At 63.2% G+C, this 55,472-nt stretch carries 57 protein-coding genes and 2 pseudogenes (1 of these 59 running past the window's edge); 21 read left to right on the top strand and 38 right to left on the bottom strand.

The genetic code is table 11. The features are described 5' to 3' along the window. The 3 genes from AWB75_RS24890 to AWB75_RS24880 form a co-directional block, all read right to left on the bottom strand. Positions 1-128, bottom strand: the 5' portion of a protein-coding gene (locus tag AWB75_RS24890; RefSeq protein WP_061126706.1) for an STAS domain-containing protein. The gene continues 232 nt to the left of window position 1, outside the view; 128 of the gene's 360 nt are visible here — the first part of the coding sequence; it begins with the start codon at positions 126-128; the stop codon falls past the left edge of the window. A 62-nt stretch (positions 129-190) separates the two neighbouring features. After that, on the bottom strand, positions 191-1,108 hold the full coding sequence (locus tag AWB75_RS24885) for an STAS domain-containing protein (protein ID WP_061126705.1): 918 nt from the start codon (positions 1,106-1,108) through the stop codon (positions 191-193). A 265-nt stretch (positions 1,109-1,373) separates the two neighbouring features. Then, positions 1,374-1,721: a response regulator gene (locus AWB75_RS24880; protein WP_061126704.1), complete on the bottom strand. Its 348-nt coding sequence runs from the start codon at positions 1,719-1,721 to the stop codon at positions 1,374-1,376. 216 nt (positions 1,722-1,937) lie between these two features. On the opposite strand from AWB75_RS24880, the gene AWB75_RS24875 reads away from it, so the two are divergent. Together AWB75_RS24875 and AWB75_RS24870 are read left to right on the top strand one after the other, a co-directional pair. Beyond that, on the top strand, positions 1,938-3,305 hold the full coding sequence (locus tag AWB75_RS24875) for a nucleobase:cation symporter-2 family protein (protein ID WP_061126703.1): 1,368 nt from the start codon (positions 1,938-1,940) through the stop codon (positions 3,303-3,305). A gap of 184 nt (positions 3,306-3,489) precedes the next feature. Next, positions 3,490-4,314 (top strand): alpha/beta hydrolase, encoded by an 825-nt coding sequence (locus tag AWB75_RS24870; protein WP_061126702.1) that lies wholly within the window; start codon positions 3,490-3,492, stop codon positions 4,312-4,314. Here AWB75_RS24870 and AWB75_RS24865 read toward each other — a convergent pair. Next, a complete protein-coding gene (locus AWB75_RS24865; RefSeq protein ID WP_061126701.1) occupies positions 4,311-5,129 on the bottom strand; it encodes an exodeoxyribonuclease III in 819 nt (272 codons plus the stop codon). The two genes, AWB75_RS24870 and AWB75_RS24865, sit on opposite strands and share 4 nt — an antisense overlap. 112 nt (positions 5,130-5,241) lie before the next feature. Between AWB75_RS24865 and AWB75_RS37765 the strand changes: the two genes are divergently transcribed. Beyond that, a complete protein-coding gene (locus tag AWB75_RS37765; RefSeq protein WP_159462802.1) occupies positions 5,242-5,415 on the top strand; it encodes a hypothetical protein in 174 nt (57 codons plus the stop codon). Positions 5,416-5,439: 24 nt separating this feature from the next. On the opposite strand, the gene AWB75_RS24860 is transcribed toward AWB75_RS37765, so the two are convergent. Further along, positions 5,440-6,444 carry an aldo/keto reductase gene (locus AWB75_RS24860; protein ID WP_061126700.1) on the bottom strand — a complete coding sequence of 335 codons (1,005 nt, stop codon included), beginning with the start codon at positions 6,442-6,444 and terminating at the stop codon, positions 5,440-5,442. 118 nt (positions 6,445-6,562) lie between these two features. On the opposite strand from AWB75_RS24860, the gene AWB75_RS24855 reads away from it, so the two are divergent. Beyond that, entirely contained in the window at positions 6,563-7,456 is an 894-nt protein-coding gene (locus AWB75_RS24855) for a LysR family transcriptional regulator (RefSeq protein ID WP_061126699.1), read from the top strand. A 10-nt stretch (positions 7,457-7,466) separates the two neighbouring features. Here AWB75_RS24855 and AWB75_RS24850 read toward each other — a convergent pair whose 3' ends face one another. The 6 genes from AWB75_RS24850 to AWB75_RS24825 all read right to left on the bottom strand — a co-directional run bounded on the left by AWB75_RS24850 (position 7,467) and on the right by AWB75_RS24825 (position 13,087). Beyond that, positions 7,467-8,345: an ABC transporter permease gene (locus tag AWB75_RS24850; RefSeq protein WP_061126698.1), complete on the bottom strand. Its 879-nt coding sequence runs from the start codon at positions 8,343-8,345 to the stop codon at positions 7,467-7,469. Continuing rightward, a complete protein-coding gene (locus AWB75_RS24845) occupies positions 8,342-9,166 on the bottom strand; it encodes an ABC transporter ATP-binding protein (protein ID WP_061126697.1) in 825 nt (274 codons plus the stop codon). The genes AWB75_RS24850 and AWB75_RS24845 overlap by 4 nt, the downstream gene beginning before the upstream one ends. Before the next feature lie 101 nt (positions 9,167-9,267). Beyond that, positions 9,268-10,290 (bottom strand): ABC transporter substrate-binding protein, encoded by a 1,023-nt coding sequence (locus AWB75_RS24840; protein WP_061126696.1) that lies wholly within the window; start codon positions 10,288-10,290, stop codon positions 9,268-9,270. A 30-nt stretch (positions 10,291-10,320) separates the two neighbouring features. Beyond that, positions 10,321-11,226, bottom strand: coding sequence for a TauD/TfdA dioxygenase family protein (locus tag AWB75_RS24835; RefSeq protein ID WP_061126695.1), 906 nt, complete (start codon positions 11,224-11,226; stop codon positions 10,321-10,323). Positions 11,227-11,356: 130 nt separating this feature from the next. Continuing rightward, the gene (gene dinB / locus AWB75_RS24830; protein WP_061126694.1) at positions 11,357-12,535 is read right to left on the bottom strand and encodes a DNA polymerase IV; all 1,179 of its coding nucleotides are present in this window, start codon (positions 12,533-12,535) and stop codon (positions 11,357-11,359) included. A gap of 186 nt (positions 12,536-12,721) precedes the next feature. After that, a complete protein-coding gene (locus AWB75_RS24825) occupies positions 12,722-13,087 on the bottom strand; it encodes a hypothetical protein (protein ID WP_061126722.1) in 366 nt (121 codons plus the stop codon). Between the two features lie 263 nt (positions 13,088-13,350). Here AWB75_RS24825 and AWB75_RS24820 point away from each other — a divergent pair, with 263 nt between their 5' ends. Then, complete coding sequence (locus AWB75_RS24820) at positions 13,351-13,536, top strand: DUF3563 family protein (RefSeq protein ID WP_061126693.1); 186 nt, start codon at positions 13,351-13,353, stop codon at positions 13,534-13,536. A 23-nt stretch (positions 13,537-13,559) separates the two neighbouring features. Here AWB75_RS24820 and AWB75_RS24815 read toward each other — a convergent pair whose 3' ends face one another. Together AWB75_RS24815 and AWB75_RS24810 are read right to left on the bottom strand one after the other, a co-directional pair. Then, positions 13,560-14,243 (bottom strand): response regulator transcription factor, encoded by a 684-nt coding sequence (locus AWB75_RS24815; RefSeq protein ID WP_061126692.1) that lies wholly within the window; start codon positions 14,241-14,243, stop codon positions 13,560-13,562. A gap of 171 nt (positions 14,244-14,414) precedes the next feature. Next, positions 14,415-15,764 carry a sensor histidine kinase gene (locus AWB75_RS24810; protein WP_061126691.1) on the bottom strand — a complete coding sequence of 450 codons (1,350 nt, stop codon included), beginning with the start codon at positions 15,762-15,764 and terminating at the stop codon, positions 14,415-14,417. Between the two features lie 417 nt (positions 15,765-16,181). Between AWB75_RS24810 and AWB75_RS24805 the strand changes: the two genes are divergently transcribed. Next, complete coding sequence (locus AWB75_RS24805) at positions 16,182-17,711, top strand: MDR family MFS transporter (protein WP_061126690.1); 1,530 nt, start codon at positions 16,182-16,184, stop codon at positions 17,709-17,711. A gap of 15 nt (positions 17,712-17,726) precedes the next feature. Beyond that, positions 17,727-17,879: pseudogene (locus AWB75_RS38675) on the top strand (AAA family ATPase); the annotation flags it as partial. Between the two features lie 43 nt (positions 17,880-17,922). On the opposite strand, the gene AWB75_RS24795 reads toward AWB75_RS38675, so the two are convergent. Further along, on the bottom strand, positions 17,923-18,150 hold the full coding sequence (locus tag AWB75_RS24795) for a hypothetical protein (RefSeq protein WP_061126689.1): 228 nt from the start codon (positions 18,148-18,150) through the stop codon (positions 17,923-17,925). A gap of 187 nt (positions 18,151-18,337) precedes the next feature. Continuing rightward, entirely contained in the window at positions 18,338-20,155 is a 1,818-nt protein-coding gene (locus AWB75_RS24790; protein ID WP_061126688.1) for an alkaline phosphatase D family protein, read from the bottom strand. Positions 20,156-20,482: 327 nt separating this feature from the next. Here AWB75_RS24790 and AWB75_RS24785 point away from each other — a divergent pair, with 327 nt between their 5' ends. Further along, a complete protein-coding gene (locus tag AWB75_RS24785; RefSeq protein WP_061126687.1) occupies positions 20,483-22,366 on the top strand; it encodes a PAS domain-containing hybrid sensor histidine kinase/response regulator in 1,884 nt (627 codons plus the stop codon). Between the two features lie 115 nt (positions 22,367-22,481). Here AWB75_RS24785 and AWB75_RS24780 read toward each other — a convergent pair whose 3' ends face one another. Together AWB75_RS24780 and AWB75_RS24775 are read right to left on the bottom strand one after the other, a co-directional pair. Beyond that, entirely contained in the window at positions 22,482-23,612 is a 1,131-nt protein-coding gene (locus AWB75_RS24780) for an FUSC family protein (RefSeq protein ID WP_061126686.1), read from the bottom strand. 37 nt (positions 23,613-23,649) lie between these two features. Next, positions 23,650-24,570, bottom strand: coding sequence for a LysR family transcriptional regulator (locus AWB75_RS24775; RefSeq protein ID WP_061126685.1), 921 nt, complete (start codon positions 24,568-24,570; stop codon positions 23,650-23,652). A gap of 115 nt (positions 24,571-24,685) precedes the next feature. Here AWB75_RS24775 and AWB75_RS24770 point away from each other — a divergent pair, with 115 nt between their 5' ends. Further along, positions 24,686-25,120, top strand: a complete 435-nt coding sequence (locus tag AWB75_RS24770; protein WP_061126684.1) for a VOC family protein — start codon at positions 24,686-24,688, stop codon at positions 25,118-25,120. Between the two features lie 106 nt (positions 25,121-25,226). Then, the gene (locus tag AWB75_RS24765) at positions 25,227-26,792 is read left to right on the top strand and encodes a serine hydrolase (RefSeq protein WP_061126683.1); all 1,566 of its coding nucleotides are present in this window, start codon (positions 25,227-25,229) and stop codon (positions 26,790-26,792) included. 53 nt (positions 26,793-26,845) lie between these two features. Here the strand turns inward: AWB75_RS24765 and AWB75_RS24760 are convergent, their stop codons facing one another. From AWB75_RS24760 to phnG, 10 genes are all read right to left on the bottom strand, one after another. Then, the gene (locus AWB75_RS24760) at positions 26,846-27,127 is read right to left on the bottom strand and encodes a hypothetical protein (protein ID WP_061126682.1); all 282 of its coding nucleotides are present in this window, start codon (positions 27,125-27,127) and stop codon (positions 26,846-26,848) included. Positions 27,128-27,276: 149 nt separating this feature from the next. Continuing rightward, positions 27,277-28,815, bottom strand: coding sequence for a methyl-accepting chemotaxis protein (locus tag AWB75_RS24755; RefSeq protein WP_061126681.1), 1,539 nt, complete (start codon positions 28,813-28,815; stop codon positions 27,277-27,279). 394 nt (positions 28,816-29,209) lie between these two features. Then, entirely contained in the window at positions 29,210-30,574 is a 1,365-nt protein-coding gene (locus AWB75_RS24750; protein WP_061126680.1) for an MFS transporter, read from the bottom strand. A 180-nt stretch (positions 30,575-30,754) separates the two neighbouring features. Further along, a complete protein-coding gene (locus AWB75_RS24745) occupies positions 30,755-31,888 on the bottom strand; it encodes an alpha-D-ribose 1-methylphosphonate 5-triphosphate diphosphatase (protein ID WP_061126679.1) in 1,134 nt (377 codons plus the stop codon). Then, on the bottom strand, positions 31,882-32,655 hold the full coding sequence (gene phnL / locus AWB75_RS24740; protein ID WP_061126721.1) for a phosphonate C-P lyase system protein PhnL: 774 nt from the start codon (positions 32,653-32,655) through the stop codon (positions 31,882-31,884). Before phnL ends, AWB75_RS24745 begins: the two co-directional genes overlap by 7 nt. Before the next feature lie 7 nt (positions 32,656-32,662). Further along, the gene (gene phnK / locus AWB75_RS24735) at positions 32,663-33,433 is read right to left on the bottom strand and encodes a phosphonate C-P lyase system protein PhnK (RefSeq protein WP_061126678.1); all 771 of its coding nucleotides are present in this window, start codon (positions 33,431-33,433) and stop codon (positions 32,663-32,665) included. Beyond that, positions 33,430-34,281 (bottom strand): alpha-D-ribose 1-methylphosphonate 5-phosphate C-P-lyase PhnJ, encoded by an 852-nt coding sequence (locus AWB75_RS24730; protein ID WP_061126677.1) that lies wholly within the window; start codon positions 34,279-34,281, stop codon positions 33,430-33,432. The genes phnK and AWB75_RS24730 overlap by 4 nt, the downstream gene beginning before the upstream one ends. Further along, positions 34,278-35,378 (bottom strand): carbon-phosphorus lyase complex subunit PhnI, encoded by a 1,101-nt coding sequence (locus AWB75_RS24725; protein WP_061126676.1) that lies wholly within the window; start codon positions 35,376-35,378, stop codon positions 34,278-34,280. Before AWB75_RS24725 ends, AWB75_RS24730 begins: the two co-directional genes overlap by 4 nt. Continuing rightward, a complete protein-coding gene (gene phnH / locus AWB75_RS24720; RefSeq protein WP_061126675.1) occupies positions 35,378-36,001 on the bottom strand; it encodes a phosphonate C-P lyase system protein PhnH in 624 nt (207 codons plus the stop codon). The genes AWB75_RS24725 and phnH overlap by 1 nt, the downstream gene beginning before the upstream one ends. Further along, on the bottom strand, positions 35,998-36,477 hold the full coding sequence (phnG, locus tag AWB75_RS24715) for a phosphonate C-P lyase system protein PhnG (RefSeq protein ID WP_061126674.1): 480 nt from the start codon (positions 36,475-36,477) through the stop codon (positions 35,998-36,000). The genes phnH and phnG overlap by 4 nt, the downstream gene beginning before the upstream one ends. A 163-nt stretch (positions 36,478-36,640) precedes the next feature. Here phnG and phnF point away from each other — a divergent pair, with 163 nt between their 5' ends. The 8 genes from phnF (at position 36,641) to AWB75_RS24675 (ending at position 43,000) form a co-directional block, all read left to right on the top strand. After that, positions 36,641-37,396, top strand: a complete 756-nt coding sequence (gene phnF / locus AWB75_RS24710; protein WP_061126673.1) for a phosphonate metabolism transcriptional regulator PhnF — start codon at positions 36,641-36,643, stop codon at positions 37,394-37,396. Beyond that, positions 37,393-38,100, top strand: a complete 708-nt coding sequence (locus AWB75_RS24705; RefSeq protein ID WP_061126672.1) for a DUF1045 domain-containing protein — start codon at positions 37,393-37,395, stop codon at positions 38,098-38,100. Before phnF ends, AWB75_RS24705 begins: the two co-directional genes overlap by 4 nt. After that, positions 38,097-38,657 carry a phosphonate metabolism protein/1,5-bisphosphokinase (PRPP-forming) PhnN gene (phnN, locus tag AWB75_RS24700; RefSeq protein WP_061126671.1) on the top strand — a complete coding sequence of 187 codons (561 nt, stop codon included), beginning with the start codon at positions 38,097-38,099 and terminating at the stop codon, positions 38,655-38,657. Before AWB75_RS24705 ends, phnN begins: the two co-directional genes overlap by 4 nt. Positions 38,658-38,821: 164 nt before the next feature. After that, on the top strand, positions 38,822-39,568 hold the full coding sequence (gene glnH / locus AWB75_RS24695; RefSeq protein WP_061126720.1) for a glutamine ABC transporter substrate-binding protein GlnH: 747 nt from the start codon (positions 38,822-38,824) through the stop codon (positions 39,566-39,568). 31 nt (positions 39,569-39,599) lie between these two features. Further along, the gene (gene glnP, locus AWB75_RS24690; RefSeq protein WP_061126670.1) at positions 39,600-40,256 is read left to right on the top strand and encodes a glutamine ABC transporter permease GlnP; all 657 of its coding nucleotides are present in this window, start codon (positions 39,600-39,602) and stop codon (positions 40,254-40,256) included. Continuing rightward, a complete protein-coding gene (gene glnQ, locus AWB75_RS24685) occupies positions 40,253-41,002 on the top strand; it encodes a glutamine ABC transporter ATP-binding protein GlnQ (RefSeq protein ID WP_061126669.1) in 750 nt (249 codons plus the stop codon). The genes glnP and glnQ overlap by 4 nt, the downstream gene beginning before the upstream one ends. A gap of 23 nt (positions 41,003-41,025) precedes the next feature. Further along, entirely contained in the window at positions 41,026-42,078 is a 1,053-nt protein-coding gene (locus AWB75_RS24680; RefSeq protein ID WP_061126668.1) for a C45 family autoproteolytic acyltransferase/hydolase, read from the top strand. Then, entirely contained in the window at positions 42,035-43,000 is a 966-nt protein-coding gene (locus tag AWB75_RS24675; protein ID WP_061126667.1) for a MurR/RpiR family transcriptional regulator, read from the top strand. The genes AWB75_RS24680 and AWB75_RS24675 overlap by 44 nt, the downstream gene beginning before the upstream one ends. A 6-nt stretch (positions 43,001-43,006) precedes the next feature. Here the strand turns inward: AWB75_RS24675 and phnE are convergent, their stop codons facing one another. The 3 genes from phnE to phnC are packed head-to-tail and all read right to left on the bottom strand — an operon-like array spanning position 43,007 to position 45,664. Continuing rightward, the gene (gene phnE / locus AWB75_RS24670) at positions 43,007-43,825 is read right to left on the bottom strand and encodes a phosphonate ABC transporter, permease protein PhnE (RefSeq protein ID WP_061126666.1); all 819 of its coding nucleotides are present in this window, start codon (positions 43,823-43,825) and stop codon (positions 43,007-43,009) included. Then, the gene (gene phnD, locus AWB75_RS24665) at positions 43,826-44,794 is read right to left on the bottom strand and encodes a phosphonate ABC transporter substrate-binding protein (protein ID WP_061126665.1); all 969 of its coding nucleotides are present in this window, start codon (positions 44,792-44,794) and stop codon (positions 43,826-43,828) included. A 27-nt stretch (positions 44,795-44,821) separates the two neighbouring features. Beyond that, positions 44,822-45,664 carry a phosphonate ABC transporter ATP-binding protein gene (gene phnC, locus AWB75_RS24660; protein ID WP_061126664.1) on the bottom strand — a complete coding sequence of 281 codons (843 nt, stop codon included), beginning with the start codon at positions 45,662-45,664 and terminating at the stop codon, positions 44,822-44,824. Between the two features lie 217 nt (positions 45,665-45,881). Between phnC and AWB75_RS24655 the strand changes: the two genes are divergently transcribed. Next, positions 45,882-47,270, top strand: a complete 1,389-nt coding sequence (locus AWB75_RS24655; RefSeq protein WP_061126663.1) for a dihydrolipoyl dehydrogenase — start codon at positions 45,882-45,884, stop codon at positions 47,268-47,270. 16 nt (positions 47,271-47,286) lie between these two features. On the opposite strand, the gene AWB75_RS24650 is transcribed toward AWB75_RS24655, so the two are convergent. Then, positions 47,287-47,733: an SRPBCC family protein gene (locus tag AWB75_RS24650; protein ID WP_061126662.1), complete on the bottom strand. Its 447-nt coding sequence runs from the start codon at positions 47,731-47,733 to the stop codon at positions 47,287-47,289. Between the two features lie 270 nt (positions 47,734-48,003). On the opposite strand from AWB75_RS24650, the gene AWB75_RS24645 reads away from it, so the two are divergent. Then, the gene (locus AWB75_RS24645) at positions 48,004-48,879 is read left to right on the top strand and encodes a glycine betaine ABC transporter substrate-binding protein (RefSeq protein WP_096031702.1); all 876 of its coding nucleotides are present in this window, start codon (positions 48,004-48,006) and stop codon (positions 48,877-48,879) included. Positions 48,880-48,987: 108 nt separating this feature from the next. Here AWB75_RS24645 and AWB75_RS39310 read toward each other — a convergent pair whose 3' ends face one another. Beyond that, positions 48,988-49,242, bottom strand: coding sequence for a zinc-binding dehydrogenase (locus tag AWB75_RS39310; RefSeq protein WP_061126661.1), 255 nt, complete (start codon positions 49,240-49,242; stop codon positions 48,988-48,990). Positions 49,243-49,410: 168 nt separating this feature from the next. On the opposite strand from AWB75_RS39310, the gene AWB75_RS24635 reads away from it, so the two are divergent. Then, entirely contained in the window at positions 49,411-50,154 is a 744-nt protein-coding gene (locus AWB75_RS24635) for a Pr6Pr family membrane protein (RefSeq protein WP_061126660.1), read from the top strand. Here the strand turns inward: AWB75_RS24635 and AWB75_RS37205 are convergent. The 6 genes and pseudogenes from AWB75_RS37205 to AWB75_RS24605 all read right to left on the bottom strand — a co-directional run. Next, a pseudogene (locus tag AWB75_RS37205) lies at positions 50,151-50,636 on the bottom strand (YbfB/YjiJ family MFS transporter); the annotation flags it as partial. The gene AWB75_RS24635 and the pseudogene AWB75_RS37205 overlap by 4 nt on opposite strands. Before the next feature lie 70 nt (positions 50,637-50,706). Continuing rightward, positions 50,707-51,015, bottom strand: a complete 309-nt coding sequence (locus AWB75_RS24625) for an EthD family reductase (protein ID WP_061126658.1) — start codon at positions 51,013-51,015, stop codon at positions 50,707-50,709. Positions 51,016-51,068: 53 nt separating this feature from the next. Continuing rightward, on the bottom strand, positions 51,069-52,001 hold the full coding sequence (locus tag AWB75_RS24620; RefSeq protein WP_061126657.1) for an MBL fold metallo-hydrolase: 933 nt from the start codon (positions 51,999-52,001) through the stop codon (positions 51,069-51,071). Further along, positions 51,998-52,864, bottom strand: a complete 867-nt coding sequence (locus tag AWB75_RS24615) for a quinoprotein dehydrogenase-associated SoxYZ-like carrier (RefSeq protein ID WP_061126656.1) — start codon at positions 52,862-52,864, stop codon at positions 51,998-52,000. The genes AWB75_RS24620 and AWB75_RS24615 overlap by 4 nt, the downstream gene beginning before the upstream one ends. A 19-nt stretch (positions 52,865-52,883) precedes the next feature. Beyond that, positions 52,884-53,816, bottom strand: coding sequence for a quinoprotein relay system zinc metallohydrolase 2 (locus tag AWB75_RS24610; protein ID WP_061126655.1), 933 nt, complete (start codon positions 53,814-53,816; stop codon positions 52,884-52,886). After that, entirely contained in the window at positions 53,813-54,787 is a 975-nt protein-coding gene (locus tag AWB75_RS24605; protein WP_061126654.1) for a LysR family transcriptional regulator, read from the bottom strand. The genes AWB75_RS24610 and AWB75_RS24605 overlap by 4 nt, the downstream gene beginning before the upstream one ends. Positions 54,788-55,472 lie beyond the last annotated feature (685 nt).

The raw sequence follows: 55,472 nt of genomic DNA, 5'->3' as shown, positions 1-55,472 counted from the left end.
CGAGCGCCGTCCTTCACGATACGGTTCGTCAGATCGTCCTGCAGCGCGAGCGCGAGCCGGTCGTGCATGTCGACCTGAATGGTGACGAGCAACAGCTTGCCCATCGTGAGAATCGGAATGCGTTCCATCGCTTGAGGCCCCGTTCAGTCGCGTTTCGTTCGATGCGTGCTTCGAATGGCGAGATGCGGCGTCATTCGGGTTGCAGCGGATCGAATGCGTCGCCCTGACGGCCCGCGCGCGATGCGTCGTGCGCGAGCGCCCCCGTCACCGACTTGCCCGTGCGCTGCAGCGCGACGACGAAAGCCGCCGCGAGCGTCGCCTTGGTCGTGACGTTCGACAGGTTCACGCCGAGATGCACGATGGTCTGCGCGATCTGCGGACGAATGCCGCTGATGATGCAGTCCGCGCCCATCAGCCGCGCCGCCGCGACCGTCTTGAGCAGATGCTGCGCGACGAGCGTGTCGACGGTCGGCACACCGGTGATGTCGATGATCGAAATGGCCGCGCCCGTCTCGACGATCTTCTGCAACAGGTTCTCCATCACCACTTGCGTGCGCGCGGAATCGAGCGTGCCGATCAAAGGCAGCGCGAGAATGCCGTCCCACAGTTGCACGACGGGCGTCGAGAGTTCGAGCAACTCCTGTTGCTGACGCACGATGACCTGCTCCCGGCTCGCCTGAAACACTTCGGTCGTAAAAAGGCCGAGTTCGTCGAAGAGCGTGCTGATCGTCCACGTGAGATCGGCGAGCGTCGCGGAATCGTTGCCGACTGCTTCGCGCAGGCGCGTGAAGAGCGGCTGCTTCAACGAAAACACGAACAACGCCGTTTCGACCGGCGTAAAGCCCTGACGCGCGCGCTGCCCGGACATTTCCGCGAGAAACGAGCGCACTTCCTGCCACGCGGGCGCTTTGAAATCGATGCGCTCGGACGCGCCGAAGGCCGTCGTCAGAAGCGCGATGAACTGCGTGAACTGGTTGCGCAGTTCCGCTTCGCCGACGAGCCCACGCCGCGATGCAATGGCATGCTGCTGCGCGAACCACTCCGCGAGCAGTTGCTCCTGATTGTTGTTGAACAATTGAGCAAGCCGCGTTCCGCCGACCATTTCCATGCCGAATCCCCGTCCGATAGATGTTTTTCGGGCTGCGCGCCCGACATAGCTTTTGTTGCGTTGCCGCGATCACAATCGAAATTAAGCGACGCAAGGCGCTCGGAATGTAGCACGCCATCCCAAAATTCGACAGTCCGGAACGCCTTGTAGCGCGAGCGATTTCGCTTTGCATGATGAGACGCACAGGCGAGTCGGCAATTGCTGCCGGGCGCGGCTCATCGCGCGAAAGAAGCCCGGTCAAATCTCCTGACGCTCGTGCGCTTTTCTACCGCGAAAGTAGAAAGAGTTCGAGCGCCTGGAGGCTGATCGGTTTGAGCAGATAGCCATCGAAGCTGGTTTCGCCGCTGTCCGCGACGAAATCGGTATGTCCTGTCATCGCGATGATGCGCGCCCGGCTGCTCGGTCCGCGCGCGCGGATCGCGGTGCAGATTTCGCGGCCGTCGGCGTCGGGAAGCGTGATGTCGAGAAAGATGCTGTCGAATTGCTCGCTCGATGTGAGCGCGAGGCAGCCTGCGCCGTCGTGCGCGACGGCTGCGGTATGACCCAGTCCGCTTGCGATGTCGACGAGAGTCTCGATGCAGGCGTGATTGTCGTCGACGAAAAGCAGGTTCATCGTGAGTGACTCCCTTTCGACGCTGGTATGAGTGACGCGCGTCGGACAGTGTAGTGCATCGCCGGTGACGCTCGCGCTTTCATTCCGCCAGCGGCGAGGCTTTGTCCGCGTTGCCCTGGGTTGCATGCGATGCCGTGTATAGCAGCGCGAATATTTTTTCGGCGGGCACGCGATGCAATACTCGGATGACTGAATCATTCGACCGCTGGAGCGCACATGGCTGAAACGATCCACCCCGTCGACGAAGTGCTGCCCGTGGGTCAGATGCTCGCGGTCGGCATTCAGCACGTCCTCGTGATGTACGCGGGCGCGATCGCGGTGCCGCTCATCATCGGCGCTGCGTTGAAGCTGCCGAAGGATCAGATCGCGTTTCTGATCAGTTCGGATCTCTTTGCATGCGGGCTCGTGACGCTGGTGCAATGCATCGGCGTGTGGAAATTCGGCATACGGTTGCCGGTCATCATGGGCGTGAGTTTCGCGCCGGTCGGACCGATGGTCGCGATGGCTTCGTCCGGCGCCGGCCTGACGGCGATCTTCGGCGCGACGATCGCGGCGGGCGTGTTTGCGATTCTGATCGCGCCGTTCTTTGGGCGGCTGATGCGATTTTTTCCGCCGATCGTGACGGGCACGATCATTCTGACGATCGGCATGACGCTATTCCCGGTGGCGATCAACTGGGCGGGCGGCGGGCGTGGCGCGGCGAATTTCGGCGAGCCGAGGAATCTTATGATTGCGGCAATCGTGCTGCTTGCGATTCTGCTCATCAATAAGTATTTGAAAGGCTTTATCGCGAACATTTCCGTTTTGCTTGGCATGGCGATTGGATTTGTTATTGCGTTGCCGCTCGGGTTCGTCGACTTTTCTGGCATTGGACGAGCGGCGTGGTTTGCGCCGGTGCGGCCGTTTGCCTTCGGCATGCCTACGTTCGATGTCGCGGCCATTGCATCGCTGTGTCTGGTGATGGTGGTCATCATGGTGGAATCGCTCGGCATGTTTCTCGCGCTCGGCGATCTCGCGATGCGGCCCGTTTCGCGAGTCGATGCGACGCGCGGCTTGCGCACCGATGGTCTCGGCACGGTGATCGGCGGCATCTTCAATACGTTTCCGCATTCGTCGTTTTCGCAGAATATCGGGCTCGTGGGGATTACCGGCGTGAAGAGCCGGTGGGTCGTGGCGGTGTCGGGTGTGGTTTTGATTCTGCTGGGGCTGTTGCCGAAGCTATCGAATTTGATCGCTTCGATACCGGTTGTCGTGCTGGGCGGCGCGGGGATTGCGATGTTTGGCATGGTCGCGGCGACTGGGGTGAAGATCCTGAGCAAGGTGGATTTCGATAGCAAGAATAACTTGCTTGTCGTTGCGATCAGTTTGGGAGTGGGGGTGATTCCGCTTGCTGCGCCGACGTTCTTTGCGCATATGCCGGAGTGGATGGGGCCGCTTACGCATAGCGGGATTACGCTTGCTGCGGTGTTTGCTATCTTGCTTAATGCGATGTTTAATCGCGGGAGGGATTCTGAGGAGGTTGTGAGGGAAATTGCTTCGGATATACCGATGAGGTTGCATGGCGATGCGGATACGCGGGAGTGATGGTTTTGTTTTTTGGTTGATCCCGGAATCGTGTCGGTCTATTTGCTCTGCCCCTGTGCGGGGCAACGCTAATAAACCGACATGAATACGGGATCCGGCGAAAACGAAAACGAAAACAAAAACAAAAACAAAAACAAACCCACTACCATGTAACGAACCGCCAAACTCGCCTAAAAAGAAACCGATGCTCGAAGCCCTCTGGATCCTGCTGACAGCCATAGCTCTGACCTACGCCATAGCCCTGGCGGGTCTATATTGGCTACAGGGAAGATTGGTTTACCCGCTGGAGCAGATAGCGGCCCTCAAGAACGCCGAGTTAGAGCAACAAACCGAAGCCATCAGCATAAAAACCGAAGACAACCTGACCCTGACAGTCCGCTACAAGGCGCCGCCAGGCAAAACGACCCCCACAATAATCCTCTTCCACGGCAACGGCGAAGATCTGACCCAACGCGGCCACATCGCGCTCGAGATGATCGAAGCCGGCTACGGCGTCCTCCTCGCCGAATACCGCGGCTACGGCGGCAACCCCGGCAAGCCTCACGAAGCCGGCCTCTATGCCGATGCCCGCGCCGCCTACGCCTACGCGTCGGCACATTCGAAACACATCGTGCTGCACGGCTATTCACTCGGCTCAGGTGTCGCCGTCCAACTCGCGCGCGAAGCGAAAATCGACGCGCTGATACTCGAAAGCCCATTCACCAGCATCGTCGACGTAGCGGCGAAGCGCTTCTGGCTCTTTCCCGTACGGCTTCTCGCGCGCGACCGCTATGCGAGTCTTTCTAAAATCGCATCCATCGACTCACGGATCCTGATCTACGGTGGAACGAAAGACGCCGTGATCCCGCCCGAACACTTTCAGCGCCTCTTCGATGCCGCGCGCGGCGACAAGCGTCTCGCGCTCATCGAAGATGCCGATCATCTCGACGTCTGGTCGATGGGCGGCCGCGATCACGTCATGCAATTTCTCGCATCACTCGAATCCACACGCCACGCGATGCAAGCCTAAGCGTCCGCCGTCTTCTTGCGCGCACGTCCGGACTTGAGCGTGATCCACGTCGGCGCATGATCGCTCGCATGCGGCTCGCCGCGCACCCATTTGTCGACGCCCGCAGTCTCCAGCTTCTTCGCCAGATTCTTGCTGAGCAGAATGTGATCGATACGCAAGCCCGAATTCGTCTGCCAGTGATTGCGAAAGTAATCCCAGAACGTGTAGATGCGCTCATCGGGAAACATCTTGCGCAACGCATCCGTCCAGCCCTGCGCGAGCAGGTCCGCGTAGGCCGCGCGGCTCTCGGGCTGCAACAGCGCATCCTTGAGCCATGAGCGCGTGTTGTAGATGTCCTCGTCGGTGGGCACGACGTTGTAATCGCCCGCGAGCACCACGGGATGACCGCTATCGAACAACGCCTTCGCATGCGCGTTGAAGCGCTCGAACCAGGCAAGCTTGTAATCGAACTTCGGGCCGGGCTGCGGATTGCCGTTCGGAAGATACAGACAACCGATGACCATGCCACCCACCGCCGCTTCGATATAACGGCTATGCGTATCGTCCTCGAAACCGGGCAGCCCGCGGCGGCTGAGCACCGGATCGGCGCCCTTCGCGAGAATCGCCACGCCATTCCAGGATTGCTGTCCGTGCCATAACGCGCCATAGCCCGCGTTGGCGATCGCAGCGGCGGGAAACTGCGCGTCCGTCGCTTTCAATTCCTGCAGGCAGACGATATCGGGCGATTCGCGCTCGAGCCATTTCAACAAGGCGTCGAGCCGCGGACGGATGCCGTTGATGTTGAAGGTCGCGATTTTCACTCGGCGTCTCTCCATCGGTGGATCGGAATCGATCGTACACGTGTCGCAGATTGCGTGCCGCATCAAGTGCGAGCGCGCGGGCCGAAAATCTGCGACAGTCACGCAGAATCGACCACGACCCACATTCATGTCCGAAGACTCCGTTCACTGGCAACGCAATCTCTACGTATGCGTATTCGGCTCGTTCACGACCATCATGGCGATGACGCTGCTCCTCCCCTTCCTGCTGATGTTCGCGGGCGCCGCGTTCAATGCGTGGGTCTTTCTGCGAAAGAACCGCGCCCGCGAGATCGGCACTTGATGCTCAACGCTTAATGCTCGACGCTCAGCGCTTCTCGCTGTCGAGGTGCGCCATCTGCACGGCTTCGTAGCGATCGCCCGACGCCGCGCCCTTCGGCACCGCCGCTTCGATCGCGGCGAGTTCGTCGTTCGTGAGCGTGACGTCGAGCGCGCCGAGCGATTCCGTCAAACGCTCGCGACGACGCGCGCCGATGACCGGCACGATGTCCGCGCCCTGCGCGAGCACCCACGCGATCGCGATCTGCGCGACGCTGACGCGCTTCGCATCGGCGATCTCGCGCAGTGCATCGACGAGCGCGAGATTGCGCTCGACATTGCCTTGCTGAAAGCGCGGACTGTTCGCGCGCCAGTCGCCCGACTGCGCGGCGTCGCGGCTCCAGTGCCCGCTGATCAAGCCGCGCGACAGCACGCCATACGCCGTGATACTGATGCCGAGCTCCCGGCACGCCGGCAGGATCGCATCCTCGATGCCGCGCGAGATCAGCGAATACTCGATCTGCAAGTCGCACACGGGATGCACGGCGGCGGCCTTGCGCAGCGTCTCTGCACCCACTTCCGACAGCCCGACATGACGCACATAGCCCGCGTCGATCATGTCGGCGATCGCGCCGACGGTGTCCTCGATCGGCACGTTCGCATCGAGCCGGGCGGGACGATAGATGTCGATGTGATCGACGCCGAGCCGCTGCAGCGTGTACGCCAAAGCGTTCTTCACGGCGACAGGCCGGCCATCGAACGCGATGAAATTGCCCGCCGGATCGCGCATGCCGCCGAACTTCACGCTGAGAATCGCCGCATCGCGGCGCGACGGCGGCGCGCTTCGCAAGGCCTCGCCGATCAGCATTTCGTTGTGGCCCATGCCGTAGAAGTCGCCGGTATCGAGCAGCGTGACGCCCGCTTCGAGCGCGGCGTGAATCGTCGCAATGCTTTCCGCGCGATCCGACGGCCCGTACATGCCCGACATGCCCATGCATCCGAGCCCGATGGCGGCCGATTGCGGTCCGGTCTTGCCGAGCTTGCGTTGTTCCATGTTGGTTCTCTCCTGAAGGACTTGCGCCGCGCATACCGGCGATGGAGAGCATTATGTGAGCAAAAACCCCGTGCGATAATCCGCCTCAATGCGAATGGGCTGTGCGCCGAGGCGAACAATGAGCGAACCGGATCTGTCGGATCTCCACGCGTTTCTGGCCGTCGCGCGCTCGCGCGGCTTCAGGCAGGCGGCGCTGTTGCGCGGCGTGTCGGCGTCGTCGTTGAGCGAGGCGATACGCAGGCTCGAAACACGTCTGGGGGTGCGGCTCCTGAATCGCACGACACGCAGCGTGACGCCGACCGAAGCGGGCGCGCGCCTGATCGAGCGCCTCGCGCCCGCGTTCGCGGAAATCGCCGGCGCGCTCGATGCCGTCAACGGCTTTCGCGACAGCCCGACCGGCACGCTGCGACTGAACGTGCCGACCATCGTCTCCCGCGAAGTACTGCCGTCCATCGTCGCGCGCTTTCTCGCGGCGCATCCGGGCATCACGCTGGAGCTGAGCGCGAGCGATAACTTCATCGACGTGCTCGCGGCCGGTTTCGATGCGGGCATCCGCTACGACGAACGCATCGAACGCGACATGATCGCGGTTCCCATCGGGCCGCGCACGCAACGCTTCGTCGCAGTAGCAGCGCCTGCCTATCTCGACGCGCACGGCGAGCCGAAGCATCCGCGCGATCTGGTTAATCACGCGTGCATCGGCCATCGCTTCGAAAGCGGCGTGCTGGCGGTGTGGGAATTCATGCGCGGCAAGGACGTGATCCGCATCGTGCCGCAAGGGCCGCTCGTCACGTCGTCGATCGAGGTGAGCCGCGCGTGCGCCATCGCCGGCCTGGGCCTTGCCTATACGTTCGATGAGTTCGTGCGCGAAGCCATCGACAGCGGCGCGCTCGTGCCGGTGCTCAAACCGTGGTGGCAGAGCTTCACCGGACCGCGTCTTTATTATCCGAGCCGCGCGCACGTGCCGGGGCCGTTGCGCGCGTTCATCGACTTCATTCGCGCCGAAGCCTGATCGACGGGACTCATTGCTGCACGCCCCAGCGGCGCACGGTCACGCGCTCGACGGTATCGAACACGAGATGCTCGACCGCGAGCCCGATCACGATCACCGCGGCCAGCCCCGCGAACACGCGATCCGTATAGAGCTCGTTGCGGTTCTGGAAGATGTACCAGCCGAGACCACCCTTGCCCGAACTCGCGCCGAACACGAGTTCCGCCGCGATCAGCGTGCGCCACGCGAACGCCCAGCCCACGCGCAGTCCCGCGAGTATCGAAGGCAACGCGGCGGGCACGAGAATCAGCATGACGTGACGCATGCCGTTCAGCCCGTAATTGCGGCCCGTCATGCGCAAGGTCGATGGCACCGCCTGAAATCCCGCATACGTGTTGAGCGCAAGCGGCCACAACACCGAATGCACGAGCACGAAGAGCAGACTGCCCGTGCCGAGACCGAACCACAGCAACGCGAGCGGCAACAGCGCGATGGACGGCAGCGGATTGAACATCGCCGTGAGCATCGAGAGAATGTCGCGTCCGATGCGCGTCGAAACCGCAAGCGATGTCAGCGCGAACGCGAGCGCCGCGCCGAGCGCATAGCCGCGCAAGAGCACCGACATCGAAATGCCGATCTTTTCGATGAGTTCGCCCGACGCGATGCCCTGCACGAACGCAACGAAGGTCGCGCTGAAAGTCGGCAGCAGCAGATCGTTGTCGACGGCGCGCGCGGCGATTTCCCACAGCGCGATCAGCACGAGCGCGATCATCGTCTTGCGCAGCCACGCGCGGTCCGCAAGACGCTTTGCAAGCGGCAGCGGCGCGTCGTGTTCGATGCCAACGGGCGCCGCGGGCGTGACTTCATATTCGGGCCGCACGGGCGGCGCGATCAGATGCGGCGTGCTCACAGCGCGGCCTCCTCTTCAAACAGCAATCGATGAATGCGCGCGACGCTTTGCTGAAACTCGCCGCGACCCAGGCTTTCCTGCGTGTATTGATGACTGTTCAATTCGGCGCGCACGCGTCCCGGATGCGGCGTCAACAGCAAAATGCGATTGCCGACGATGAGCGCTTCCTCGATCGAATGCGTGACGAACAACAGCGTGAAGCGCTCGTCGCTCCATAGCCGCAAAAGCTCTTCCTGCATGCGGCGGCGCGTGAGCGCATCGAGCGCGGCAAAGGGCTCGTCCATCAGCAGCACGCGTGGCTGCATCGCGAGCGCGCGGGCTATGGCGACGCGTTGCTTCATGCCGCCGGAAAGCGTGTGCGGATAGGCATCGGCGAATTTGGCGAGGCCGACCTTGTCGAGATAATGCAGCGCGCGCTCGCGCGCTTCCGCACGGCCGAGCTTGCGCGCCGCGCGCAGCGGAAAGGCCACGTTCTGCACGACGGTCTTCCACGGCGGCAGTTGATCGAACTCCTGGAACACGACGATGCGGTCCGCGCCCGGCCCGCGCACACGTTCGCCGCCGATCTCGATGCTGCCCGCAACTGGCTCGATGAAACCGGCGACAGCTTTCAGCAGAGTGGACTTTCCGCAGCCCGAAGGCCCGAGCAGCACGAAGCGGTCGGCGCCATAGACATCGAAGCTGACATCGTGCGTCGCGCGCACGAGCCGCTCCGGCGTGCGGTATTCGAGCGTGACGTTCTTTGCGGTGAGCAGCCTGCCGCTGATGGAAGCGTCGGCATCGGCTTCCCTTGAGTAGAGCGCTTGAGGATTGGCGGCCATGTTCGATGTGCTGGATTGCAAACGCTCACGATAACGGCGCAAACGCGCGAGCCGAACCAATCATTGCGCATATTCAATCCGTTATCGTCGATAAGCACGTATCAACTGCCTTCCTTCGTCGCGGGATCGCTGAAGAAGTAGTCCTGCCACGACTTCGGCTCGTTCCTGATCGCGCCCACGCGATGCATGAACTGCGCGAGCGCGAACGTGTTCTGCGGCGCGACCTTGAATTGCACCGATGGGTCCTTGATAACTTTGATAAGCAGATCGCGATCTATCTTCGCGTTGTTCACGCGCAAATAGATATCGGCGGCCTGTTCGGGATGTTGCGTGATATAGCGCGCGGCATCGGCGAGACCGGCGACGAACGCGCGATACGTCTTCGGGTTCTCGTTGCGGAATTTCTCGGTGGCGTAGAGCACGGTCGCGGAACTGGGGCCGCCGAGCACTTCGTATGAATTGAGCACGATATGCGCCTTCGGATTGCCCGCGAGTTCCTGCTGCTGGAACGGCGGATTGCCGAAATGCGCGTTGATTTCCGTGCCGCCCGCGATGACCGCTGCTGTCGCATCCGGATGCGGCACCGCTTGCGTGAGCTTGTCGAGACGATCGAATTGCTTGTCGCCCCATTGCTTCGCCGCCGCGTATTGCAGGATGCGCGACTGCACGGAGACGCCGACGGCGGGCACCGCGATGCGATCCTTATCGCTGAAATCGGCGATGGTCTTCACGCGCGGATCGTTCGACACGAGGTAATACGGAAAATTGCCGAGCGACGCGACGCCCTTCACGTTCTGCCGTCCGTGCGTGCGATCCCAGATCGTCAGCAAGGGACCGACGCCCGCCGCCGCGATATCGACCGAGCCTGAAAGCAGCGCATCGTTGACGCTCGAACCGCCCGAAAGCTTGGCCCAGTCGACCTTGATATCGAGCCCTTCCTTCTTGCCTTCCTGCTCGATGAACTTCTGATCGCGCGCCACGTTCAGCAACAAATACACGACGCCGAATTGCTCGGCGATGCGCAGCGTGCCTTCGGCATGAACGCTTGCCGACGTGATGCCGAGCGACACCGCGAGCGCGGCGACGAGCGCGCGTGCGGCACCCTTCCCTGTTCGAGAATGCATCGAAAAAACCCCGTAAATTAAGGAATATTTTTAGAAAGGCGCGTCGCCTTCGATGGTCGTGCGATACAGCTTGCGGCGCTGATCGTCCGGCGTGCCCGCCGCGAGATGCATGACCGAGCGGTTGTCCCAGAACACCATATCGCGCTCACGCCATTCATGGCGATAGACGAACGCAGGCTGCGTGCTGTGCGCGAACAGTTCCGCGAGCAAGGCGCGGCTTTCGTCTTCGGGCAAGCCGATCACGCGCGTCGTGAAATGCTCGCTCACGAAGAGCGCGCGGCGTTTCGTTTCGGGATGCGTGCGCACGATCGGATGCGTCACCGGCTTCACTTGCGCGATCTGCTCGGCCGAAAGATTCGGCCGCCACGGGCTGCGCTTTTGCAGCTCCGCGTACTTGGCGAGATACGTATGCTCGGCGACGCGCCCTTCAACGGCCTCTTTCAGATGCGCGGGCAACGTGTCCCACGCGAGATGCTGATTCGCAAACAGCGTGTCGCCGCCGATGGCGGGTAATTCCTGCGCGTGCAACATCGATCCGAGACTCGGCTTGTCCTTGTACGAGAGATCGGAATGCCAGAAATGGCCTGCATCGCCGAGGCCGATCGGCTTGCCGTTCTCGACGATATTCGACACGATCAGCACTTCCGAATGCCCCGCGAGCCCGAACTGTTGCAGCACGTGAATCTGCAACGGACCGAAGCGCTTGCTGAACGCGACCTGCTGGTCCGGCGTGATGTGCTGATCGCGAAACACGAGCACGTGATGATCCAGATGCGCGCGATGAATGCGCGTGAAATCGGCTTGCGAAAGCGGCTTCGAGAGATCGAGCCCGATAACTTCTGCACCGAGCGGCGCATCGAACCTGCGGATTTCGATGGGTTGATCGGCAGCGTCTTCGGTAGCGCGCTCGGAATGGGATGCGGTCAGAATCGTCACGTTCGAACTTATAGCAATCGATTACTTCGGGGAAGCGATCAATCTAACGCGCGGCGATTCGGGCTGCAACGAAGCATCTGCGATTTCTTTATGCGCCCACGAAATAAGGCGCGCGCTTCATTCGCCCGCTTCATTCACCCGCGATATCGAATGGCAATTCGACCTGCACCGGTTCGATGAACCCGCTCTCGTCGCGCCCGGCCAGCGCGCTGACTCGCACGCCGAGCAATCTGATCCTGCGATCGAGCACGATGCGCTTCAGGCATTCGGTCGCGGCGCGGCGAATCTCGGCCGGATCGGCCGTCGCGACGGGAATCGTCAGATCGCGCGTCACGGTGCGGAAGTCGTCGAAACGCAGCTTGATGCCCACCGTGCGCCCGACATAGCCTTTGCGCTGCAAGTCCTCGGCGACGCGCGTGCACAGTCCGGTGAATTCCGCCGAGAGCGTCGCGCGATCGTGCTTCGGATGAAAGTCGCGCTCGAAGGTCGTCTCGCGGCTCATCGACTTCGGTGTCGAGCTGACGACGACGGGCCGCTCGTCCTGTCCCTGCGCGATACGCGCGAGCCATGCCGCATACGTATGGCCGAAGTGCGTCTGGAGCAGACCGGGATCGGCGGCGGCGATATCGCCCACGGTCACGATGCCGAGCGCCGCGAGCTTCTCGCTCGCCTTCGGTCCGATGCCGTTGACCTTGCGCGCGGCGAGCGGCCAGATGCGTATCGGCAGGTCGTTCATCGTGAGGATGGTGAGACCGTCGGGCTTGTCGAGCTCGGAACCGATCTTCGCGAGCAGCTTGTTCGGTGCGATGCAGATCGAGCAGGTCAGCCCGGTCGCGTCGCGCACGGCGTCCTTCATGCTTCGGCCGATCTCCGCGGACGTGCCGGCCAGATCGCTCACATCGATATAAATCTCGTCGATGCCGCGATTTTCGATTTGCGTCGTGAAGCCAGCGACGGCCGCCTTGAAAAGCCGCGAGTAATGGCGATAAGACTCGAAATCGGTTGGCAGAAGGACTGCGTCGGGCGCGAGCTGCGCGGCTTTCATCATGCCCATCGCGGAGAACACGCCGAATTTGCGCGCCTCGTAGGTGGAGGTGGTCACGACGCCGCGGCCCGCGTAATCACGCAAGCGTTTGAAGCGGCGCGTGCCATCGGGGAGCGTTTCCGGCGTGGCGCTGCGGCCGCCGCCGACCACGACCGGCATGCCGCGCAACTCGGGATAGCGCAGCAGTTCGACGGACGCGAAGAACGCATCCATGTCGAGATGCGCGATGCGGCGCGGGGCGAGTGCGGGAGACGGCGCGTCCATCGGGCGATTAAAACGCCGCGGCGCGACGCGATGCGCGCAATGCAAAACGGACAGGGACGAACGCGCGGAACATGCGGTGGCGATTCACGGCGCCCGCTGCGCGGCGCCGTCGTGGAAAGAAAATGGCTTACTGTACATCCATACAGGTCTTCGCGCTAGCGCCTTTCCTCGCGCGCGATAGCCGGTTCATTCCGGCGTGCGCTTTTCCGCGAGCGCGCGGCGGCAATCGTCGAAAACCTGCCGCACGACATCCGATTGATAGTTGAGGTCTTCGCTGTCGAGGATTTCTTCGACGGCGGCGCGCGCCCAGTCCGCTTCGAGCATCGCGCAATGCTGCGTGGCGATGTCCCGCGCGATGGCGGCGAGCTTCGCAACCGTGAGCCAGTCCGCGTGCCGCTGATGCCGGTCCAGCCATTTATGCGCGGCCTGCACGTGAAACGAGGGCGCGGGCCAGTCGCCATTCAGGTAATACGCGCCGAGACTGCCGCACGTGAGCCAGCAGAGTAACTCGACGCGGTCGCGGGCACTGAGGGTACGAGACACATCGTTCATGGCGGCCTTCACGAAGACGATCGACGAATGCGGATTACGCACAGCGTTCCGTATGAAATCCCTATAAAACAAAGATAGCACGGGATGGTGCGGCGCGGCAGTGCCTTTCACGCGGCCCAATCCGCTGCACGGTGCGCTGGCGAACGCTTCGTCATGGCGATCGTAAAGCCCTTCATGCGCCGCTCTCATTCAGCGCTAATTCGCGCGGCATAACCTGCATTCGTCGGCCTCACACGCAGGCCATTCAATGACAGGAGCACATCATGTTCGAACGCTTTTCGAAATCCGTCGGCAGCTTCTTCTCGATGCACGATGCCCACGACGACTATCTCGCATCGTCGAGCGATCTCGCCGATCTCGAACGCCGCATGCGTCAAGTCGAAACGGAGGATCACGACTACAGCATGCGTTTTTGCGGCTCGGTCGGCCGCCACTACGATGCCCAATGACCCGGCCTGCCGTGCGATGTGCGCTACTTGGTTTCCTCACGGCCCGTTTGTCCGAGCATCACGGTCCAGCCGAGTCCGCGCACATTGCGAATCACGCCCGCGCCGAATTTCTTGCGCACCGAATGGATGAGCACGTCCACCGCGTTGCTCTCCACTTCCTTGCCCCAACCGTAGAGCCGGTCTTCCAGCTGATCGCGCGAGAAGATGGTGCCGGGACGTTCGAGCAGCGCGTGCATCAGCGCAAATTCGCGCGCGGACAGCACACCGGAATTCTCGCCGCACGTGAGCGTGCGTTGGTCGAGATTGAGGCTGATGGAATCGTCGCCGAGACGCGAGACCGCGTAGCCCGCCTTGCGCCGCAGCACCGCGCGAATGCGCGCGAGCAGTTCGGGCATGTCGAAGGGCTTGAGCAGGTAATCGTCCGCGCCGAGATCGAGGCCTTGCACGCGCGTGTCGAGATCGTCGCGGGCGGTGAGGATCAGCACCGGCGTCGCGTTGCCCGCCGTCCGCGCCTGCCGCAATAGCTCGATGCCCGTCATGCCCGGCAGGCCGAGGTCGAGCAGCACCACGGTGTATTCGGCGGCGTCGAGCGCCTCGCGGCCCGCATTGCCGTCGCGCACCCAGTCGACGGCGTAGTCGGCATCTTTGAGCGCACGCATGAGGCTGGTGCCGATCTGCACATCGTCTTCGATCAGAAGAATTCGCATGTTCCCACCCCGCTCCCGCGAGAATGGCGCGCGCCACGCGCCCGGAAAGCGGCACGAAGGAATCGACGCACGACCGGTCGCTTTATTTCATTCTTGACCGGCGATATCCACTTCGCGCCACGCAGCGAATGCATTGTAATCGGCGCAAATCCGCGCGCAAATAGCTAGGTTTCATGCGCAATCGGTCACGGCTGCGGCGCTTTCCGTCACGTCCTCGACCGGAAAGCCGATCGAAGCGACGATGCCCGAGCGTCCGTCGTTGCGATTCGCCAGCGTGACGTCACCGCCATAGCGCGCGGCGATCGCCTTCACGATCGACAGGCCGAGCCCGCTGCCTTCCACGTCCGGGTTCGCGCGGAAAAAGCGGTCGAACACGCGCGGCAGCAGCGCTTCGTCGATGCCCGGCCCCGTGTCGACGACATCGATCCAGACCATTTCGCCATCGCGCCGCATGCGCAGGTCGATGGTGCCGCCATCGGGCGTATAACGCACCGCGTTCGACACGAGATTCTTCACCGCCATGCCGATGTCCGTCTCGACCGCGCGCACATGGGCATTCACCATCTCCTCCGCGCCGATATCGAGGCCGCGCGAAATCGCGATCGGCAGCACGTCGGAGACCGCGTTCGTCACGACCGCGGAGAGATCGACGCGCGAAAGCGGCGTGCCATTCATGGGCGCATCGGCGCGTGCGAGCCGCAACAGTTGCGTGATGAGACCGCCCGCGCGCGCGATGCCCTTGCGCAATTCCTGAAAGCGTTCCTGGTTGCCGGGATAGATGTGCGGCGCGAGATTGTCGGCCTGAAGCTGAAGCGCGGTGAGCGGCGTGCGCAGTTCGTGCGCTGCGTCGGCGATGAACTTGCGCTCCTTCTCGATCGAGTCCGCGAGCCGCTCGATCATCGTATTGATCGAATGAATGAAGGGCTTGATCTCCGTGGGCACGCCGACCGTCGGCAGCGGCTGGAGATGACCCATGTCGATGCATTGCACCTCCTTGCCGAGCTGGTTCAACTGGCTCAGCGAACGGCGCACGACGAACGCTACCGCGACCCACACGAGCGGCAGCAGCACGGCGATCGGCCAGAGCGTCACGGCGGCGGTTTCGGTGGTGAGCTCGCGGCGCACGGACGAGCGCTGGGCGACCTGGATCGTCATGGTCGGCTCCTGTCGCGTGAAAAGACGCCATTGCTCGTCGTTGACTTCGACGCCGGAGAAGCCCGGCTGCGCGTCGCGCGGAAAATGCAGCGAAGGATCGGTCGTGCGGAACGGCAGCGCTTCGCCCGGCTTCCACACCACCGCGACGACATCGCCCTCATCCTGGGTTCCGCGCGCCGGATTTTTCGGGAGGCTCTCGGCGAGGCCATCGCGCAGACGCGCGGCCACCTGTACCAGACGCATGTCGAGCAGCGCGCTCATGCCGGTCTTGCTCAGTTGATATGAACTCACGCCCTGCACGACGCCGATGATGCTCACAAGCAGACCCAGCGCGACGACCAGTTGATTCTTCAGTGATTTGAGCATGCGAGTCTGCCGCCTCGAAGCGGACACGGGCGAACCGGAAGGCAAACCATTTTCCCGTTCGATTTTAGGCGACATTCCCATGGATTTCGTTCTGAAAGACGACATATGAGTGACAGTTCGTCCGTCCATTGCGGCGAAAAAGGGCGAAGACCGGATCGTCGGGCGTTGAAGTAAGCGCGCCATCCGTCCACGAAAAGCAGCGTAGCCGCGGAGAATTACCAATAAATGAGGAAGCAGGCGCGAGCGGCCACCGGCGCGTCGGGATAACATTGCATTCGGCGCCCATTTAATTGACGGCCTCGCGCGGGCTGCAAGGAATTCGCAAGCCTCGCGTCGCCGCCGCATTCCCACCTATCGCGAATTGCCTGCTCGCGCGCATGCCGGATTTGCGCCGGGCGATACGTCATTCGAAACCGCATGTCACAGACCAAGAAAACCGCCCGTCCTCTCGTCATTGGCGCAGTCATGGCCTCGATGGCGATGGTCGCGATCGAAGCCACCATCGTCTCTACCGCAATGCCGCAAATCGCGACGCAACTCGGCGGCCTCAATCTCTATAGCTGGGTGTTCTCGTCGTTCCTGCTCACGCAGACCGCGCTGACCGTCGTGTTCGGCAAGCTCGCGGATCTGTATGGCCGCAAGCCCGCGATTCTCGTCGGCATCGCGATCTTTCTCGTCGGCTCGATCCTCGCGGGCTTTGCGTGGTCGATGCCCGCGATGATCGTGTTCCGGCTGCTTCAGGGCGTCGGCGCGGGTGCGATCCTGCCGGTCGCGCTGACGGTCGTCGGCGATCTTTATCCGGCGCGCGAGCGCGGCAAGGTGCAGGGTTATCTGGCGAGCGTATGGGCCGTGTCCGCCGTGCTCGGGCCGATGGTCGGCGGCCTGCTGATCCGCGAGCTGTCGTGGGCGTGGATCTTCTGGATCAACGTGCCGATCGGCATTCTGGCCGCGCTGCTCTTCGCGCTCTTTCTGCATGAGGAAAAGCGCCACGACCGCCCCGCGGTCGATCTCGCGGGCGCGTTCTTCTTCACCACTGCCGTCGCCGCGCTGATGATGGCGCTCACCGATGCCGGTCACGCGAGCAACGCGCGCGTCGCCACGGAGATCGTGGCGCTCGTGCTCGCCATCGTGTGTTTCGTGGTGCAGGAGCGCCGCGCCGCCGATCCGATGATCTCGTTCAGGCTGTGGTCGCATCGGCCGATCGCGGCGAGCAACGTCGCGACCCTGCTCGCCGGCATGGCGATGATGGGTCTCACCACCTTCCTGCCGATGTACGTGCAGGGCGTGATGCATCGCACGCCCGTCGAAGCCGGCCTCGCGCTCACGATGATGATGATCGGCTGGCCGAGCGGCGCCACGTTCACGTCGCGCTCATTCCATCGCATCGGCTTGCGGCGTCTGCTGATGATCGGCCCGGTGTTCATCCCGCTGGGCGCGCTGCCGTTCGTGCTGCTCGGCCCGCAATCGAGCCCGGTGTGGGCGGGCGTCGGCTCCGCGGTGCTCGGTTTCGGCATGGGCATCACGAGCGTGTCGTGCCTGATCCTGATCCAGGAGATCGTGCAGCCGATCGAGCGCGGCAGCGCGACGGCGTCGAACCTGTTCTCGCGCAATCTCGGCAATACGCTCGGCGCGGCGGTGTTCGGCGCGGTGCAGAACTACGGCCTCACGCACACGGACGGCCTGCCGCCCGTGCATGCGGATCAGCTCAAGCAATTGCTGTCGGCCGTGCCGGGCGACTTCTCGAACAATCACGAGATTCGCCTCGTGCTGCATCACTCGCTGCACATGACCTTCACGGCGATGTTCGTCATCGCGCTCGGCACCGTCGTCTCGATGATGTTCATGCCGAAGATCGACATTGGCCGCGCGCGGGAAAGCGTCGAAAAAACCGGTGCCGGCGATGCGAAAGCCGCTGCGAAAAACGCCGCGAACCAGGCGTTCCACTGACATCCGCGCGATGCTCTCATGGCGTATCCCGATGCGTGGATCTATCAATTCGACGAAAACGGCATCGCGCGCATCGCGTATTAAGACACCGAGCACTTCAAGGTGACGCGCGCGTTTCTTGCGAACCCCGAACGCATGTTGCGCGCGCTTTTCGACAACGAACGCTGAACGCGTCCCGCCGATATCGCCGGCGGGACGGTGAACCAAACGCTCAATCCTGCGCCTGAATGAGCGGGCTGTCCTGCTTGGACTTGTCGACGCTCGCGTCATTGCTCGATTGACCGTCCTGCGCCATCGTCTGCATGTTCATGCCTTGCTGAGACGCGGGCGCGCCCTCCATCGGTGCGTAATACGGCGAGGGACCGTAGCCGCTCGCGAGCGCATAGGAAGCGCCCGCAAGGGCCGCGACGAAGATGATGCCTTTGAGATTGCCGATCATGATAGTGCTCCTGAGGGTTTCACGTAATCACTTCAATCGGCCTCATTGCACTGCCTGCCAGCAACCGACCTTCTGAAATGTGCACGCAGTCTACGTCGGCGGATCGGCGTTGAAATCCCCTCAAAAGCAAGGATAAAAATGGATGGGTCCGCGCTTCATGTATGAAGCGCCTGAGCACATTCGGCATTCATGCGTTGTCCTGGACCGACACCGACACCGCGCCCGCGTTGATCGTGAGACGCGTGCGCTTCGCGAGTGGCGCCTGCGGCGCGCTGCCATCGGCGTTGAGGAACTTCACCTTATTGAAGATAGCGATGAACTGTGTCGGCGTGAGCGTCGCCGATGCATACCCGATGCCGTCATGATCCGCATAGAGCATGTCCGGATTGTTCTGGCGGATGAGCGCGTCGAACAGCGATGACGAACTGATGAGCGACGCGAGCGGCATGCCCGCCGCATACGTCTTGATGTCCTCGAAGAAGGGCTGGCTGCTGATGCCCGCCGACATCAGATCGATCATCACCGGCGTGCCGGTCGCGGGATCGGGCACGTCGCGCACGACGCCCGCCTGGAACGCGTGCAGATCGCCCGTGATCGCGACGAGATTCGTGATGCCCTGCGTCTTCACGAACGACAGAAGATCCGCCTTGTGCGACGGATAGCCGTCCCACGCGTCGCAGTCGAGCACGAAGACGGTGTTGTCGGGCGCGGGCGCGATCGCGGAGAGATCGAGCCACATGCGGTTCATCATCACTTCGTTGCCCCACACCTTCCATATCGACGTCGATGCCTTCAGGGTGTCCTTCCACCATTGCGTCTGCGTCGGGCCGAAAATCGACGGCACGCGGCCGAGCCGTTGCGTAACGGCCGCTTCGAACTGCGCGAGCACGTTGCGCGGCACGAAATAGCGCGAGCCGACGAGATCGTTGCCATTCACCGGATCGTGCCCGAGCGCCTGCGCGATCGCCGCTTCGCTGACGACGTGATCGTCGCGATAGAGCCGCTCGTCGGTCATCACGAGATGCATCAGCGAGCCGAAGTGGAAGTCGCGATAGATGCGAATGTTGTCGTACGCCGCGTTGTTGAGATCGAACGACACGTCGCCCCAATCGACCGGCATGTATTCCGCCCACGCCTGATTCGCGGTGCGCCGGCGCGCGGTCTGCTGAAGATTCGCGTTCGTGTAGGTCTGGTGATCCTGCCAGCAGTCGTCGGAGAACTCGTGATCGTCCCAGATCGCGATGACCGGAAAACGCGCATGCACGTTCTGAAGACGCGCATCGCCGCGATACGTGCGATACAGCGTGCGGTAATCGTCGAGCGTGTTCGCATAGGGACCGCCGCTCGGCAGCGTGATCGTCGGATGCGCGGCCTCGACCCCTCCCGCTGGCGCGACGAAATTCGCCTCGTAGATGTAATCGCCGAGATGCACGACGAAGTCGAGATCGGTTTCGGCGGCCAGCAGCGTCAGCGCCTGCCAATGGTTCGCGCTCCAGTTTTGACACACGAACCACGCGAAGCGCAATTGCGGGATCGCATCGTTCGCGGCGGCCGCGGTGCGCATCGTGCCCGTCACGCTCGTGTCGCTGCCCGCGACGAAGCGGTAGTAGTACGTCGTCTTCGCGACGAGGCCCGTGACCTTGGCGCGCACGGTGAAGTCGTAGTCGGGCACCGCATTCAACGGCACGCTCGCCGCCAGTTGCGCGAAGCTCTGCTGCGTCGATACCTGCAAGGTCACGGCGACGGGCGCTGGCGCCGCACTGCTTCCATTGGCGACACAGCGCGTCCAGAACACCGCGGAGACATCGCGCGGATCGCCGCTCGCGACGCCTTGCGGGAACGCGAACGCGCCCGCGGGCGGCGGCGGTGTCGTTCCACCGCTGCCTGAGCCGCTGCCTGAGCCGCCGTTGTCGTCGTCATGACTGGAGTGACATGCCGCGAGCGTGCCGGATGCGGCCGCCACCGTATAGAACGCGGACAGCGAGAGGAAACGTCGACGATCCATGAGAGCCTCCGTATGCGGAAAAATCGGGAGCGTGCAGGAGTTCGCTGATGCGTCGACCGGTAATATCGACGGATACGCGCGGCTCTCTTCGGAACTGAAAACGATTGAACGCTATAAATCGCGCTGCACGCTGTCAAGCGATGTTTGCGTGACGGCACGCGGATAGCTGCTCAGAAGTTAAACTCCTGTGAGCGGCGTTGTCCAAACTTTGTCCGCGTGCACTCACCCGTCACATCGAAACTCGCTTCACCTCTAATGAACATGCCCCGATCGAGAGCTGCCGTTCCCCACCTCGACGCCGCGCGCAGGCCGCACGAACCACGCGCGATGAGCGATGCGCAATATCACGCGCTCGTCGATGCGATCGAAGACTGCGCAATCTTCATGCTCGACTTGAACGGCTGCATCACGAGCTGGAATACGGGCGCGCGCAGAATAAAGGGCTACGAGGCGCACGAGATCATCGGCGAGCATCTCTCGCGCTTCTACCCGGCGGAATCGGTGGCGCGCGGCTGGCCCGAGTACGAGCTGAAGCAGGCTTATGCGACCGGCCGCTTCGAAGACGAAGGCTGGCGCGTGCGCAAGGACGGCACGCTCTTCTGGGCGAACGTCGTCATCACGGCGGCGCGCAATGTGCAGGGCGAGATCATCGGCTATGCAAAATGCACGCGCGATCTCACCGCGAAGCGCGCTGAAGAAGAGAAGCTGCGTCTTTCGGAAGAGCGCTTCCGTTTGCTCGTGGAGAGTGTGAGCGACTACGCGATCTTCATGCTCGATCCGGGCGGTCATATTGCGAGCTGGAACACGGGCGCGATGCGCATCAAGGGTTATCAGCCGTCGGAGATTCTCGGCAAGCATTTCTCCACGTTCTATTGCCCCGAAGATCTCGCTGCCAGCCTCCCCGAGATCGAGCTTGAGACCGCGATCCGCACGGGCCGCGTGGAGAACGAAGGCTGGCGCGTGCGCAAGGACGGCTCGCTGTTCTGGGCGAATGTCATCATCACGGCGGTGTACGACGAGCATCGCGTGTTGCGGGGCTTCGCCAAAGTCACGCGCGACATGAGCGAGCGCAAGCGTCTCGAACAGCTCGAGGTGTCGTCGCGGCGCATCAGCGAATTTCTCGCGACGCTCGCGCATGAGTTGCGCAATCCGCTCGCGCCGGTGCGCAATGCGATCGGCGTGATGCAGATGGAGACGGACGTGTCGCCGCGCGTCGCCTCGTGCCGCGACATCATCGACAGGCAGACTTCGCATCTTGGCCGGCTCGTCGATGATCTGCTGGACATGGGCCGCATCACGACGGGCAAGATCGATTTGCGCATGGCGCGCGTGGATGTGAGCGATATCGTCGCGCGCAGCATCGAGCTTGTGCATCCGTTCATGGATGAGCGCGCGCAGAGCGTCGTGACGAAGCTGCCCTCGGAGCCCGTCTATATCACGGGCGACAGTACGCGGCTAGTACAGGTCGTGCAGAACCTGCTGAACAACGCGTCGAAGTTCTCGCCGCGCGCGAGCACGGTGAGGGTCGAAGTCGAGCGCGAGGCGAGCGCGCTGCTGCTCAAGGTGATCGACAGCGGGCGCGGCATTTCGCAGAAGGGCCTGAGCTCCATCTTCGATCTTTTCGTGCAGGAGGATCACTACCTCAATCCTGGCGAAGCGGGCCTCGGCATCGGGCTGACGTTATGCCGGTCGATCGTCGAGATGCATGGCGGTTCGATCAGCGCTGCGAGCGGCGGGCCGAATCAAGGCAGCACCTTCACGGTGCGCTTGCCCTATGCGTCCGTCGATGATGCGCCGCGGCCGCATCGCGTGCTTGGGCAGAGTTCGGCGAAAGCGGTGGGCAGCGGATTGCGCATTGTCGTGATCGACGATAACCAGGATTCCGCCGACAGCCTCGCGATGCTTTTGCAGATGAAGGGGCATGATGTGCGCATCGCTTATCACGGCAAGGAAGGGCTCGATGTGGTGCGGCATTTTCCGCCGGAGCTTGTTTTGCTCGATCTTGCGTTGCCGGATATCGATGGTTATGCAGTGCTGAGGACGTTGCGTTCGCAACGGTTGGTCGGGCGGGCTGTCGTCGTCGCGATGACCGGGTTCGGGCAGGACAGCGACAAGGAGCGCTCCGCGCAGGCCGGGTTCGATGCGCATCTGGTCAAGCCGGTGGATTTTGAGGTTTTGGATCGATTGTTGGAGGGCGTCGCGGAGCGGTGAGGGGTTGGTTTTGTCTTTCGCCGGATCCCGGATTCGTGTCGGTCTATTAGCGTTGCCCTGCACAAGGGCAACGCTAATAAACCAAAAGCAAAACGGGATCCGGCGAAAAAAACCCTCACTCCCTAACCACCCGCAAAGGAAACACGACCCTCGAAGCCACCAACCCCAACGCGCCGCCGAGCAGAGTCTCCCAGGCCCGCGCCGCGAGCAACGAAACCGAATGCACCCCGCTGGCAGCCAGCGTCACCACCAAAACAAACGCAAACGCGCCACACGCGATGTCATACCGCTCCGGCAGCGCCATCGCATAAACGATCATCGCGAACGCGGAAAGAACCCAGACAACAAGCGGCCAATGCTCCGCGAGCGGCAAGCACACGAGCCCGATCGGCACCCCGACGAGTGTCCCGTAGATCCGCCGCCTGACGCGCTCCGCCGTCCCTACCGCCGATGTCGCGACGACATACACGCAAGCCGTGATCGCCCACGCCGATTCCGCGAGCCCGACGAGCCGGTTGACCAGCACGACGACGAGCGCGCCGCACGCCGCCTGCAAACCCATCGCCGTCGCGGGCGATATCGCGTACCCCTCGTGTGCAGGCTCCGACGCCAGCGCGGGCAACACGGCCGGATGCTCCGCAGGCCCGCTCAACACACGCGGGACAATGGCCGCGAGCATCCCGATCGGAAGCGCGATCAGAATCGCCCACGAAACACCGGGCTTGAGATCCATACCATAAGCGAGAAGCTGTCCGATATAAAGCTGCGAGCCGATGCCCGCCCCGGTCAGCCCGAAACGCTTCAGATAACCGGCGAAGAACGCGCCCGTCACGAGCAAGAGCTCGGCCCCGCCGCGTCCCATTTCACGACAAACCGGTGCAAACAAAGTGAACATCAGCGCGCCAAAGGCCGCGGCAATGCAGAGAACGGCGAGATCGCGAGTCGATTCGTAGCGCGTCGTCCGCGCCTCGGACACGCTCGCCCACAGCGCAAATCCGCCCGCGAGCGCGCCGACGGACACACCCACCGGCACGCGCTGCGTCACGTCCTGCAACGCGCCGAGCGCAGCCGCGAGCCCGTACGCGGTGACGAGCCGCAAACCCTTGATGCGCCGATGCGTGCCCGGATCGACACGATCGATCCACGCAAGCGCCGCCTGCACGCGACTCGCGCCCGAGCGCGCGAGCGTCGCCGCCGAATCCGCGAGGCGCGCTTTCGCGCCGCCGATGTGCTGCTCGTCATCCATTGATGTCCGCCGTAGGAGAACGCGCCTGCAACGCATTCTAGGCGACGCCGCGCTTCCCTTTCAGCGAGCGTGCACGCCTGCTTCGCCGCGCCGCCTCGACGATGCAGTCCGCCAGCCGCGTCGCCGCGTCCGGCTCGTCCGCACGCATGCGCCGCGCGCGCTCGACGAGACCGATCTCGCGATGAAACGTATCGTCGCCGAGATGGAGCGCCACCGCGCCGCGCGGCCATGCGCCGATGCCATCGGACACCGGCACGAGCGCCACGCCCAGACCGCGCGCGACGAGTTGCGCGATGCCCGGCAGTTCGTCGACTTCAAGCGAATCGCGCACCGCAATGCGGCGCTCGCGCAGGAACATGTCCACTTGCCGGCCGCCGAACGAGCGCCGGTCGTAGCGGATGAACGGCTCCGATTCGATCAGCTCGCGCCAGTGCGCGCCCTTCTTCGCGGCGGGCGCGAGCAGCACGAAAGGCTCCGCGACGAGCGTGCGCCATTGCAACTCCGCCGGCAACGAGAACGGCGGACGGATGAGGACGGCCATGTCCATCTCGCCCGCATCGACGCTCGCGAGCAAATTGAGTGACACCCCCGGCACGAGCCGGATGCGCCAGGCGGGCAGCACGCGCCTGAACGCGCCGACGGCATCGGGCAAAAGCGCCGCATGCGCCGACGCGATCGCGCCGACCGAAAGCGAGCCGCCGCGCCCGTCCCCGCCGTCCGGCTCCGACAGACGCGCGTAGAGCGTGAGCAGCTCGTCGGCGAGTTCGAGCGTGCGCCTGCCGGCCTGGTTGAGCGTCGCGGAGCGGCCGGTGCGGTCGAACAGCTCGACGCCGAGATGCGCTTCGAGGCGCTGCATCTGCGCGCTGACGGCCGACTGCGTGAGGCCGATCCGCGCGCCCGCGCCCGCGAACGTGCCGTGGCGCGCCACCGCGATGAAAGTCTGAAGTTCTCGAAGCATGTCGATTCATCGATAATTTTGGGTCTGACTCCCGCAATATATCGTTTTTCAACACGAATGTTTATCAATACACTGTGGCTTCGTCTCCCCACATGCCGATCAAGGACTCCACGCCATGAGCACGACTCAGCACGCCATGCCGCCGTTTCATCTCGCGTTCCCCGTTCACAGCCTCGCCGCCGCACGCGAGTTCTATGGCGAACTGCTCGGCTGCCCGGAGGGCCGCAGCTCCGACGCTTGGGTCGATTTCAATTTCTACGGGCATCAGATCGTCGCGCATCTCGCGCCGGAGGAAGTCGGGCATCGCTCGACGAGCGCCGTCGATGGCGACGCCGTGCCGGTGCGCCACTTCGGCGCGGTGTTGTCGATTCCGCAATGGGAGGAACTCGCCGACAAGCTGCGCGCCGCCGGCACGCGCTTCATCATCGAGCCGCACGTGCGCTTCAAGGGCGAAGTCGGCGAGCAGGCGACGATGTTCTTCCTCGACCCGTCGGGCAACGCCGTCGAGATCAAGGCATTCGCCGATATGTCGTCGCTGTTCGCGAAGTAACGCGTCCACGCAAACGTCTCCTTTCGTTCGCGCTACGCGCGCCTGACGGATCGTTTCCCCGATAGAATCCGTCGAGCGCGCCGTGCGCGAAATCGGGGAGACGCGAATGAGACCTTCTGAGGGACGCCGCCGCTTTCTGGGCGCGGCGCTATGCAGCACGATCGCCGCATGCGGCGGCGGTTCGGATTCCGACGACGGTAATGCGTCGACTTCATCCGGCGGATCGCAAACCGGCCCCGTGCCGGACGCGAACGTCAACGCCGCCCTCTCCCAGCTCGACACCCTCGCCAGCAATCTTCTAAGCAGCACCGGCGTGCCCGGCATGGCCGTCGCGGTCGTGCGCGGCACGCAGACCGTCTATGCCAGGGGCTTCGGCACGCGGCTCGTCGGCTCGGGCCAGAACGTCGATGCCGATACCGTGTTTCAGCTCGCATCGGTATCGAAGTCCGTGGGCGCGTCGGTGGTCGCGCATCAGGTCGGCGCGGGCGGCATCGCGTGGAACACGCCGGTGCGCGCGCATCTGCCGTGGTTCACCTTGTCCGATGAAGAGGTGAGCGCGGCCGTCACCATCGGCGATCTATACTCGCATCAGTCCGGCCTGCCCGATCATGCGGGCGACACGCTCGAAGACATGGGCTACGGGCAATCGGAAGTCTTACAGCGCCTGCGCTATCTGCCGCTGCATCCGTTCCGTCATTCGTACTTCTACACGAATTTCGGACTGACGGCGGCGGCGGAATCGGTGGCGACGGCGGCGGGCATCGACTGGGCCACGCTCTCGGACAACGTGCTCTACACGCCGCTCGGCATGACGAGCACGAGCTCGCGCTACGCCGATTTCATCGCGCGGCCGAATCGCGCGCTCGGGCACGTCAAGCGCGGCGGTCAGTGGGTGCAAGGCATGGGCACGATGCCCGATGCGCAATCGCCCGCGGGCGGCGTGAGCTCGTCGGTGAACGACATGGCGAAGTGGCTCGCGATGATGCTCGGCGCGGGCGTGTTCGACGGCCGCCGCATCGTCGATGGGAGCGCACTCGCCGCCGCGACGACCGCGCAGGTGCAAAGCTCGCCACCCGGCGGCGGCAGGCCCGCGGGCTTCTACGGCTACGGCTTCAACGTGGGACAGACGGAAACGGGGCGCCCGTCGTACAGCCATTCGGGCGCATTCAGCGTGGGCGCGGCGACGAACTTCGTGGTCGTGCCATCGACGAATCTCGCGATCGTCGCGCTGACGAACGGCTATCCGATCGGCGTGCCCGAAGCGCTCAACCAACAGTTCTTCGATATCGTGCAGTTCGGCTCGGTCCAGCACGACTGGTTTCAGCGCTTCAACGAAGCGCTGTTGCCGCTGTCGAAGCCGTCAGGCTCCCTCGTCGGCGCGACGCCGCCCGCGTCGCCGCTGCCCGCGCGTGCACTGTCGACTTACATCGGCACCTACAGGAACGACTACTTTGGGCCGGTTCAGGTCGTCGTTCAGGGCGGCGCGCTCGCCATCGCGATCGGTCCGCGTCCAATGACGCTGCCGCTCACGCACTGGGACGGCGATGTCTTCACGTTCACGTTCGTCAACGAAAACGCCAATCCCGGCACGATCTCGAAGGCATCGTTCCTGAGCGATCGCGTGACGCTCGAGTATTACGACGCGGACGGTCTCGGCACTTTCGTGCGCTGATCCAAAGCAAACGGGACGCCACGCGGCGTCCCGTTCGTCATGTCGTCAGCGCGTTACTGGCCCGAGCCGCTCGCGCTGACCGGCGCGCCGGGGCCGCTCGGCGTCGCGGTGCCGCCAGGTTGCGTGGACGGGCCCGCGTTCATCGGGCTCTTGTGCATCTGCTTCGAATGCGTCGACTTGTTCGCGTGCGATTTCGCATGCGCGGGCTGCGTCGTTTGTGCGTTGTCGCCGGCCTGCAGGCCGGTGTTCGAGCTCGGCGGATTGTCCTGCGCGAAAGCGGACGCACAGACGAGCGCGAAAGCACCGGCAGCGGCGGGGAGGGCGATACGTTTCATGTCGGAAGCTCCTGTTGGCGGTTTGCAAATTGCCTGCTGGCCGCCGGATAGCGCGGCGGCCGGGTCGCAAGTCAAGGCACGATACGACCCAGCACGCGTTATGCCACGCTCTGACGATTCGCAAACGCCGGGCTCTCCGATGAAAGTCTTCAGGTTTTGAACACCGCGACCGCCTGCTTCAACTCTTCCGCCTGCACCGCGAGCGCGGAAGCAGCAGCCGTCGCCTGCTCGACGAGCGCGGCGTTCTGCTGGGTGACGGCGTCCATCTGCGTGATCGCGACGCCGACCTGCTCGATGCCCTGCGTCTGCTGCGACGACGCCGACGAAATCTCGTTCATGATGTCGGAAACGCGCGTGACGGACGTGAGGATCTGCTGCATCGTGTCGCCGGATTGCTGCGCGAGATCTTGCCCAGCGGTTACGTTCGTCACCGATTCGTCGATGAGCGTTTTCACGTCCTTCGCGGCGGCGGCGCAGCGCTGCGCGAGCGCGCGCACTTCCGATGCGACCACCGCGAAGCCGCGGCCATGCTCGCCCGCGCGCGCCGCTTCGACGGCTGCGTTCAACGCGAGGATGTTGGTCTGAAACGCGATGCCTTCGATGACCCCGATGATGTCGACGATCTTCTCCGAGCTGCCCGCGATCTTGTCCATCGTCGCGACGACGCCGAGCACGACGCCGCTGCCGCTTTCCACCGTCGACGACGCGCTCGCCGCGAGCTGGGTCGCCTGACCCGCGTTATCGGAATTGAGGCGCACGGTCGACGTGAGTTCTTCCATGCTCGACGCCGTTTGCGCGAGCGAAGCCGCCTGCTCTTCGGTGCGCGACGAGAGATCGTGATGACCGTCCGCGATCTCGCGTGAAGCCGCCGTGATGCCGTCCGCGACGAGCTTGATCTGCGCGATGGTCTGCGTGAGACGCGACTGCATCGTGTGCATCGAGTGCATGAGGCTCGAATCGTCGCCGTGCTTCACTTGCACGGGTTGCGCGAGGTCGCCCGCCGCGATGCGCTGGCAGACGATCGCCACATCCTGCGGATCGCCGCCGATGCTTTTCAGCACGCCGCGGATGATGAGCGTCATCGCGAGCGTCAGCGCCGCGCCGATCGCGCCGATGAGCAGCAGCGACTTCAGCACGGTCGCGCGAAAGGCCGCGTCGATATCGTCGACATAGGCGCCCGAGTAGACATGCCAGTCCCATTCGCGCACGTAGTCGCCGTAAGTGATCTTGGGCAGCGGCTCCTGTTCGCCCGGCTTCGGATAGAAGTACGTCGTGATGTGCGACCCGTCGAGGCCGTGCTTGACGATCTCGCCGGTGAAATGCTTGCCGGTGCTGTCGACGAAATCGTTGATCTTGTTTTCCGTGTCGGGACGCACGGGGTTCAGGACCTGGAACATCTTCGAATCGAGGATGCCGATATAACCGCTCGTGCCGTAGCGGATCGCGCGCACGCTGGCGACGGCGAGCTTCTTCGCTTCATCCTCGGGCAGCGCGCCGCTTTGCGCCTGCTTCACGTAGAACCTGACGACGCTCGTCGCCGACTGAACCTGCTCGGCAAGTCCGTCCTGACGATTTTTCATCAGCGCTTGTTTCGTGGAGATCGCGTTGAGCGTGCACAGAAGAATCAGGCTGAGCCATACGAAGCCCACGATGCTCATGAGCTTGGTTTTGAAAGAGAGTTTTTTCACGATCGGGTCGAATTGCCATTGGAAGCGCCGGGCGGCGCTCGTCGTGCGGCTTTTCGATCGTGAGGCGTTTTACATTTGCGCGCGGAAATGCGACGCGGCCACGATTTCGAAAGCAGCGTGCAATTTAACGGCAAAGGGTGCGGGATCTTTAGGTGCGGGATCTTTAGGCGCGGCGACGCCGGCCGTCGCCATCCTCAGAAACACGCCATCGACTGGAAGCCGAACGTGACGCGCGCGGTCGTCAACCCGGCAGGCTTGTAGATGGGCGTACCGGCGAAGAGGTCCTAGCTGAATCCGGCGTATTTCGAGGCCACGCCGCCGCGCAAACCAAAGAAAAAGCGCCCCGCGTGACCACAGTCATGCGGGGCGCCCGAGCCCTACCGGACCCGTCGAATCAATGCCCGACCGGCTCCGTCGACTTCAGGTCGCTCGTCATGGCTGTCTGCGGATGCGCGGCCTGCTTGATCAGCAGCGCGACCGCCGCGATGATCCCCGCGACCGCGATCGTCGCGAAGATGCCGCCGAAGCTGACGTGCTGGCGCGTCAGTTCGGCGACGAGGAACGACCCCGCGATGCCGCCGAAGCGCCCGATGCCCAGCATCCACGCGACGCCCGTGCCGCGCCCTTGCGTCGGATAGAACGCCGCGGCGAGCGCGGGCATCGACGATTGCGCGGTGTTCATCAGCACGCCCGCGAGGAACACGACGAGCACCAGCATGCCCACGTTGCCCGCCGCCTGGCCGATCAGATACACGCTCACGGCGGTCAGGGCATAGCACGCCGCGATGATGCGGTTCGCGTTGAACTTGTCCATCAGCACGCCGCACAGCACCGCGCCGACGCCGCCCAGCGGGAACAGCGCGGAAATCAGCGTCGCCTTTTGCGGCGGCAGGCCCGATTCCCTGAGCAGGATCGGCATCCAGTTGATCGACGCATAGAAGATCACGAGGCCCATGAAATACGTGAGCCACAGCATGACCGAGCCGACGATGTACGAGCGCGACAGCACCACGCCCATGCCGCTCTGCCCTGCCGCCGCGGGCGCGGCTTCGGTCATGAAGAACGAACCGGCCTGCATCGCGTCGGACGAAATGCGCGCGAGCGTCGCACGAATCTTCTCGACGGGCTTCGCCTTCGCCACCATGTAGCGCACCGATTCCGGCAGCGTCGCGATGAGCAGCACCGACAGCGCGAGCGGCGCGATGCCGCCCAGCATCAGCACGCTGCGCCAGCCGAAATGCGGAATCATCCAGGCCGCGAGAAAGCCGCCGAATGCAGCGCCCAGCGGAAAGCCGCAGAACATCAGATTGATGAGCGTCGCGCGGCGGTTGTCGGGGCAAAACTCGCTCATCATCGTGACGGCGTTCGGCATGGCGGCGCCGAGGCCGATGCCCGTAACGAAGCGCAGCGCCGTCAGTTGCGTGATGTCGGCCGAAAACGCCGACGCGAGACACGCGACGCCGAAGATCAGCACCGACGAAAGCAGCATCGCGCGGCGGCCGAGCCGGTCCGACAGCGGCCCGGACAGCAGCGCGCCCGCGGCGAGGCCGAAGAGCGCCGCGCTCAGCACCGGCGCGAGCGCCGGACGGCTGATACCCCATTCGGTCACGAGCGATGGCGCAATGAAGCCGATCGCGGCGGTGTCGAAACCATCCAGCAGGACGATGACAAAGCACATCCCGAAGATGAGCCACTGAAACGGCGAGAACGGATGCTCGTTGATGAACGTCTGTACGTTCACGGCAGGACTTCTACTCACTTCATTCCCTCTTCGATGATGGGTGCGCAACTGGAAAAACGCGCACCTTGGACCCAAAATGTTCGCTGGACGAACAGCGATTCACATAGCGAACTCGCGCTGAGGGTACTGAAAAAACTTGCGCTTCGTCAACGCGGGCTTACCCGCGTGTGACAGAGCGAAGGAAATGAAGGGTGAACGTCAGGCCACGCGGCGTCCGGCGCGCCAGGTTTCGCGCGGCACCTGCACGTTGTCGATCGCCGCGACGCGCACGAAATCCGCGCGCAGGCCGGTCGCGATGGCGCCGCGGTCCAAGAGGCCCGCCGCATGCGCCGGCGCCCACGAAACCGTGGCGACCGCGCGCGGCAGCGACCAGCCCGCCTTGCCGACGAGATCGAACACCGCGATCAGCAGGCTCGAAGGCACATAGTCCGACGACAGGATATCGAGCAGCCCTTCGTTCGCCAGTTCCAGCGCCGACACGTTGCCCGAATGCGAGCCGCCGCGCACGACGTTGGGCGCGCCCATGATCGTCGCGATGCCGTGATCGCGCGCGGCGCGGGCGGCTTCGAGCGTCGTCGGGAATTCGGCCAGCGCGATGCCGTCGCGCGCCGCTTCTTCGACGTGCTCGACGAGTGTGTCGTCGTGACTCGCGAGCGAGATGTTCAGGCTCTTGCAACGCCCGACGATATCCGCGCGATGCTTCGCCGCATAACGCTGCTGATGCTCGGCGAGTTCGGCGAGGATCCTGTTCGCGTGCTCGTCGCTCCACTTGCCGTGACGCTCCTGATACTTGCGCCACTTCTCGTGATCCTGCCATTGGCGCTGCCCCGGCGTGTGATCCATCACCGAAGCGAGCTTGAAAAGCGGATGCGTCGACAACGAATCGAACACTTCGACGACATCCGTCGTGCCCACTTCGCAACGCAGATGCAGGAAGTGATCCGCGCGCAGCAGACCGCGTTCGACGAACTTGCCGATCGACCCGGCGCAGGAAATCTGCAACTCGCGGCCACGCACGCCGTCTTCGGGACGCGAACCGACGCCCAGTGCATCGAACACGGTCGTGATGCCCGCCGCCGCCACTTGCGCGTCGTGAACGATGATCGCCGCTTCGTGATTCCACAGCACGCCCGGACGCGGCGCGAGATGCTTCTCGATGTTGTCCGTATGCAGTTCGACGAAGCCCGGCAACAGATAGTCGCCGTCCCAGTCCTCGGCCTCGCGCGCGGCGGTATGGCCCGGCGCGATCTCCGCGATGCGTCCGTCCTGGACCCGCACCGTGCCCACGAAGTCTTCGTCGCGCGTCACGATGCGCGCATTCTTGATCAGCATGTCTGCAACACTCCGGAATCGGTTTGAACGGCGTCCTGTACCGCGGCGCTCGCGAGCCGCACGATGCGCGTCGCGACGCGCGTGCGCGTGTCCTCGTCGTGAAAGATGCCGACGATCGCCGCGCCCTTCTCGCGCGCCTCGACGATCAGGTCGGCGACCACGTCGCGATTCTCTGCATCGAGCGACGCGGTGGGTTCATCGAGCAACAGAAGCGGATGCGCCGCGATCAGCCCGCGCGCGATGTTCACGCGCTGTTGCTCGCCGCCCGAGAACGTCGCGGGCGCGAGCGTCCACAAACGGCGCGGCACGTTGAGGCGTTCGAGCAGCGCGCTTGCGCGTTCATGCGCTTCGTCGTCGTTCACGCCGCGCGACACGAGCGGCTCGGCGACGAGATCGAGCGACGACACACGCGGAATCGCGCGCAGGAACTGGCTCACATAGCCCATCGTCGTCTTGCGCAGGCGGATGATGTCATGCGGCGCGGCTTCGGTCAGCACGGTATGACGTGAAGCGTTGTTGTCGTCGCGAATGGCGATACTGCCGCGCGTCGCGAGATAGTTGCCGTACATGCAGCGCAAAAACGTGCTCTTGCCCGCGCCCGATGCGCCCGCGAGCACGACGCATTCGCCGCGCTCCACATCGAGCGATACGCCCGACAGCGCCGCGATGCGCGCCCCGCCCTGCTGATGCAGCGTGAAGGTTTTTTCGATATCGCGCGCGCTCAGCATCAGCGCATCATTCGCGACGAATTGATTACCGAATGTCATCGTCACCTCAAACCGGCAGCACGGACGCGACGAGCGTCTGCGTATAAGGATGTTGCGGATCGTCGAGCACCTGGTCCGTGAGTCCGCTTTCGACGACGCGCCCGTCCTTCATCACCATCAGCCGATGCGCGAGCAGACGCGCCACGCCGATATCGTGCGTGACGATCACCGCGGCGAGATGCAGCTTGCTCGTCAGCGTGCGCAAGAGATCGAGCAGACGCGCCTGCACGGAAACATCGAGGCCGGCGGTGGGCTCGTCCATGAACACGAGCCGCGGACCCGTGACCAGATTACGCGCGATCTGCAGGCGTTGTTGCATGCCGCCCGAAAACGCCGAAGGCAATTCGTCGATGCGCGCGGCATCGAGCTCTACTCGGCTCATCCAGTCCGCGGCAGTATCGCGCAGACGTCCATAGTGACGCGCGCCGATCGCCATCAACGGCTCGCCGATGTTCGCGCCAGCCGATACGTTGCGCCGCAGACCATCGCGCGCGTTCTGATGCACGAAGCCCCATTCGGTGCGCGACAAAAGACGTTTCTTCGGCTCCGCGAGCGCCAGAAGATCGAGCGCTTCGCCTTCGCGTGTCGTGTACGCGAGCGCGCCGCCGTCGATCTCGCCGCGCAACGCGAGCGCATTCAGCAAGGTCGATTTGCCCGATCCCGATTCACCGACGATGCACAGCACTTCGCCCGGATACACATCGAGATCGACATCGACGCAGCCGCCGCGTCCGTCATAACGCTTCGTGAGGCGCGTCGCCTTGAGCAGCGCGTTCATTGCGTCACCTCGTCGTCGCGGCGGCTGTGACAGTAGTCGCTGTCGGAACAGACGAACATGCGCTTGCCCTGATCGTCGACGATCATCTCGTCGAGAAAGCTATCGCGCGAGCCGCACAGCGCGCACGCATGATCCCACTTCTGCACGCTGAAGGGATGATCCTCGAAGTCCAGGCTCTTCACTTTCGTATAAGGCGGAATGGCGTAGATGCGCCGTTCGCGTCCCGCGCCGAATAACTGCAATGCGGGATTCATGTGCATCTTCGGGTTATCGAACTTCGGGATCGGCGACGGCGACGTGAGATAACGCTCGTTCACCATCACCGGATAATCGTAAGTCGTCGCGATGCTGCCGTGCTGCACGATATCCTCATAGTATTTCACGTTGATGAGGCCGTAGTCCGCGAGCGCGTGGAGCTTCCTGCACTCCGTCACGCGCGGTTCGAGCCGGAACAAAGGCTCGGGCATCGGCACCTGATAGACGATGATTTGTTGATCGGTCAACGGCGTCTCGGGAATGCGGTGACGCGTCTGCACGATGGTCGCGTCGGCCGTGCGCGTGGTGGTCGCCACGCCCGCGGTGCGCGCGAAGAAGCGCCGGATATTCACCGCGTTCGTGGTTTCATCGGAGCCTTGATCGATGACCTTCAGCGTATCGCGCTCGCCGATGATCGCCGACGTCACCTGCAAGCCGCCCGTGCCCCATCCATACGGTAGCGGCATTTCACGCGATGCGAACGGCACCTGATAGCCCGGCACCGCCACGGCCTTGAGCAGCGCGCGGCGGATCATGCGCTTGGTCTGCTCGTCTAGATACGCGAAGTTATAACCTTCGGTGAGTGCGTTCATGCCGCGTTCTCCTCGTCGCTCTCCGCGCCATGCGCCGCGCGCAAGCGGCGCAGGAATTCCAGTTCCGACTGGAAGTCCACGTAATGCGGCAGCTTCAAATGCTGCACGAAACCGGATGCTTCCACGTTATCGCTGTGATACAGCACGAACTCCGGGTCCTGCGTGGGCGAGCCAACGGTTTCACCCAGTTCTTCCGCACGCAATGCGCGATCGACCAGCGCCATCGCCATCGCCTTGCGTTCCGAATGGCCGAAGGCGAGGCCATACCCTTGCGTGAACGTCGGCGGCACGTCACCGCTGCCCGCGAACTGATTGATCATCTGACATTCGGTGACGTCGATTTCGCCGATCTCGACCGCGAAGCCCAGTTCATCGATATGCATTTCCACCGCCACTTCACCATGACGAATCTCGCCCGCGAACGGATGGCTATGCGCATAACCGCGCTGCGTTGCATAACCGACCGCGAGCAGAAAGCCTTCGTCGCCGCGCGCGAGGTTTTGCAAACGCGTCGATCGGTCAACGGGAAACGACAGCGGCTCGCGCGACAAATCGCCCGGCTCCGGCGCATTTTCATGTGCGCGTTCCTGCTCGATCAAGCCTTCCTTGTCGAGCATGGAGAGCACGCGCGGCATCGCGTCCGCTTCCGCCTTCTTCTCTTCGATAACCGCATCACGAGCGTGTCCGCCTTCTGCGAGCAGCGTGAAATCCAGCAGACGTTGCGTGTAGTCGTACGTGCCGCCCAGCATCTGCCCGCCGGGAATGTCCTTGAACGCCGCCGAAATACGACGCTCGACGCACATCGCTTCCGTCTCGATCGGCAGCGTGTAGCCGAAGCGCGGCAGCGTCGTGCGGTATGCGCGCAGCAGAAAGATCGCTTCGACGAGATCGCCCGCGGCCTGCTTGATCGCGAGCGCGGCGAGGTCTTCGTCGTAGACGGAGCCTTCGGTCATCACGCGCGCGACGGCAAGGCGCATTTGCTCGCGAATCTGCGCGACGGACAACTCGGGCACCGAGACATCGCCGCGGCGCTTTTTTGCGAGCACCTCCCATGACCGTTCGATGGCGCGTTCGCCACCCTTGACCGCGACATACATCAGTTCACCTCCACATGCGTCGTGCGTGGCAGACCGACGAGCGCGCCGCCCGTCACGAAGTAGCAATCGATGCCGCACGGAAAGAGCGCGGTCAGCGCCGCGCGCTGATGCCAGAATTCACGCGTCAATCCCGCGATAGCCACCGTGCGCGATTCAGCGATGCCAGGTCCGCGCCACACGAGCGGCTCGCCTTCGGTCAGCGACGGCACGCGGATAAATAACGTCGCCGCATCTTCGGGCGACTCGGGCTCGCCATGCGAGAACGCATCGAGCGCAGGCATGGTGCGCGCATCGTCGATATAGGCGAACGCGGCCTCGCGGCGATCGTTCGTCAACGGCGCGCTCGCATGAAAGCGCAGCGCGTCGCCGAGCACCTTGTCTTCACGTTCGATATGCACGGGCGTCGAATAATCCGTGATCGCCAGCAGCGACGCGAACGCCGCGAGCGGCACGCGGCCCGCGAGCGCGTCGCGCATTGCGTGGTTATCCGGCAGCGCGGCATCGATCGCGACGATGCCGCCCGGGCGCGACAGCGCGTCGAGCAGCGCGCGGAACACGCGCTGCGCGTCGTGCACCGTATCGTTGAAGCCGGGCACGAGCGTGGTCGTGTCGATCTGCATCATTCGCCTCTCACCATCGTGAAGAATTCGACCTTGGTTGAAGCGGCTTCGGCTTGCTTGCGCTGCCGTTCATCGGCGATACGCGCGGCAAGCGGTTCGATCAATCGCGCCTGCAATCTCTCTGCATAGCGCGGCATCTGCAGCAGCGCATCGGCGAGCGCGGCGAGCGTCGCGCGCTCCTTGTCGCGGCCCATGTGCACCGCGACGCCGACCGGCGCGCTGCCGTCATCGGTACGCAATCGCAGCGTGGCGCGCGTGACGGTCGTTTCGCCGAGATTGAACACATCGCCCGTGCCGCCGATGCGAGCGCGCACCATCGCGAGCCCGATATCCGGCGCACGCAGCCATTCGTAGGCGGGCAAGCGCTCGCCGTCGAGCGCGGCATCCAGCGCCCGTTGCAGCGCATCGCGCGGCGTGCGGGCGAGCACCGCCATCCATGCGCGGCGATCCTGCGCGTGCGGCTCCATTGAAGTACTCATCGCTTTCCCTATGTCTGGAAGGATCCGGCCGTCGTTATGCTACTCGTTGTCTTATCTAGTCGTCTAGACGTTTGGTCATGTGGTGGATCTTTCACATTTCCATCACGAGTTGCGCACTACAATCCGGGAGAACGATATTCCAACCGACAGGAATGACAGCGCAATGACATCGAACGAAAATGCGGCGCCTCATGCGGTCGAGCGCGGCGCAGGGGTCGCGGTCTGGCGGCAGATCGAGCAGATTCTCGCCGCCGAGATCACCGCGAAGAGCTTCGGCGAGGAAGGACGCCTGCCGAGCGAGGCGGAGCTCGCCAAACGTTTCGACGTGAATCGCCATACCGTGCGCCGCGCGATGCTGCGGCTCGCGGCGACCGGCCTCGTGAGCGTCGAGCAGGGGCGCGGCACGTTCGTGCAGCCCGGCGCGATCGACTATCAGATCGGGCGGCGCACGCGCTTCACCGAGAACTTGCGCCGGCAAAAGCATACGTCGGCGGGCGTCGTGCTGACGTCCGAGCGCGTGAAGGCCGATCCGACCGTCGCGAAGGCGCTCGGCGTACGCGCCGGCACGCTCGTCTATCAGATCGAAACGCGCCACGATTCCGACGGCGTTCCGATGACTTATGCGCGCAACTGGTATCCGGCCGCGCGCTTCAACGAACTGCCCGCGGCGATCGAAGCGTCCGGCGGCGTGAGCGCCGCGCTCGAAACCTTCGGCGTGAAGGATTACACGCGCAAATGGAGCCGCATCGGCAGCGTGTTGCCTTCGTCGGATGTGGCGCGGCGCTTGCAGATCAATCGCCAGCAGCCGGTGCTGTGGGTCGAGAACGTCGATGTCGATGAGACCGGCGTGCCGATCAAATACGGCATCACGCATTTCGCGGCGGACCGCGTGCAACTGATGGTGGAACACGATCTATGAAGGCGTCGCATATGAATACCGGCAATCCGCGCGTCGCGCTCTTTTACGCGCCGCCCGCCGCTTCCGCATGGTGGCGCGAAGGCTGCGAATGGCTCGGCCGCGATCCCGAGAACGGGCTCGAAACCGCCACTTCCGCGCATGAACTCACGCATGCGCCGCGCCGCTACGGCTGGCATGCGACGCTCGTCGCGCCGTTTCACCTCGCGGCGGGCATCGAACTCGAAGATGTGCTCGCCTGCGCGCGCATCTGGGCAAGCTCGGTGCCGCGCTTCGAGATGCCCGTGAAAGCCGCCGAGCTGGGCCGCTTCGTCGCGCTGCGTCCTGAGCATGCGTACGACGACGAATGGATGCGCACGCTCGCCGGCAGCGCATTGCAGTTGCTCTGCCCGCTGCGTGCGGCGCCATCGCGGGAGAGCATCGAAAAGCGCATCGCAGATGGCTTGAGCCCGCGGCAGACTGCGCTCGTGCGTGAATGGGGCTATCCCTATGTTCTCGACGAATATCGCTTCCACATGACGCTCTCCGATTCGCTCGACGACGCGAACGCGCGCGCATCGATCATGTCGGAATGGACGCGCCGCATTGATACGCTCGGCCCCTTGCCGATGCATGGCGCGGCGCTCTTCATCGAGCCGGAGCCGGGCGCACCGTTCACGCTATGGCAGCGCCTTCCGTTCAACAACGCGCAGGATGCCGCGGCATGACCCGAGTCGACAGCGCCAGGCTGATCTACGTGATGGGACCATCGGGCGCGGGCAAGGACTCGCTGCTCGGCTTCGCGCGCGAACGCGTGGGCGCGCACGTGATGTTCGCGCACCGCTACATCACGCGTGCGGTCGCGGATGGCGAGAACCACATCGCGCTCTCGCATGACGAATTCGCGTCGCGGCTCTCGTATGGCCTCTTCGCCATGCATTGGGAAAGCCTCGGACTGCGCTACGGCATCGGCATCGAGCTGGATGCGTGGCTCGCGCGCGGCATGCCGGTCGTTGTGAACGGCTCGCGGCAGCACGCGGAACTGGCGCTCGAGCGTTATCCGGATGCGCGCTTCGTGCATATCGATGCAGCGCCTTCGGTGCTCGCCGCGCGTCTCGCGCGACGCGGACGCGAGAGCGCCCGCCAGATCGAAGCCCGTCTCGCGCGCCGCCCGGCGTTCGAACTGCCCCCGCATGCGCATGTCGTGAAGATCGACAACTCCGGCATGCTCGCCGACGCCGGCACGCAATTCCTCGACTTGCTCGCGTTCGCGGGCCGCGTCTAAGTCTTTTCTGCCACCGCGCGCCTCACGGTGGCGCGGCTTCGGCTTCTTATCCGCGTATACCCTCAGTTGCAAGTGGATTTTCGTTCGCAGACACTTCGCAAATAGATTTGCGCTCGATTGAAACGGGCAAATCGGTTTGCAACCACTTCGACAAGGGGTCGATCATGAAACTCGCCGCACAATTCGCCGTGGCCGCCGTCGCCGCGCTTTCCCTCGTCAGCGGCGCGGCGCGCGCCGAGACGCTGCTCGTCGCGTGCGACACCGCCTTCGTGCCGTTCGAATTCAAGCAGAGCAATGAATACGTCGGCTTCGACATCGATTTGTGGAAGGAGATCGCGAAGGATCTGAAGATCGACTACAAGCTGCAACCGATGGACTTCAGCGGGATTCTGCCCGCGCTGCAGACGCATAACGTCGATGTCGCGCTCGCGGGCATCACGATCAAGGAAGAGCGCAAGAAAGTGATCGACTTCTCCGACGGCTACTACGACAGCGGCTTCACCCTGATGGTGCCGGTCGACAGCGCGATCAAGGGACCGGACGACCTGAAGGGCAAGTCGCTCGCGGTCAAGACCGGCACATCGTCCGCCGATTACGCGAAGGCCAACTTCAAGAACACGGATCTGCGCGCGTTCCCGAACATCGACAACGCGTATCTCGAACTCGCGACGGGCCGCGTCGACGCCGCGATGCATGACACGCCGAACGTCCTCTACTACATCCACACCGCGGGCAAGTCGCGCGTGAAGGCCGTCGGCCCGCAGATGATGGCGCAGCAATACGGCATCGCGTTTCCGAAGGGCAGCCCGCTCGTCGCGAAGGTCAACGCCGAGCTGGTGAAGATCAAGGCCGACGGTCGCTATGCGGCGATCTACAGGAAGTGGTTCGGCGTCGAGCCGGCGAAGTCCTGACACGCGCCCGATACCCATACGGAGAATAACGATGCAGTTCGATCTGTCGGTCATCGTCGACGCCGTGCCCGCGCTCATGCACGGCGCGCGTCTCACGGTGCTGATCACCATTGCGGGGCTGGCGGGCGGCATGGCCGTCGGCTTGCTGTTCGGCCTGATGCGCGCATACGGCAACACGCTGTGCCAGAAGATCGCGTTCACGTATATCGAGTTCGTGCGCGGCACGCCGATCGTCGTGCAGGTCATGTTCATTTACTTCGCGCTGCCCTTGCTGCTGCATGTGCGCGTCGATGCGATGAGCGCGGCCATCGTGTCGATCATCATCAACTCGGGCGCGTATATCGCGGAGATCGTGCGCGGCGCGTTTCTGTCGGTGCCGCGCGGTCTCAAGGAAGCGGGCCTCGCCCTCGGCATGCCGGGCTGGCGCGTGCTCGCGTTCGTCGTCGGCCCGGTCGCGTTGCGGCGCATGACGCCCGCGCTCGGCAATCAGTTCATCGTGAGCCTGAAGGACACGTCGCTCTTCATCGTGATCGGCGTGGGCGAGCTGACGCGCCAGGGTCAGGAGATCATGGCGTCGAACTTTCGCGCGGTGGAAATCTGGACGGCCGTCGCACTCATCTATCTCTGCATGATCGGCGCGCTGACCTTCGGCCTGCGCACGATGGAACGGCGGATGCGCATCCTATGAACACGACAAACCACAACGGCCACATGGTGCAGTTCAAGGGCGTGACCAAGCGCTTCGGCAAGACGGTCGTGCTCGATGAAGTCGATCTGAACATCGGCGCGGGCGAAGTCGTCGTGCTGATCGGACCGTCCGGCTCGGGCAAGTCGACGCTTCTGCGCTGCATCAACGCGCTGGAGCAGATCGATGGCGGCGATCTCGTCGTCGATGGCATCAGCGTGCTCGGCGGCGCAAAGAAGGTGCGCGAGATCCGCCAGGAAGCGGGCATGGTGTTTCAGCAGTTCAACCTTTTTCCGCAGATGACGGCGATCGAGAACGTCGCGTTCGGCCCGCGCCAGGTGCGCGGCATGAGCAAGCCGGATGCCGAGTCGCTCGCGCGCGATCTGCTGACGAAGGTCGGGCTCGGCGAGCGCGTCGGGCACTATGCGAGCGAGTTGTCGGGCGGGCAGCAGCAGCGCGTCGCGATTGCGCGGGCGCTCGCGGTGAAACCCAAGCTCATGCTCTTCGACGAGCCCACGTCCGCGCTCGATCCCGAGTTGCGTCAGGAAGTGTTGCGCGTGATGCAGGCGCTCGCGGAAGAAGGCATGACGATGGTCGTGGTCACGCACGAGATGGCGTTCGCGCGCAAGGTCGGCACGCGGCTGATCTTCATGGAGCATGGGCATATCACCGTCGACGGGCCGCCCGCCGAATTGCTCGATAATCCGCCTAATCAGCGTCTGCGCGATTTCCTGCAACACGTCGAATAACTTTAGCGAATCACTTCGAATCTATGGCAGCACTCGGCTTTATTGAAATTTCCGGTTCGCCGCGCAATGCGGGCGAAGCGCTCGGCCGATTCGGCGCGGACGCGGTTCATGCGCATTTGCTGAACACGCGCGCATGGCAGACGGTCATGCAATGGCGCGGCAGCGACACATCGCGCGCAATGGCCACGCTCGTGCGCGAACGCTTTCCGCGCGTGTGGGACGAGCTTCAGGGCTTGGCGGCCGGTCTCGCCGTGCCCTTCGAAGATATCTTTCTCTGGAATTGCCGCGGCGACGTCTGGGCAATGTCGCCCGATGGCTGCACCACCGTGCAGCTTCCCGGCGCGGATACGCGGCGCATCAGCCACAACGAGGACGGCATGCCCGGCTTCGACGGACATTGCGCGATCGCGGAATGCCGCATCGAAGGCGGCGCGGGATTCGCGTCGTTCGTCTATCCCGGCTCGCTGCCGGGGCATACGTTCGCCGTGACGAACGATGGCATCGCGATGACCGTGAACAACCTGCGTCAGCGCGAAGTCGTTGCGGGCGTGCCGCGCATGGTGCTCACGCGCGCCATGCTCGATGCGCGCACGCTCGATGAAGCCGTGTCCATCGTGCGTGACAATCCGCGTGCGGGCGGCTTTCATCTGACGCTCGGCGCTTGCGCGAAATCCACGCTGCTGAGCGTCGAATTCAGCGCGCATGACTGCTCGGTCGTCCAAGTGACGGCGCCTTCGCTGCACGCGAATCACGCGATCCATCCGTCGATGCACGGGTTCTCGCAGATCATCACGGATTCGTCGCGTCATCGGCAGGCACGCGGCGATGCGCTGATCGCATCGGCACAAGCGATCAATCCGCTCGCGATTCTCGCCGATCGCGAAGATGCCGCACTGCCGATTCATCGCACGCATCCCGACGATCCCGACGACGAGAACACCCTCGCCACCGCCGACATTGCAATTCGTGCGTCTCACATAGAATGGGAGGTTCACGAACATCCCGGGCAGCCGGCCCGGTACCGGATGATCAATGGACACAGGCAAACAGAAGGGACGTCGCGCGAGCGAGGCTGAAGCGAGCGCGCAGACGCCGCCACGCAGCGTGGACGGACTGCGCGAACTCGTGATACGCATCGGCCGCGACGAGGCGAATCTCTCGCTCGGCGGCAAGGCGCATACCGTGCTCGCGAAGCTGCTGGAACGTCCCGAAGAAGTGGCGGTGCGCACGATCACCGATCTGGCGGCATCGCTCGATGTGAATGCGTCCACGCTCACGCGCCTGTCGACCCGGCTCGGTTATGCGGGATTCGCCGATTTTCAGAGCGTGTTCCGCGATAGCCTCGCGGAACGGCATCGGCACTTCTATAGCCAGCAGGCGGAGCGGCTCGTCGCGAGCAGCAAGACGCACGCACACGATGCCGCGCCCGAAGTCGATATGGTCGTGAAGCTCGCGCGCGAATCGATCGGCAATGTGGAAGGTTTCATCGCGCAACTCTCGCCAGCGGACTTGCGCGGCGCCGCGCGCCTTCTTGCCGATGCGAAGCGCGTGCGCGTTCACGGCCTGCGCCAGTTCAGCGCGCTCGCGAGCTTCGTGTGCTACGGCCTCGGCATGATCCGCACGGATGTCGCGCTGCTGGATGCGCAAGGCCTGGGCGTCGCGGAAGGGCTCGCGCAGTTGCAGCCCGGCGATGTCGTGATCGTCACGAGCGTGTCGCCCTATACGCGCAGCGTCGCCGATGCCGCCATCGCCGCGAAGGATGCGGAACTCGATGTCATCGCGATCACGGATACCCTCGCCTCGCCGCTCGTGCCGCCCGCGCGCCACGCGTTCCTCATTCCGCACGAAAGCAGCTTCTTCAGCAACAGCATGGGCGCGTATCTCGTGTTCTGCGAGGGCTTGCTGAATCTCGTCGCGGCGCAGCTCGGCAAGCGCGCGCTGCATGCGCTCGAACGGCGCGAAAGGCTCATCACGTCGCTCGATATCGAAATGTCATGATGTGCCTTAAATCACGCGCTCGCGCACCCAGCCCGACGCGAGATCGATCAGCGACACGATCACGATGACGATGATCATCACCGCCGCCGTCTGCGCATAATTGAACGAGCGGATCGCTTCGTACAGCACGACGCCGATGCCGCCCGCGCCCACCATGCCGACGACCATCGCGGAGCGCACGTTCGATTCGAAGCGATACAGCGCGAACGAAATCCACAACGGCAACACCTGCGGCAGCACGCCATAGACGATCTCGTCGAGACTGCTCGCGCCGGTCGCGCGCACGCCTTCGGCGGGACGGGCATCGACGGCTTCGACCGCTTCGGCGAAGAGCTTCGCGAGCACGCCCGTGGTATGAACCCACAACGCGAGCACGCCCGCGAATGGACCGAGCCCGACCGCGACGATGAAGAGCATCGCGAAGACCATCTCGTTGATCGCGCGGCACGCGTCCATCAAGCGGCGCACGGGCTGCGCGATCCACACCGGCGCGATGTTCTGCGCCGACAGCAAACCGCACGGCACCGCGCAGATCAGCGCGAGCGCCGTGCCCCATACCGCGACCGCGAGCGTCACGACCATCTCGTGCACATACGTGCGCCATTCCGCGAAGTCGGGCGGAAAGAAGTCGCGCGCGAACTGGCTCATGTTGCCCGATGCGCCGAGCAGGTCGAGCGGGCGCATGTCCGCGCTCTTCCACGAAAGGCCGAGCACTGCGATCAACACGATCCAGCCGATGGTCGACGTCCAGCTTCGCTTCGGCGCGCTCGCTTGCGCGGGCCGCACGATGCCCGCTTCGAACGTGCTTACGTCGAGCGGCTTCATTTACTTCGCCGCCGTGTCGAGCGCGGCGATCTTCTGATCGAGCGCGGCGATCTGCGCTTTCCTGTCGGCGTCGTCGATATGCGCGTCGTTCTGGATCTGCTGCTTCTTCTGAAAAAGCGCCATCTGACGAATCGGCACGAGCTGCGCGTTCGACGAATCCGCGAATCCCGAATAGCCGGATATTCCGTTCATCACGGACTGCTCGCGCGCATCCGTTTCAGCGTAGTGATCGAAGAAATTGCGCAGCTTGTCTTTGGTCGCCTGCGGCAGATCACGGCGCCACACGAGCGGGTCCGACGGAATCAGCGGCGACTTCCATAGCACCCGCACCTTCGGATACAACTCGGGATGCTTCGTCTTGATCGTGTCGAGCATGTCGGTGTTATTGGTGGCTATGTCGACCTTGTCGTTCACCACGGCGAGCATGTTCGCTTCGTGACTCGACGGCAGCACGGTCTTGAACGCGGTTTTCACGTTGATGCCGTTCTTCGCGAAGAGATAGTACGAAGGCACGAGCGTGCCCGAGGTCGAGTTCGGATCGCCATAGCCGAGATTGATTTGCTTCGTGTTCCTCAGCACCTCATCGAGCGATTTCCATTTGCTGTTCGTGTTCGTGATGAGCAGCGAGTAATAGCCCGCTTCGCCGTTCTTGTACTTCACCTTCGCGAAGACTTCGCCATTCGAGCGGTCTACGGCCTCGATCGCCGATGCGTTGCCGAAGAAGCCGATCTGCACCTTGTTGAAGCGCATCGCTTCGATGATGCCCGCGTAGTCGGTCGCGAAATACGCCTTCACGTCGAGACCGGTCTGCTTGTTCAGATCGTCGATGAGCGGTTGCCAGCGCTGTTTGAGCGCGGCGGACGAATCCGTCGAGATGATGCCGAAGCTGAGCGTTTCGGCCGAAACGGTCTGCGTCAGCAGGCACGACGCGAGCGCGGCGCCAGCCAGGAAGAAACGGGCTGCTTTCATGTTGCGATCCAGGGTTGAGGTTGGGTTTTACGACGTCGCGAACGTCGGCGACGCTTCAGCGCGGACCGGAATTTCACTACGTTCCTGCACGGCGTGATGCGTGAGCAATTCATCCGCCGACGAGCCGTACAGCTCGCGCAACACGGCGGGCGTGAGGTGTTCGGAGGGGCCATCGAATACGACGCCGCCATCGCGCAATGCGACCGTGCGCGCGCAATACTTCATCGCGATATCGATCTGATGCAGCGACACGACGACCGTCAGCTTGTGCTCGCGATTGAGCGACTGCATCAGCTCCATCACGCGTCGCGCGGATTCCGGATCGAGCGATGCGATCGGTTCATCGGCGAGCACGATGCGCGCGCGCTGCACGAGTGCGCGTGCCAATGCAGCGCGCTGCTGCTGACCGCCCGACAGATTGCTGGCGCGCTCGTACGCGTGTTCGCCGATGCCCATCGCGCTGAGCGAATCCATCGCGAGCGCTTTTTCGCCACGCGGGAAACGTCCCGAGAGACGGCGCCATAGCGAGACACGCGAAAGCGCGCCGACCAGCACGTTGGTCAGCACCGACAGCCGGCCGACGAGATTGAACTGCTGAAACACGAAGGCCACGTCGCGGCGAATCGAGCGCACTTCGCGCACGATCCTGCCGTTCTGCTGAATCGGGCGGCCGAGCAGCGTCACGTGCGACGGCGCGGGGTCGGATGCCGTAAAGCCTGCGATATGCCGCAGGAGCGTCGACTTGCCCGATCCCGACGCGCCGATGAGCGCGACCATTTCGCCCTCCTCCACGCGCAGATCGACGGAGTCGAGCGCCTTGCGGCCGTTCCTGAACGTCTTGGTGAGACGCTCGATGCGAATTGCGTCCATAGCTTCCCTCGATGGGCGCGCTCACATAGCGCGCTGAAACGTTCGGGAGATTCTAGGAAGCGAACATGACGAGACAGTGACGCGCATGAGACGTCTAGATGAATATATGACTTTGCTTGAGACGATCGAGTCGGTTTTCGATCCGCACGAGCATTCACGTTTTCGGCCTCGGGCCGCATGATGGACCTCGAATGCATCAACCATTCGGGACACCATCATGAACATCATCCATACGGACGTCGCCATCATCGGCGCGGGCACTGCGGGACTTTCTGCGTATCGCGCGGCGAAGACGGCGGGCGCTTCGGCAATCCTGATCGAAGGCGGCGCGCACGGAACGACCTGTGCGCGCGTCGGCTGTATGCCGTCGAAGCTGCTGATCGCGGCAGCCGAGGCCGCCCATCACGCGACACATGCAAGTGCTTTCGGCGTGCATATCGACGGCAACGTGCGTATCGACGGGCGCGAGGTGATGGCGCGCGTGAAGCGCGAGCGCGACCGCTTCGTGAGCTTCGTCGTCGCGGGTGTCGATGCGATGCCCGCGAAGGACAAGCTCACCGGCCACGCGCGCTTCATCGACGATAACCTGCTGCAAGTGGGCGAGCATGCGAAAGTGCACGCGAAGAGCGTCGTGATCGCGACGGGATCGAGCGCGGTGATGCCGGCGATGTATCGCGCGCTGGGGGATCGCGCGATCATCAACGACGATGTGTTCGCGTGGGACGATCTGCCGAAGCGCGTCGCGGTGATCGGCGCGGGGGTCATCGGACTGGAACTCGGGCAGGCGCTGGCGCGGCTCGGCGTGCGCGTGTCGGTGCTGGGTGCGCGCGGTCGCGTCGGGCCGTTGAGCGATCCGGACATTCGCGGCTATGCGCAGCGTGTGTTCAGCGACGCTTTTCACTTCGAGCCGCGTGCGCAAGTGCAAGACGCCGTGCGCGATGGCGACACGGTGCGCTTGCGTTATGTGTCCAGTGCGGGCGAAACGATAGAGGGCACGTTCGACTATGTGCTGGTCGCGGCCGGGCGCAAGCCCAATGTCGGGTCGCTCGGTTTGCAGAACACGTCGCTCGCGCTCGATGCCGATGGCTTGCCCATCTACGATGCGTTGACTCTGCAAGCGGGCTTGCGTCCGGTGTTCATCGCGGGCGATGCGAATGGCGTGCTGCCCTTATTGCACGAAGCCGCAGATGAAGGACGCGCGGCGGGCACGAATGCCGCGCACTATCCGCATGTCGCGCCGGTCGAGCGTCGTGCGCCGATCGCGATTGCGTTCACCGATCCGGGCATCGCAATGGTCGGTGCGCGTCATGCCGATCTCGCGCCCGAGTCGTTCGTGACGGGTGAAGTGAGCTTCGAGGATCAGGGACGCAGCCGCGTGATGCTCAGGAATCGCGGACTCATGCACGTGTATGTCGATAAGGCGAGCCGTCGCTTCGTCGGCGCGGAATGGATCGGACCGGATGCCGAGCATATCGCGCATCTGCTTGCGTGGGCCTTGCAGATGAAGCTCACGGTGGATGAGATGCTGCGGATGCCGTTTTATCATCCGGTCGTCGAGGAAGGATTGCGGACCGCGCTGCGGGATGCAGCGGTCAAGCTTGCCTGACCGCTGTAATCGTTCATCAATCGCGAATGTCGGGCTCCACCAGTCTTGCCAGTTGAACCAGCGACTCCTGCCAGCCGAGATAACACATCTCAACGGGGATGACTTCGGGCACGCCTTCCTGCACGATGTTTAGCTCCGTTCCGCACGACACCTGACGCAAGGTAACGGTGACGTGCATCTCGCCCGGCAGGTTCGCATCGTCGAAGCGGTCGGTGTAGCGGATCTTTTCGAACGGCACCAGTTCGAGATACTCGCCGCCAAACGAATGGCTATGGCCGGTGCTGAAGTTGCGGAATGACATCTTGTGCGCGCCGCCCTCACGCGCATCCATGTGGTGGACCTGGCAGGTAAATCCGTAGGGCGGAAGCCACTTCGACATGGCGTCGGGCTCGATAAAGGCGCGATAGACGCGTTCGGGCGTCGAGCGCAAGACACGGTGGAGACGGACGGTTCCGGTAGTCATGGTGTGTTCACCTTTTCAGAGAGATTGGACACATCTCTACGACGATGCATGGCAGCCCTGATCGACATCGGCGGGATCAGGGAAATCCCGGAGCGAACCCGCATACATAAACCAATGTAATGCTGCTCGGAAAAGAAATAACATTGACGATGCTTTTATGCCCTCGAATACTAGGGCCTCCTCGGGGCGCCGCCCGCATCTTCTTGTCCTCATGGGTCGGACGATTAGCCGGTACTCCTTCTTCGGGCCACAAAGAACAGGAAACGCGACATGAAGAATGCCTCACTCGCACGTTTCGTCATGAAGGCCGCAGTAGCAGTCTCAGCAGTCACGTTCACGATGCACGCGCAGTCCGCCGAGCCAATCAAGATCACGCTGGCCAATTGGGCCGACACACAAGCCGTGGTGTACACCGCGAAGTACGTTCTCGAAACGAAGCTGCAGCAACCCGTGACGCTGGTGAATGCGGATCTCGGCATCCAGTTTCAGGGCATCGCTCGCGGAGACGTCGATCTGATGCTGGGCGCGTGGCTTCCCGTCACGCACGCGGCCTACCTTGCACGTTACAAGAACGACATGGTGGATATGGGCATCATCTACTCCGGGGCGAAGATCGGCTGGGCGGTTCCGGACTATGTGCCGGAAAGCGAAGTCTCTTCGATTGCCGATCTCAACAAGCCCGACGTCAAGACCAAGCTGCACAGCACGATTCAAGGTATCGAGCCGGGTGCCGGCGAGATGGTCGCATCCGAAAAGGCGTTGAAGGACTATGACCTTGCCGGTTACAACCTGATCCGGGCGAGCGAGGCCGGCATGCTGACTGCGGTGTCGCGTGCCTATCAGTCGAAGCAATGGATCGTCGCGACCGTCTGGAGCCCGCACTGGCTGTGGCAGAAGTGGAAGATGCGCTATCTGAAAGACCCCAAGGCCACACTGGGCGGCGACGAGCAGATTCACGGATTCGCGTCGAAGCAGTTCGCAGGCAAGTATCCTCGCGCGGATGTCTTCATCCGACACTTCAAGCTGACCTTGGCCGATGTCGAGGAAATCGAACTTACCGGCAACACGACGAACGACTGGAACGCCGCCGCGAAGAAGTTCGTCGACGCGCATCCTGACAAGGTTCAGGCATGGCTGCAACAGTAATCGCTGATTCGCGATGAAAGATCGCGCCGCCTGAACTGTCGATCGTCAGGCGGCGCATATGTATCCGTTCGTCAGAATGACGCCAGAGGCGCTCCGAAGACGCCTTCTTCAGGAACGATGCCAAGGCCCGGTCCCTTCGGCGGCCTCCTCTTCCTCCTGAAACGTACAACCCGTCAGCGTCAGATCCTTGAGATACAGCGTGCGCAGATCGATCTTCGCTATCGGCCCGGCAATCGCCCCCGCGATCGCATAGCGACCTCCAAGACGCAGGACTTTCAGCAAATCGGGCCACTGTTCGCCACCGACGACATCGACGACTACATCGACGGAGTTTTCGCCGTGACGGTCATCGAACTCGATCACGCGCCCGGCGGCTACGCCGATTCGATTCCGGCGTGCCGAAGAAACTCGTCATCGACCCGCATGGCAGCTTGCTGGCGGCTGCCTGACATAAGCGCCCGTTGCAGCAACGACAGCGCCCGCGTTCGATGCGGACGCTGTCGTTTTTGCGATGGTCGCTAAAATGGCGAAATGTCGAATGCACCTCATGAACGCCCGCGGCAAGAGCCTGAATTGCCGCTTCATACACCGAGCACCGCGTCACTCGCCGTCGCTGCCGCCATCGCGATGATCGCGTGGCTCGCGTTCGCCGCGCAAACGGATATCACTGTCGCGCGCCTCGTCAATCGCGGCTACACCGTGTTCGATGGCCTCGCGCGCATGAGCAGCTATCTGACGAACGTGACGGTGCTGCTCACGGCGTTCTGTTTCACCTGCGTGGCCACGCGCGCGCAATTTCCGCTCGCGCGCTTCTTTCGAAAGCCAACCGTCATTACGGCGGTGGTCGTCTATATCGTCTTCGTCGGGATCGCTTATAACGCATTGCTGCGCTATCTGTGGACGCCGTCGGGTTATCGCGCGCTGGTCAATGAATCGCTGCATACGGTCGTGCCCGCGCTCGCCGCGTTGTACTGGTTCCTGTTCGTGCCGCGCTTTCATCTGTCATGGCGGCGATGCGCGTTCTGGCTCGTCTATCCACTCTCTTATCTTCTCATCACGCTATGGCGCGGCAGTCTGTCCGACTTCTATCCCTATCCATTCATCAACGTTATCGAACTGGGTTATGAGCGCGTGCTCGTCAATGCCGCGATGCTCGTGATCGCGTTCCTCGTGTTGATGAGCGTGTTTCTTGTGATCAACCACCGGCGCGAGGATTTGAGCGTCGCCGATCCGGAAGTCGAATCGGGGGAGTCTTCCTCCGGACGCATCGACTAGCCCTCTACGCGCTCGCGATTCACGACGAGGTCCGCAATGAAAGCGGCCACGAGCGCACACGCGCCGCACGCAAAGATCAACGCGTAGTTGTTGTGCGTATGCGAAAACAGAAACGAATAGCCGTACCCTGCAAGCGCCTGGCATAGCGCGAACGCCGACGTTCGCGAGCACGAGCGAGAACACGCCGAGGCCCATCCACGTAGTCTGCAAGCCGTAATAAATGAGCTTCGGAACCAGCGTGCCCGATGCCGCAATGCCGAAGCCCAGCCCGAGAAAGATCATGCCGCTTGCGAAGCCGCGCCGCGCGGGTGCGATGTGCGGCAGGATCGTCGTCGCGACGAGCACCATGATCCCGCCGCCCGATAGTCCCGACAGAAATCGCCACGCGAAGACCACGCTATCGACAATGGAAACGCACAGGCGAAGAACGCAGCAGTCGCCATCGCCATCAGAAGGCGCAGTGCGTGACGGTTCGTGAGCGCGCGAGGAATGATCAGAGGAACGAAGAAGCGCTTCGAGGATGCGCGTGCATCCCCGAAGGCGTGGAAGAGGTCAGGCGTCTTTCGTGTCGAACATCAGCAGTTCGACGCCCGCTTGCGCGAAGTTGGCGAGGTCGGCTGCGGTCTTCTGTCCCTCGGGCGAACCGAGCGCGTTATTGATTGCATCGAGCGAGTCGAATTCCAGCAGCGCGACGAGGTGATACGGCGATTCGCCCGACGCCGCGACGACCGGCCCCGTGCTGATCTCGTAGCGCCGCAGGCCCGGCAGCGTCTTCGCGAGCGGTGCATGCGTCGACGCATAGTAATCGTCGAATGCCTTCGTGTCGGGCGGATTTTTGTATAGCGCTACGATCTGGGCCATCGTCTTGTCTCCTGGTGGTTGTACGGCGTTTAGAAGGATGGTTCGTCAACACGTCACTGCTTTTCCAGTTGCAGATAGATGCGCTGCACGTTCTGCGGCTGCGCGATCGCATAGAGCTTGTAGTGTCTGAATGCGGGCACCTGAACGGTGTGCATCGCTTCCGTGAGGCCGATGCCTTTCTCGTAAGCGCGCTTCACCGACGCATCCAGCTCGCGCAAATAGACGCCCGTCTGCATGATGCCGTCGCCGTGCAACGGTGCGCCGAAACCGGGCACCACCGTTTTCAGGTCGAGCGCGCGAAGATGTTCCAGCGCGGCGAGCCAGCCGGGAATCTGCTCATTGCGCAGTTCGGGAATGCGTCCGTTCGACACGAGCCCGCCCGCGAACAGCACACCGGTTTGCGTGTCGAGCACGGCGAGATCGCCTGGCGTGCTTGCAGGTCCGAAGTGCAGCAATTGCAGCTTGCGTCCGCCGCTCTCGATCTCCGTCGTGCCGTCCACCGTTTCATCGGGCACGGTCACGCGCGAACCGGCCATTTCATCTTCGCCGAGTGTCTTGCGCAGATTCGCGAGGCAGATCGAACAACGCTCGCGGATCAATTGCGCGGCGCGCGCGTGGGCGAGGATCGGCACGCCATCGTCGCGGAACGCGGCCGCGCCGAATACGAACTCGGGCGCCTGATGCGTGATGATGACGCGCTTCACCGGCAAGGGCGTGATCTTGCGGATCGCTTCGATCATCGCGCGGCCGTAGCGATATGACGATCCGCTGTCGATCACGGTCACGCCATCCGGCCCGACGACGAAGCCATTGTTCGCGACGATGCCGTGATTCTTCGGCGCGACCGCATCGTTATCGCCGATGAACACATACACGCCCGGCGCGATCGCGACAGGCGCGGGCATGCCGCTCATCGCCGCATGCGCGAATCCGCTCATCGCGAGAATCAGCGCACAGAAAAGCAGTCGAAGGCAGCCCACCGTCATTTCATCGCCGACGTTTGCCCGCCGCCCGGCTGGGCACTGACCGCCACCGCGCCGCCCCACTGCTTGTTCTTCGTGTCCTCGACATGCGCCTTCAGCTCACCGCTTCCGCCCGGCACGAAATAGAAGCGGAAATTCGGGTTCTCGCTGATCGAGAAATTGACGTTCGCGGTCATCACCGGCTTGTCGTCATAAGTAACCGACACCTTGCGAATGAAATATGCCGTCGCGTAGTTGCGCGTAACCTGATTCATCGCCATGCCGGTGCGATTGGGATGACGCACCATTAGCTGCGCGAGCTCGGGCTTGCCCGCGACCGCCTGCCCTTCGGCCTGAAGCTTCACCTGACCCGCCGCGCGTTCGGCCGCATCTTCGTCCTTGTCGGCGGGCGCGGAACAGCCGCCCGACGCCTTCACGAAGCGAGTCGCGCTATAGAGCTTGCCGTCGTTCGTTTCCGCGATCACGCGCATGAAGGTGTAGTCTTCCACACGCACGCGTGTTTCGATCGTCGCGAGTCCCGACTCCGGCGTGAACTCGAACGAGCCCGCATAAGGCTCGGGATTTTCATCAATGAAGAGATAGATCGTTCTGATGTAATGCGCCGGGGTCTGCGGGAATTGCGCGTTGATGGCGATCGGCACGACGGCGGCATCCGCCGCGCGCGCGGGCGCATCGAGCTTGATGACTGCATCGCCGTGTGTGTCGATCGCGCGGCCCTTGAACGTGCCTTCCTTGAAGTCGAGCCAGCGCGCCACCTTGTCGGGATCGTCCTCGGGATGCGCCGCCTGCGCGACATGAGGCGCGAGCGCCGCGGCCGTGAGGCACGCGATCGTCGTCACGCGAACGCCGGACCATGCTGTCTTCATGATGCCCTCCGATGCTCCGCTACTGCTCCCACTCGAGTTCCGCATAGGCGGCCGTCACGTTGCGACGGTGATAGATGTCGTACAGGAGCCACTTGTCCTTCTCGTCGAGGCCGATGTTATCGACGGCCTGCCGGATCGTTTCGCCCTTTTTGATGGCCGCACGCACATCGCGCGCCAGATTGGCGAGATAGCGTTCCTCGGCGTCGAGCGATTGCGGCCAGGGCGGATCGAGCGGACCGTGCCCCGGCACGACATGACGCGGATTCATCTGCCGAATGCGCGCGATGTCGTCGAGCCATCCGACTACGCTGCCATCGACGACAGGAATGCAGCCTGCGAATAAAAGATCACCCGTCCATAACGTGCCGCTCTTCTCATCGTATACCGTCAAATCGTTGTTGGTATGCGCGGTTTTCCATGTGCGCAGCGTGAGCGTGCGTCCGCCCAGATCGATGTTGCCGCTGCCGTCGATGGTCATGGTCGGCGCAACGATCTCGCTGCCTGCGGCCACGTCGCCCAATTCGCGATTCAGCGCGCGCATGTAGTTGTCCGCGCGCGCCGCTTCCGCTTGTGCGAGCGCCTTGCTGCCGACGAAACGGGGATGTTCGTCCTTGAACGCCGCATTGCCGAAGATATGGTCCGGATGCATGTGCGTGTTGATGACATAGCAAACCGGCAACGGCGTGACCGCCCGTATGGCGGCGCGCAACGCGCGGCCTTCGGCGAGCGTGCCGCCCGTATCGATCACCGCGACGCAACGCGTCCCGACGATAAAGCCCACGTTCGCGATATCGCCGCCATTCTCGCGCGTCGCGACATCGTCGTGACCGCGATGCGCGTAATTGCCCGGCGCGACTTGCGTCATCGAAAGCGCGGTCTCGCCACGCGCGATGGCCGCACATGCAATCAGTATGACGAACGCCGCATGACGCCACGCCGGGACCGCGTTCATCGGCCGCTGCCTGCTTCGGCGAGCCGCTTGGGTCTGCGCAGGCCGAACTGCGCGTACTCGCGTTCGAGGAATGGCTCGGCGTTTTCGAGGAGGAAACGTCGAAATGCGAGACACGTGGGCGAGAGCTGTTTCGAGCGCGAATGCACGAGTTGCCAGGTTCGCTCGACGGGCGTGCCGTTCACATCGAGCACGGCGATTTCGCCGGTGCGCAATTCGAGCGAAAGCGTGTGCAGCGAGATGAGGCTCACGCCCATGCCCGCCATGACCGCTTGCTTGATCGTTTCGTTGCTGCCGAGCGTGACACTGCGCGCGGGCACGAAGAGGTTCTGCCGAAAGACGTGTTCCGCGACCGCGCGTGTGCCGGAACCGGGCTCGCGAAGGAGGAATGTATCGCTGGCGAGTTCCTGCAGATCGAAGCCTCGCGCGTGACGCAGCGGATGCGACAGCGGCGCGACGATCACATGCGGATGGTATGCGAGCGGCTCGGCCGTCGTGCCGAGTTCGGGCGGCGGCCGGCCCATGATGGCGAGATCGGTTGCGTTGTCTTGAAGTAATCGCAGGAGCGTCTCGCGATTGCCGACGGAGAAGTGCACATCGACTTTCGGGAACTGTTGTGAGTAAAGCGCTAGCAGCTTCGGCGCGAAGTAAGTCGCCGAGCTGACGATGCTTACGGCTATCGCACCGCTGTCGGCCTGGGTGAGGGACATCATCGCGTCTTCGGCGTCTTTGATTTCGCCGAGTATGCGGCTTGCATGATGTGAGAGCCTTTCGCCCGCTTCTGTCAGCGCGAGACGTCGCGCTACTCGTTCGAAAAGAGGGAGGCCTATTGCTTCCTCTAACTGGCGAATTTGCATCGATACTGCTGGTTGTGTCAGGTGGAGTTCCTCCGCGGCGCGGGCGAAGCTTGGACAGCGGGTCGCTATCACGAAGATTTGTAGCTGGCGCAGGGTTAGGGAACGGATGAAATTCACGGGGGTTTGGGTTTTGGGTTGGTTCGCTTGGGCTTCTATGGAATCCTGATTTCATGTCGGTCTATTGGCGTTGCCCCTCCCCGGGGCGGGGGTAACTTTCTTTGCTGCTGCAAAGAAAGTCACCAAAGAAAGCAGCTCTCCCCAGCCTGAGCACTTCACACCGGCCGCGGCACAGGCGATTGACCTAATGGCCCCCGGAGTAGCGAGTGCCCTCGTAGGTCTTATCGGGCTTGGATCGCGCACGGTCTGTCACATCGCACCGCATAACGCACTGGTTCAGCACCAGATAGCTCCAGCCCGCTTTGCGGCCGACGGGTCAAGCGGGTATGCGCGCACTTCTTTGCTAACGTCTCTATCTCACTGTATTGGCGTTTCGTTGGTTTCCCTTGCATACCGGGCGGCAGCGCACAGCGCTGTGCCGAAGCTATTTCGTGCTGAACCAGTGTCCTTTGGATACTAGCTTGTCAGACCGTGCGCGATCCACGCCCGATGAGACCTACGAGAACACTCGCTACTCTGGGGGCCATTCAGCCAATCGCCTGTGCCGCGGCCGGTGTGAAGTGCTTAGGCTGGGGATAGCTGTTTCTTTGGTTACTTTCTTTGCAGCAGTGTATAGACCGGAGACATGGGTAACACCTGTTCCAGGACATGGGTAACACTTCGGACGAATGGTTCGTCCGGAGTT

The organism is Caballeronia catudaia (assembly GCF_001544755.2).
GTDB lineage: Bacteria > Pseudomonadota > Gammaproteobacteria > Burkholderiales > Burkholderiaceae > Caballeronia > Caballeronia catudaia.
This window is presented reverse-complemented; position numbering and strand designations above follow the sequence as displayed.

What these genes read in the sequence shown, in the direction of transcription:
- AWB75_RS37765 (WP_159462802.1), top strand. Translation starts at nt 5,242, where the DNA reads ATGTCCGAAGACTCCGTTCACTGGCAACGCAATCTCTACGTATGCGTA.
- AWB75_RS24645 (WP_096031702.1), top strand. Translation starts at nt 48,004, where the DNA reads ATGAAGAATGCCTCACTCGCACGTTTCGTCATGAAGGCCGCAGTAGCA.
- phnH (WP_061126675.1), bottom strand. Translation starts at nt 36,001, where the DNA reads ATGATGCAGATCGACACGACCACGCTCGTGCCCGGCTTCAACGATACG.
- phnC (WP_061126664.1), bottom strand. Translation starts at nt 45,664, where the DNA reads ATGGACGCAATTCGCATCGAGCGTCTCACCAAGACGTTCAGGAACGGC.
- AWB75_RS24820 (WP_061126693.1), top strand. Translation starts at nt 13,351, where the DNA reads ATGTTCGAACGCTTTTCGAAATCCGTCGGCAGCTTCTTCTCGATGCAC.
- phnL (WP_061126721.1), bottom strand. Translation starts at nt 32,655, where the DNA reads ATGACATTCGGTAATCAATTCGTCGCGAATGATGCGCTGATGCTGAGC.
- AWB75_RS24635 (WP_061126660.1), top strand. Translation starts at nt 49,411, where the DNA reads ATGTCGAATGCACCTCATGAACGCCCGCGGCAAGAGCCTGAATTGCCG.
- AWB75_RS24865 (WP_061126701.1), bottom strand. Translation starts at nt 5,129, where the DNA reads ATGGAGAGACGCCGAGTGAAAATCGCGACCTTCAACATCAACGGCATC.
- AWB75_RS24855 (WP_061126699.1), top strand. Translation starts at nt 6,563, where the DNA reads ATGAGCGAACCGGATCTGTCGGATCTCCACGCGTTTCTGGCCGTCGCG.
- AWB75_RS24775 (WP_061126685.1), bottom strand. Translation starts at nt 24,570, where the DNA reads ATGCTTCGAGAACTTCAGACTTTCATCGCGGTGGCGCGCCACGGCACG.
- AWB75_RS24880 (WP_061126704.1), bottom strand. Translation starts at nt 1,721, where the DNA reads ATGAACCTGCTTTTCGTCGACGACAATCACGCCTGCATCGAGACTCTC.
- AWB75_RS24760 (WP_061126682.1), bottom strand. Translation starts at nt 27,127, where the DNA reads ATGAAACGTATCGCCCTCCCCGCCGCTGCCGGTGCTTTCGCGCTCGTC.
- AWB75_RS24780 (WP_061126686.1), bottom strand. Translation starts at nt 23,612, where the DNA reads ATGGATGACGAGCAGCACATCGGCGGCGCGAAAGCGCGCCTCGCGGAT.
- AWB75_RS24870 (WP_061126702.1), top strand. Translation starts at nt 3,490, where the DNA reads ATGCTCGAAGCCCTCTGGATCCTGCTGACAGCCATAGCTCTGACCTAC.
- glnQ (WP_061126669.1), top strand. Translation starts at nt 40,253, where the DNA reads ATGAACACGACAAACCACAACGGCCACATGGTGCAGTTCAAGGGCGTG.
- AWB75_RS24875 (WP_061126703.1), top strand. Translation starts at nt 1,938, where the DNA reads ATGGCTGAAACGATCCACCCCGTCGACGAAGTGCTGCCCGTGGGTCAG.
- phnE (WP_061126666.1), bottom strand. Translation starts at nt 43,825, where the DNA reads ATGAAGCCGCTCGACGTAAGCACGTTCGAAGCGGGCATCGTGCGGCCC.
- AWB75_RS24790 (WP_061126688.1), bottom strand. Translation starts at nt 20,155, where the DNA reads ATGGATCGTCGACGTTTCCTCTCGCTGTCCGCGTTCTATACGGTGGCG.
- AWB75_RS24725 (WP_061126676.1), bottom strand. Translation starts at nt 35,378, where the DNA reads ATGTATGTCGCGGTCAAGGGTGGCGAACGCGCCATCGAACGGTCATGG.
- phnD (WP_061126665.1), bottom strand. Translation starts at nt 44,794, where the DNA reads ATGAAAGCAGCCCGTTTCTTCCTGGCTGGCGCCGCGCTCGCGTCGTGC.
- AWB75_RS24705 (WP_061126672.1), top strand. Translation starts at nt 37,393, where the DNA reads ATGAAGGCGTCGCATATGAATACCGGCAATCCGCGCGTCGCGCTCTTT.
- AWB75_RS24610 (WP_061126655.1), bottom strand. Translation starts at nt 53,816, where the DNA reads ATGAACGCGGTCCCGGCGTGGCGTCATGCGGCGTTCGTCATACTGATT.
- AWB75_RS24765 (WP_061126683.1), top strand. Translation starts at nt 25,227, where the DNA reads ATGAGACCTTCTGAGGGACGCCGCCGCTTTCTGGGCGCGGCGCTATGC.
- AWB75_RS24805 (WP_061126690.1), top strand. Translation starts at nt 16,182, where the DNA reads ATGTCACAGACCAAGAAAACCGCCCGTCCTCTCGTCATTGGCGCAGTC.
- glnH (WP_061126720.1), top strand. Translation starts at nt 38,822, where the DNA reads ATGAAACTCGCCGCACAATTCGCCGTGGCCGCCGTCGCCGCGCTTTCC.
- phnN (WP_061126671.1), top strand. Translation starts at nt 38,097, where the DNA reads ATGACCCGAGTCGACAGCGCCAGGCTGATCTACGTGATGGGACCATCG.
- AWB75_RS24620 (WP_061126657.1), bottom strand. Translation starts at nt 52,001, where the DNA reads ATGACGGTGGGCTGCCTTCGACTGCTTTTCTGTGCGCTGATTCTCGCG.
- AWB75_RS24675 (WP_061126667.1), top strand. Translation starts at nt 42,035, where the DNA reads ATGGACACAGGCAAACAGAAGGGACGTCGCGCGAGCGAGGCTGAAGCG.
- AWB75_RS24885 (WP_061126705.1), bottom strand. Translation starts at nt 1,108, where the DNA reads ATGGAAATGGTCGGCGGAACGCGGCTTGCTCAATTGTTCAACAACAAT.
- AWB75_RS24795 (WP_061126689.1), bottom strand. Translation starts at nt 18,150, where the DNA reads ATGATCGGCAATCTCAAAGGCATCATCTTCGTCGCGGCCCTTGCGGGC.
- phnG (WP_061126674.1), bottom strand. Translation starts at nt 36,477, where the DNA reads ATGAGTACTTCAATGGAGCCGCACGCGCAGGATCGCCGCGCATGGATG.
- glnP (WP_061126670.1), top strand. Translation starts at nt 39,600, where the DNA reads ATGCAGTTCGATCTGTCGGTCATCGTCGACGCCGTGCCCGCGCTCATG.
- AWB75_RS24860 (WP_061126700.1), bottom strand. Translation starts at nt 6,444, where the DNA reads ATGGAACAACGCAAGCTCGGCAAGACCGGACCGCAATCGGCCGCCATC.
- AWB75_RS24770 (WP_061126684.1), top strand. Translation starts at nt 24,686, where the DNA reads ATGAGCACGACTCAGCACGCCATGCCGCCGTTTCATCTCGCGTTCCCC.
- AWB75_RS24625 (WP_061126658.1), bottom strand. Translation starts at nt 51,015, where the DNA reads ATGGCCCAGATCGTAGCGCTATACAAAAATCCGCCCGACACGAAGGCA.
- AWB75_RS24650 (WP_061126662.1), bottom strand. Translation starts at nt 47,733, where the DNA reads ATGACTACCGGAACCGTCCGTCTCCACCGTGTCTTGCGCTCGACGCCC.
- AWB75_RS24840 (WP_061126696.1), bottom strand. Translation starts at nt 10,290, where the DNA reads ATGCATTCTCGAACAGGGAAGGGTGCCGCACGCGCGCTCGTCGCCGCG.
- dinB (WP_061126694.1), bottom strand. Translation starts at nt 12,535, where the DNA reads ATGGACGCGCCGTCTCCCGCACTCGCCCCGCGCCGCATCGCGCATCTC.
- AWB75_RS24745 (WP_061126679.1), bottom strand. Translation starts at nt 31,888, where the DNA reads ATGCTGATCAAGAATGCGCGCATCGTGACGCGCGACGAAGACTTCGTG.
- AWB75_RS24655 (WP_061126663.1), top strand. Translation starts at nt 45,882, where the DNA reads ATGAACATCATCCATACGGACGTCGCCATCATCGGCGCGGGCACTGCG.
- AWB75_RS24845 (WP_061126697.1), bottom strand. Translation starts at nt 9,166, where the DNA reads ATGGCCGCCAATCCTCAAGCGCTCTACTCAAGGGAAGCCGATGCCGAC.
- AWB75_RS24615 (WP_061126656.1), bottom strand. Translation starts at nt 52,864, where the DNA reads ATGAAGACAGCATGGTCCGGCGTTCGCGTGACGACGATCGCGTGCCTC.
- phnK (WP_061126678.1), bottom strand. Translation starts at nt 33,433, where the DNA reads ATGAACGCGCTGCTCAAGGCGACGCGCCTCACGAAGCGTTATGACGGA.
- AWB75_RS24730 (WP_061126677.1), bottom strand. Translation starts at nt 34,281, where the DNA reads ATGAACGCACTCACCGAAGGTTATAACTTCGCGTATCTAGACGAGCAG.
- AWB75_RS24825 (WP_061126722.1), bottom strand. Translation starts at nt 13,087, where the DNA reads ATGAACGATGTGTCTCGTACCCTCAGTGCCCGCGACCGCGTCGAGTTA.
- AWB75_RS24815 (WP_061126692.1), bottom strand. Translation starts at nt 14,243, where the DNA reads ATGCGAATTCTTCTGATCGAAGACGATGTGCAGATCGGCACCAGCCTC.
- phnF (WP_061126673.1), top strand. Translation starts at nt 36,641, where the DNA reads ATGACATCGAACGAAAATGCGGCGCCTCATGCGGTCGAGCGCGGCGCA.
- AWB75_RS24810 (WP_061126691.1), bottom strand. Translation starts at nt 15,764, where the DNA reads ATGCTCAAATCACTGAAGAATCAACTGGTCGTCGCGCTGGGTCTGCTT.
- AWB75_RS24785 (WP_061126687.1), top strand. Translation starts at nt 20,483, where the DNA reads ATGAGCGATGCGCAATATCACGCGCTCGTCGATGCGATCGAAGACTGC.
- AWB75_RS24680 (WP_061126668.1), top strand. Translation starts at nt 41,026, where the DNA reads ATGGCAGCACTCGGCTTTATTGAAATTTCCGGTTCGCCGCGCAATGCG.